At 63.4% G+C, this 56,156-nt stretch carries 57 protein-coding genes (2 of these 57 running past the window's edge); 20 read left to right on the forward strand and 37 right to left on the reverse strand.

All coding sequences use genetic code 11. The features are described from left to right. The 4 genes from lnt to GLS_RS04310 form a co-directional block, all read right to left on the reverse strand. Positions 1–1,397, reverse strand: the 5' portion of a protein-coding gene (gene lnt / locus GLS_RS04295) for an apolipoprotein N-acyltransferase (RefSeq protein ID WP_041111359.1). Its footprint begins 127 nt before the window's first position; the window shows 1,397 of its 1,524 coding nt (coding positions 1–1,397); its start codon is at positions 1,395–1,397; its stop codon lies beyond the left edge, outside the window. A gap of 76 nt (positions 1,398–1,473) precedes the next feature. Further along, positions 1,474–2,304, reverse strand: a complete 831-nt coding sequence (locus GLS_RS04300) for a GNAT family N-acetyltransferase (RefSeq protein WP_011252341.1) — start codon at positions 2,302–2,304, stop codon at positions 1,474–1,476. 122 nt (positions 2,305–2,426) lie between these two features. Beyond that, on the reverse strand, positions 2,427–2,960 hold the full coding sequence (locus GLS_RS04305) for a Fur family transcriptional regulator (protein ID WP_011252342.1): 534 nt from the start codon (positions 2,958–2,960) through the stop codon (positions 2,427–2,429). Positions 2,961–3,064: 104 nt separating this feature from the next. Further along, on the reverse strand, positions 3,065–3,472 hold the full coding sequence (locus tag GLS_RS04310) for a MucR family transcriptional regulator (RefSeq protein ID WP_011252343.1): 408 nt from the start codon (positions 3,470–3,472) through the stop codon (positions 3,065–3,067). An 81-nt stretch (positions 3,473–3,553) separates the two neighbouring features. Between GLS_RS04310 and GLS_RS13090 the strand changes: the two genes are divergently transcribed. Next, positions 3,554–3,802, forward strand: a complete 249-nt coding sequence (locus GLS_RS13090) for a sulfurtransferase TusA family protein (protein WP_080691891.1) — start codon at positions 3,554–3,556, stop codon at positions 3,800–3,802. Here the strand turns inward: GLS_RS13090 and GLS_RS04315 are convergent. From GLS_RS04315 to GLS_RS04340, 6 genes are all read right to left on the reverse strand, one after another. Next, positions 3,789–4,196, reverse strand: a complete 408-nt coding sequence (locus GLS_RS04315; protein ID WP_041111360.1) for a GNAT family N-acetyltransferase — start codon at positions 4,194–4,196, stop codon at positions 3,789–3,791. The two genes, GLS_RS13090 and GLS_RS04315, sit on opposite strands and share 14 nt — an antisense overlap. A gap of 32 nt (positions 4,197–4,228) precedes the next feature. Continuing rightward, the gene (tsaB, locus tag GLS_RS04320) at positions 4,229–4,855 is read right to left on the reverse strand and encodes a tRNA (adenosine(37)-N6)-threonylcarbamoyltransferase complex dimerization subunit type 1 TsaB (protein WP_041111361.1); all 627 of its coding nucleotides are present in this window, start codon (positions 4,853–4,855) and stop codon (positions 4,229–4,231) included. After that, a complete protein-coding gene (locus tag GLS_RS04325; protein ID WP_011252346.1) occupies positions 4,846–5,466 on the reverse strand; it encodes a malonic semialdehyde reductase in 621 nt (206 codons plus the stop codon). Before GLS_RS04325 ends, tsaB begins: the two co-directional genes overlap by 10 nt. Before the next feature lie 3 nt (positions 5,467–5,469). After that, positions 5,470–6,033, reverse strand: coding sequence for a NifU family protein (locus GLS_RS04330; RefSeq protein WP_041112651.1), 564 nt, complete (start codon positions 6,031–6,033; stop codon positions 5,470–5,472). Between the two features lie 116 nt (positions 6,034–6,149). Next, the gene (locus GLS_RS04335; RefSeq protein ID WP_041111362.1) at positions 6,150–7,514 is read right to left on the reverse strand and encodes an ATP-binding protein; all 1,365 of its coding nucleotides are present in this window, start codon (positions 7,512–7,514) and stop codon (positions 6,150–6,152) included. A 20-nt stretch (positions 7,515–7,534) separates the two neighbouring features. Then, entirely contained in the window at positions 7,535–8,302 is a 768-nt protein-coding gene (locus GLS_RS04340; protein ID WP_041111363.1) for a response regulator, read from the reverse strand. A 170-nt stretch (positions 8,303–8,472) separates the two neighbouring features. On the opposite strand from GLS_RS04340, the gene fbaA reads away from it, so the two are divergent. After that, entirely contained in the window at positions 8,473–9,549 is a 1,077-nt protein-coding gene (gene fbaA, locus GLS_RS04345; RefSeq protein ID WP_041111364.1) for a class II fructose-bisphosphate aldolase, read from the forward strand. 49 nt (positions 9,550–9,598) lie between these two features. Here the strand turns inward: fbaA and GLS_RS04350 are convergent, their stop codons facing one another. Further along, positions 9,599–11,176: an efflux transporter outer membrane subunit gene (locus GLS_RS04350; RefSeq protein ID WP_041111365.1), complete on the reverse strand. Its 1,578-nt coding sequence runs from the start codon at positions 11,174–11,176 to the stop codon at positions 9,599–9,601. Between the two features lie 98 nt (positions 11,177–11,274). On the opposite strand from GLS_RS04350, the gene GLS_RS04355 reads away from it, so the two are divergent. After that, entirely contained in the window at positions 11,275–11,952 is a 678-nt protein-coding gene (locus GLS_RS04355; RefSeq protein ID WP_041111366.1) for a TetR/AcrR family transcriptional regulator, read from the forward strand. On the opposite strand, the gene GLS_RS04360 is transcribed toward GLS_RS04355, so the two are convergent. The 4 genes from GLS_RS04360 to GLS_RS04375 all read right to left on the reverse strand — a co-directional run bounded on the left by GLS_RS04360 (position 11,946) and on the right by GLS_RS04375 (position 17,525). Next, positions 11,946–13,523, reverse strand: coding sequence for a DHA2 family efflux MFS transporter permease subunit (locus tag GLS_RS04360; protein WP_041111367.1), 1,578 nt, complete (start codon positions 13,521–13,523; stop codon positions 11,946–11,948). The genes GLS_RS04355 and GLS_RS04360 overlap by 7 nt on opposite strands. Next, positions 13,520–14,626 (reverse strand): HlyD family secretion protein, encoded by a 1,107-nt coding sequence (locus tag GLS_RS04365; RefSeq protein WP_011252354.1) that lies wholly within the window; start codon positions 14,624–14,626, stop codon positions 13,520–13,522. The genes GLS_RS04360 and GLS_RS04365 overlap by 4 nt, the downstream gene beginning before the upstream one ends. 170 nt (positions 14,627–14,796) lie before the next feature. Continuing rightward, positions 14,797–16,296 (reverse strand): UdgX family uracil-DNA binding protein, encoded by a 1,500-nt coding sequence (locus GLS_RS04370; protein ID WP_080691892.1) that lies wholly within the window; start codon positions 16,294–16,296, stop codon positions 14,797–14,799. Then, positions 16,293–17,525, reverse strand: a complete 1,233-nt coding sequence (locus tag GLS_RS04375; protein ID WP_041111368.1) for a putative DNA modification/repair radical SAM protein — start codon at positions 17,523–17,525, stop codon at positions 16,293–16,295. The genes GLS_RS04370 and GLS_RS04375 overlap by 4 nt, the downstream gene beginning before the upstream one ends. A gap of 178 nt (positions 17,526–17,703) precedes the next feature. Here GLS_RS04375 and GLS_RS04380 point away from each other — a divergent pair, with 178 nt between their 5' ends. Both GLS_RS04380 and GLS_RS04385 read left to right on the forward strand, forming a co-directional pair. Then, a complete protein-coding gene (locus GLS_RS04380; protein ID WP_041111369.1) occupies positions 17,704–19,146 on the forward strand; it encodes a flagellin N-terminal helical domain-containing protein in 1,443 nt (480 codons plus the stop codon). 143 nt (positions 19,147–19,289) lie between these two features. Further along, the gene (locus tag GLS_RS04385) at positions 19,290–19,712 is read left to right on the forward strand and encodes a flagellar biosynthesis regulator FlaF (RefSeq protein ID WP_041111370.1); all 423 of its coding nucleotides are present in this window, start codon (positions 19,290–19,292) and stop codon (positions 19,710–19,712) included. Between the two features lie 140 nt (positions 19,713–19,852). On the opposite strand, the gene GLS_RS04390 is transcribed toward GLS_RS04385, so the two are convergent. Genes GLS_RS04390 through folD form a run of 3 tightly spaced genes read right to left on the reverse strand, consistent with a single transcriptional unit; the run spans position 19,853 to position 23,487 of the window. Further along, positions 19,853–21,853 carry a M1 family metallopeptidase gene (locus tag GLS_RS04390; protein ID WP_041111371.1) on the reverse strand — a complete coding sequence of 667 codons (2,001 nt, stop codon included), beginning with the start codon at positions 21,851–21,853 and terminating at the stop codon, positions 19,853–19,855. Between the two features lie 33 nt (positions 21,854–21,886). Then, entirely contained in the window at positions 21,887–22,576 is a 690-nt protein-coding gene (locus tag GLS_RS04395; protein WP_041111372.1) for a methylenetetrahydrofolate reductase, read from the reverse strand. Further along, positions 22,573–23,487, reverse strand: coding sequence for a bifunctional methylenetetrahydrofolate dehydrogenase/methenyltetrahydrofolate cyclohydrolase FolD (gene folD / locus GLS_RS04400; RefSeq protein ID WP_052327462.1), 915 nt, complete (start codon positions 23,485–23,487; stop codon positions 22,573–22,575). The genes GLS_RS04395 and folD overlap by 4 nt, the downstream gene beginning before the upstream one ends. Before the next feature lie 83 nt (positions 23,488–23,570). Here folD and GLS_RS04405 point away from each other — a divergent pair, with 83 nt between their 5' ends. Together GLS_RS04405 and GLS_RS04410 are read left to right on the forward strand one after the other, a co-directional pair. Then, positions 23,571–24,635 carry a threonine aldolase family protein gene (locus GLS_RS04405; protein ID WP_041112654.1) on the forward strand — a complete coding sequence of 355 codons (1,065 nt, stop codon included), beginning with the start codon at positions 23,571–23,573 and terminating at the stop codon, positions 24,633–24,635. Continuing rightward, positions 24,636–25,994 (forward strand): L-serine ammonia-lyase, encoded by a 1,359-nt coding sequence (locus GLS_RS04410; RefSeq protein ID WP_041111373.1) that lies wholly within the window; start codon positions 24,636–24,638, stop codon positions 25,992–25,994. A 6-nt stretch (positions 25,995–26,000) separates the two neighbouring features. Here the strand turns inward: GLS_RS04410 and GLS_RS04415 are convergent, their stop codons facing one another. After that, positions 26,001–27,131, reverse strand: a complete 1,131-nt coding sequence (locus tag GLS_RS04415) for a CDP-glycerol glycerophosphotransferase family protein (protein ID WP_041111374.1) — start codon at positions 27,129–27,131, stop codon at positions 26,001–26,003. A gap of 196 nt (positions 27,132–27,327) precedes the next feature. On the opposite strand from GLS_RS04415, the gene GLS_RS04420 reads away from it, so the two are divergent. Further along, positions 27,328–28,689 (forward strand): lipopolysaccharide biosynthesis protein, encoded by a 1,362-nt coding sequence (locus GLS_RS04420; RefSeq protein WP_226986636.1) that lies wholly within the window; start codon positions 27,328–27,330, stop codon positions 28,687–28,689. A gap of 7 nt (positions 28,690–28,696) precedes the next feature. Here GLS_RS04420 and GLS_RS04425 read toward each other — a convergent pair whose 3' ends face one another. The 3 genes from GLS_RS04425 to GLS_RS04435 form a co-directional block, all read right to left on the reverse strand. Then, positions 28,697–29,065 (reverse strand): superinfection immunity protein, encoded by a 369-nt coding sequence (locus GLS_RS04425; protein WP_041111375.1) that lies wholly within the window; start codon positions 29,063–29,065, stop codon positions 28,697–28,699. 89 nt (positions 29,066–29,154) lie between these two features. Further along, on the reverse strand, positions 29,155–30,714 hold the full coding sequence (locus GLS_RS04430) for a Do family serine endopeptidase (RefSeq protein WP_041111376.1): 1,560 nt from the start codon (positions 30,712–30,714) through the stop codon (positions 29,155–29,157). 118 nt (positions 30,715–30,832) lie between these two features. Then, a complete protein-coding gene (locus GLS_RS04435; RefSeq protein WP_041111377.1) occupies positions 30,833–31,339 on the reverse strand; it encodes a nucleoside deaminase in 507 nt (168 codons plus the stop codon). 6 nt (positions 31,340–31,345) lie between these two features. Here GLS_RS04435 and GLS_RS04440 point away from each other — a divergent pair, with 6 nt between their 5' ends. The 5 genes from GLS_RS04440 (at position 31,346) to GLS_RS04460 (ending at position 37,098) form a co-directional block, all read left to right on the forward strand. Further along, a complete protein-coding gene (locus tag GLS_RS04440; protein WP_041111378.1) occupies positions 31,346–32,080 on the forward strand; it encodes a gamma-glutamyl-gamma-aminobutyrate hydrolase family protein in 735 nt (244 codons plus the stop codon). Continuing rightward, positions 32,077–32,871 (forward strand): pseudouridine synthase, encoded by a 795-nt coding sequence (locus tag GLS_RS04445; RefSeq protein WP_011252371.1) that lies wholly within the window; start codon positions 32,077–32,079, stop codon positions 32,869–32,871. Before GLS_RS04440 ends, GLS_RS04445 begins: the two co-directional genes overlap by 4 nt. Positions 32,872–32,874: 3 nt before the next feature. Continuing rightward, positions 32,875–33,474 (forward strand): 16S rRNA (guanine(966)-N(2))-methyltransferase RsmD, encoded by a 600-nt coding sequence (rsmD, locus tag GLS_RS04450; RefSeq protein ID WP_041111379.1) that lies wholly within the window; start codon positions 32,875–32,877, stop codon positions 33,472–33,474. A 119-nt stretch (positions 33,475–33,593) separates the two neighbouring features. Continuing rightward, a complete protein-coding gene (locus GLS_RS04455) occupies positions 33,594–36,311 on the forward strand; it encodes a DNA translocase FtsK (RefSeq protein WP_080691991.1) in 2,718 nt (905 codons plus the stop codon). Next, complete coding sequence (locus GLS_RS04460; RefSeq protein WP_041111380.1) at positions 36,301–37,098, forward strand: RluA family pseudouridine synthase; 798 nt, start codon at positions 36,301–36,303, stop codon at positions 37,096–37,098. The genes GLS_RS04455 and GLS_RS04460 overlap by 11 nt, the downstream gene beginning before the upstream one ends. Here the strand turns inward: GLS_RS04460 and GLS_RS04465 are convergent. The 12 genes from GLS_RS04465 to GLS_RS04520 all read right to left on the reverse strand — a co-directional run bounded on the left by GLS_RS04465 (position 37,089) and on the right by GLS_RS04520 (position 46,656). After that, entirely contained in the window at positions 37,089–37,826 is a 738-nt protein-coding gene (locus GLS_RS04465; RefSeq protein ID WP_041111381.1) for a DUF4097 family beta strand repeat-containing protein, read from the reverse strand. The two genes, GLS_RS04460 and GLS_RS04465, sit on opposite strands and share 10 nt — an antisense overlap. A gap of 20 nt (positions 37,827–37,846) precedes the next feature. Beyond that, the gene (locus GLS_RS04470) at positions 37,847–38,272 is read right to left on the reverse strand and encodes a hypothetical protein (RefSeq protein ID WP_041111382.1); all 426 of its coding nucleotides are present in this window, start codon (positions 38,270–38,272) and stop codon (positions 37,847–37,849) included. Positions 38,273–38,413: 141 nt separating this feature from the next. Further along, positions 38,414–38,836 carry a hypothetical protein gene (locus tag GLS_RS04475; RefSeq protein ID WP_041111383.1) on the reverse strand — a complete coding sequence of 141 codons (423 nt, stop codon included), beginning with the start codon at positions 38,834–38,836 and terminating at the stop codon, positions 38,414–38,416. Between the two features lie 87 nt (positions 38,837–38,923). Next, on the reverse strand, positions 38,924–40,351 hold the full coding sequence (locus GLS_RS04480; protein WP_052327463.1) for a sugar porter family MFS transporter: 1,428 nt from the start codon (positions 40,349–40,351) through the stop codon (positions 38,924–38,926). Between the two features lie 87 nt (positions 40,352–40,438). After that, positions 40,439–41,458, reverse strand: a complete 1,020-nt coding sequence (locus tag GLS_RS04485; protein ID WP_011252379.1) for an asparaginase — start codon at positions 41,456–41,458, stop codon at positions 40,439–40,441. 34 nt (positions 41,459–41,492) lie between these two features. Next, complete coding sequence (locus GLS_RS04490) at positions 41,493–41,945, reverse strand: hypothetical protein (protein ID WP_041111385.1); 453 nt, start codon at positions 41,943–41,945, stop codon at positions 41,493–41,495. 6 nt (positions 41,946–41,951) lie between these two features. Continuing rightward, complete coding sequence (locus tag GLS_RS04495; RefSeq protein WP_041111386.1) at positions 41,952–42,506, reverse strand: Fur family transcriptional regulator; 555 nt, start codon at positions 42,504–42,506, stop codon at positions 41,952–41,954. Between the two features lie 58 nt (positions 42,507–42,564). Beyond that, entirely contained in the window at positions 42,565–44,436 is a 1,872-nt protein-coding gene (gene ptsP, locus GLS_RS04500; RefSeq protein ID WP_041112658.1) for a phosphoenolpyruvate--protein phosphotransferase, read from the reverse strand. After that, positions 44,429–44,728 carry an HPr family phosphocarrier protein gene (locus tag GLS_RS04505; protein ID WP_011252383.1) on the reverse strand — a complete coding sequence of 100 codons (300 nt, stop codon included), beginning with the start codon at positions 44,726–44,728 and terminating at the stop codon, positions 44,429–44,431. Before GLS_RS04505 ends, ptsP begins: the two co-directional genes overlap by 8 nt. Positions 44,729–44,742: 14 nt before the next feature. Further along, positions 44,743–45,183, reverse strand: a complete 441-nt coding sequence (locus GLS_RS04510; protein WP_024716673.1) for a PTS sugar transporter subunit IIA — start codon at positions 45,181–45,183, stop codon at positions 44,743–44,745. Continuing rightward, entirely contained in the window at positions 45,180–46,145 is a 966-nt protein-coding gene (gene rapZ / locus GLS_RS04515) for an RNase adapter RapZ (protein ID WP_041111387.1), read from the reverse strand. Before rapZ ends, GLS_RS04510 begins: the two co-directional genes overlap by 4 nt. A 49-nt stretch (positions 46,146–46,194) precedes the next feature. Beyond that, a complete protein-coding gene (locus tag GLS_RS04520; RefSeq protein WP_024716674.1) occupies positions 46,195–46,656 on the reverse strand; it encodes an HPr kinase/phosphorylase in 462 nt (153 codons plus the stop codon). Positions 46,657–46,725: 69 nt separating this feature from the next. On the opposite strand from GLS_RS04520, the gene GLS_RS04525 reads away from it, so the two are divergent. Beyond that, the gene (locus tag GLS_RS04525; protein ID WP_226986637.1) at positions 46,726–47,097 is read left to right on the forward strand and encodes an endoribonuclease L-PSP; all 372 of its coding nucleotides are present in this window, start codon (positions 46,726–46,728) and stop codon (positions 47,095–47,097) included. 169 nt (positions 47,098–47,266) lie between these two features. After that, positions 47,267–47,659 carry a UrcA family protein gene (locus GLS_RS04530; RefSeq protein ID WP_148295890.1) on the forward strand — a complete coding sequence of 131 codons (393 nt, stop codon included), beginning with the start codon at positions 47,267–47,269 and terminating at the stop codon, positions 47,657–47,659. A gap of 134 nt (positions 47,660–47,793) precedes the next feature. On the opposite strand, the gene GLS_RS04535 is transcribed toward GLS_RS04530, so the two are convergent. Together GLS_RS04535 and GLS_RS04540 are read right to left on the reverse strand one after the other, a co-directional pair. Next, on the reverse strand, positions 47,794–49,497 hold the full coding sequence (locus GLS_RS04535) for a stimulus-sensing domain-containing protein (RefSeq protein WP_049750767.1): 1,704 nt from the start codon (positions 49,495–49,497) through the stop codon (positions 47,794–47,796). Positions 49,498–49,638: 141 nt separating this feature from the next. After that, on the reverse strand, positions 49,639–50,409 hold the full coding sequence (locus GLS_RS04540) for a response regulator transcription factor (protein WP_011252389.1): 771 nt from the start codon (positions 50,407–50,409) through the stop codon (positions 49,639–49,641). A gap of 162 nt (positions 50,410–50,571) precedes the next feature. Between GLS_RS04540 and GLS_RS04545 the strand changes: the two genes are divergently transcribed. From GLS_RS04545 to infC, 5 genes are all read left to right on the forward strand, one after another. Further along, positions 50,572–51,237 carry a nucleotide exchange factor GrpE gene (locus tag GLS_RS04545; protein ID WP_193363847.1) on the forward strand — a complete coding sequence of 222 codons (666 nt, stop codon included), beginning with the start codon at positions 50,572–50,574 and terminating at the stop codon, positions 51,235–51,237. A gap of 114 nt (positions 51,238–51,351) precedes the next feature. Continuing rightward, positions 51,352–52,272, forward strand: coding sequence for a glycosyltransferase family 9 protein (locus GLS_RS04550; protein WP_041111391.1), 921 nt, complete (start codon positions 51,352–51,354; stop codon positions 52,270–52,272). Further along, the gene (locus tag GLS_RS04555; RefSeq protein WP_041111392.1) at positions 52,269–53,324 is read left to right on the forward strand and encodes a glycosyltransferase family 2 protein; all 1,056 of its coding nucleotides are present in this window, start codon (positions 52,269–52,271) and stop codon (positions 53,322–53,324) included. The genes GLS_RS04550 and GLS_RS04555 overlap by 4 nt, the downstream gene beginning before the upstream one ends. 113 nt (positions 53,325–53,437) lie before the next feature. After that, complete coding sequence (gene thrS / locus GLS_RS04560) at positions 53,438–55,375, forward strand: threonine--tRNA ligase (RefSeq protein ID WP_041111393.1); 1,938 nt, start codon at positions 53,438–53,440, stop codon at positions 55,373–55,375. A gap of 153 nt (positions 55,376–55,528) precedes the next feature. Beyond that, positions 55,529–56,050 (forward strand): translation initiation factor IF-3, encoded by a 522-nt coding sequence (gene infC / locus GLS_RS04565; protein WP_011252394.1) that lies wholly within the window; start codon positions 55,529–55,531, stop codon positions 56,048–56,050. 75 nt (positions 56,051–56,125) lie between these two features. On the opposite strand, the gene GLS_RS04570 is transcribed toward infC, so the two are convergent. Then, positions 56,126–56,156, reverse strand: the 3' portion of a protein-coding gene (locus GLS_RS04570; RefSeq protein ID WP_052327464.1) for a tetratricopeptide repeat protein. The gene runs 1,484 nt beyond the window's last position; 31 of the gene's 1,515 nt are visible here — the last part of the coding sequence; the start codon falls outside the window, past its right edge; the stop codon is at positions 56,126–56,128.

Here is a 56,156-nt window from a genome sequence, read left to right on the forward strand (position 1 = left end):
GGGAGCGGTGACGGGATGTCACTGACCAGCACGTCGGCCCGGCCCCAGCCCAGACGGGCGGTTTCATGTCCGGTCGCGTCATAGATGGCGGAAATGCCGGTATTGTTGGCGAAAACGACCGGAAGCCCCTCTTCCACGGCCCGCATCCGTCCGGTCGCGAGATGCTGGCGGGGGCCGGCACTGTTGCCGTACCAGGCGTCATTCGAGATCGTGACGAGCCAGTCCGGGCGGTCATTGCGGGCGGTGACGGAGCCGGAGAAAATGATCTCGTAGCAGACCATCGGCCCCACGCGTCCCATACCCGGCAGGTCCCATGTCTTCAGGCCCGGCCCCGGTGTCAAGACGCCCGGCAGGACGTTGAAGGGCAGGATCCAGGGCTGGTATTCGCCGAACGGGACGAGGCGGCTCTTGTCGTAGATCGCCGCAATGCTGCCATCGGGGGCGACGGCGATCAGGCTGTTGAACCAGTCCTTGCCGGATTCACGGTCCGACCCGACGAGTGCCGGAGCACCGTCGGCAGCGCGGGCGATCATCTGCCGGGCCAGTGTGTCCTCGTCCAGCAGGCCGGGGAAGCCGGATTCCGGCCAGATCACCACGGGCGGACGACCACCCTCCGCGAAGGCCTTCTGCGCCCCCTGTGCAGTCAGACTCAGATAGCGGCGGAAATTGCCAACGGCGTCCGCATGGCTGATGACTTCGGCTTCGGGCACGTTGCCCTGCACCAGAACGGCGCGGGGATTGGTGATGTTCAGCGGCGTGGCGGATGACAGGCGCCAGGTTCCGGCGGCGATCCACAGCACGGATACGGCCAGCACCGCCACAGCCGCGCGTCTGCCGCGGAACAGGGCGAGAGAACCGAGCACCAGCGCGAGCGACAGGCCATCCACGCCCAGCACCGAAGCCGGCTGGATCATGACGTCTCCGGCGAAACCCGGGAGCTCCAGGTCACTTCCCAGCGGGTTCCACGGAAAGCCCGAGAACATGAAGACGCGGCCCATATCCATGACGGTCCAGCTTCCCGCGAACATCAGCACACGCCGCCAGCCGGGACGCACCACGCGGCACAGGATCGCCGGGACGCAGATGAAAGGCGCGATCAGCAGCGCCACGCCGGGGGACGCGAAGGGGACGACCCACCAGAATTCATGGACGCGGGTCAGGATGGCGTTGGTCAGCCAGTACAGTCCGACCGTGTGAAAGCCCATGCCGAACAGAAAGCCGCACCAGGCCGCCTGTTTCCAGGACCGCGCGTCTTCGGACACGCGATAGAGGATCATTAGCCCCACCGGCAGCAGGAACAGGGCGTGCACCGGCGGCAGGGACAGGGCTGCCAGCGCACCCGCGAGCAGCATCAGTCCGGCCAGGCGCCAGCCACGGACAGGGAGCGTCGAAATCATGAAGGAACCGTCCGGCTGACGAAAAGGCTGAAACAGGAAACAGCCGGACCTCGAAGATCCGGCTGTGAAAAAACTGTCAGTCGAGAGCGTCGCGCAGGCGACGTTCGTAATGGCGGTAATACTTGTCCGCCAGAAGTTCGCTCTTCACCAGAACAGCGACATCCGTGGTGTTGAACTGCTCATCCACAACTGCACCATCGCCAACATAGCCACCCAGTCGCAGATAGCCCTTGATCAGCGGGGGCAGCTTGTTGAGGCAGGCGCGGTAATCCAGCACATGCGGGTCGGTCCGCTGCATTTCCACATAGCGGTCCGGAAGCGCGCGGATGCGCAGGGCCGGCGGGGCCAGGTGGTTGTGATGCATGTAGGTGAGCTGGTCGGCCAGGGCGTCCGGGTTCGTGCCGGGAAGGCTGCCGCAACCGAACAGCACGTCGATCCGGTGCAGGAAGATGTAGGACGCAATACCGCGCCACAGGAGCTGCATCGCGGAGCGGCCGCGATATTCCTTCGCCACGCAGGACCGCCCGACTTCAAGCAGGCGACCGGGGAATTCCGTCAAGGTCGAGATGTCGTATTCGGAGGACGTGTAGAAACGCCCGACCTTCTCGGCGGCATCAGAGCGCAGCAGACGGTAGGTGCCGACGACGCCGGCCGCGCCGGGGCCTTTGGCGTGATCGATAACCAGAAGGTGATCGGCGGCTTCGTCGAATTCGTCCACGTCACGCTTGGTGCGGAAGGCACGTTCGTCGGGGCGGGCACCGAGTTCTTCGAAGAAAACACGATAACGCAGGGCCTGTGCGGCGTCGCGTTCCTCGGCCGTCTCAGCGATGCGCACACCCAACGTGCCGCCCCGCAGTTCCTGAAAGCCGCCTTCGCGGTTCAGGGAAAGCGTGGAGAGCGTTTCCATCTGGCGCAGCGTTTCTTCGCTGCTGGCCAGCGTATGGGCTGCCGGAGCTGATGCCGGGGCCGAGACTGAAGCGACGTTTGCGTCATCCGGAACGGAAAGAGGTGTGCCAGCCGGTTTGGTGGTCATGATCCGCTCTTGTTCCTGTTTTCTGAAGGAGATTTTTTCCTGTCATCGGGTTCGGCGCGGCGGCCGAACAGTTCGATCCGATGCGAGACAAGATCAAATCCCAGACGCTGGGCAAGCTGGGCCAGAAGACGGACCGGCTCCTCGTCCTCGAACTCGATGACGCGGCCACTGTCCACATCGATCAGATGATAGTGATTGCCGCTGTCACTGGCTTCGTAACGGGCACGACCGCCGCCGAAATCCCGGCGTTCGAGGATGCCTTTTTCTTCCAGCAGGCGGACCGTGCGGTAGACCGTTGCGACGGAAATGCGGCTGTCGATCTCGGACGCGCGGCGATACAGCTCCTCGACGTCCGGGTGATCGTCAGCCACGGACAGGACATGGGCGATCACCCGTCTCTGCCCGGTCATCTTCAGGCCGCTTTCCACACACAGGCGGGCAATGTGCGAATCATCCGGCACAGGGGAAGACGGGGCCTTCCGATTCCCTGGGCTGGCGCGTCTCTCGGCGATTTTCGTATCTGCGACCATATCTGCGGCCTAGCCGAAAAACAGGCGTCTTGTCCACTTCGTGGAGCCTGTCAGGCTTTTCCTGCCGCCGGGATGAAGAAACCGGCGGCAGGAAAAAGGGGCTCTCAGTCTTCGCGACGACGGCCGAGGCCGATCTTGCGGGCCAGGGACGAGCGGTGGTTCGCGTAGTTCGGCGCAACCATCGGGTATTCCGGCGGCAGGCCCCAGCGCTCGCGGTATTCCTGCGGCGTCATGTTGTAGGCAGTCTTGAGGTGACGGCGCAGCAGCTTCAGCTTCTTACCGTCTTCCAGGCAGATGATGTAGTCCGGGAAAACCGACTTGCGCGGCGAAACGGCCGGCACCGGCTTTTCAACAGGAGCCTCTTCCGGAACGTTCACCGTTGCAAGAGAGTCATGGACGGACCGGATCAGGGCCGGAAGAGCGTCAGCCGGAATATCGTTGTTCGATACATAGGCCGTAACGATCTGCGCGGTCAGCTGATGCAGTTCGGGAGCATTTGTCTCTTGCGACATTGTAGTTAAGTCCTTCATCCTTGAGCGAGTGAGCATGTAGCAGTCATAAATTGCTCGGTTCAAGCATAAAAAGAAAGAAACATGTGCGTGACAGAAAATGAAACATTTTTCATAGATATAACTGAAAAAAAATGCCCCATGACCACAGTATATGTCCGGGCAAAACTCGACGCCATGACTTCCGGACAGAGACTTGAGGTCCGGCTTCGCGGAACAGAGACACGGAAGAATGTTGGCGCGTCCGTAAAGGCACTCGGTCACGCAATTCTGGCGGATTCACCTGTTACTGACAGCCCGGATCTTTACTGCCTGACCGTTAAACATCGCTAGAAACAAGCACCAGGGCATCGCTTCCGTCCCTGTAATAACCGCGACGGAGCCCCGCTTTTACAAAACCGCACTTCTCATACAGCGCAGCGGCCCGATTGTTACAGACTGCTACTTCCAGAAATACTTTCCCTTTGCCCAGAACGTTCTGCACCAGAGCCTGGCCAATGCCGCGGCGCCGGAAATCCGGGTGTACGGCCAGAGTCAGGATTTCTGTCTCGTCCAGAATGGTCCGCGCAAGAATAAAGCCGACGGGGACAGTGTCGATCACGGCAAGCGTCGCTTCCGTCCCCGGACCTGAAAGCAGGGTGGCAAATGAAGTTGCGTCCCAGACTTCTCCGCCGCGAAACGTGACTTCATGCAGCGCGGCAAGAAGCGGCGCACATTCGATCCCCATGACCCTTAACTGGAAATCCTTTTCAGGACTGTTCACAGTGGCGCAGGCCTCAGACCGGCGGCGGGGGGCTTGGCTTCAGGGGGGTCGACATAGAGCGGCATCAGTGGACCGGGCGTAACGCCCTGCGCAGCCTGCACGATACCCAGCGCATAAGGCGCCTCACAGGGAAGCACCGGACAGGGCCAGTCGGTCTTTTCAGAAACGGCGTCACCCGTCACGCAGGCCCAGCCCGTGGGATCGAGATCGGTAGTCTGGCTGGCTGTGACAGGACCCTGTGGCGGGTCCACGAAGACGCGGCCGCGACGGGCGATGCTGACACAGACGGCGTCCGGACGGGCGAGTGTGGCGCGGATGGCCGCACCGAGCGTGACGCCGATCGTGGGGCAGTTCCAGCCTGCCGCCAGCCCTGCCGCCAGTGACAGGGACGAGCGCAGGCCGGTGAACGATCCCGGACCGATGACGGCGACGACGCGGTCAGGGGACGTAGTCCAGTTGTTCTGCGTCAGGAGTTCGCGGATGGCGGGGGCGAAATGTTCGGAAGCGCCGCGACCGGCCATCAGTTTTTCCGCGACGACATGCCCGTCCTCGACGAGTGCCACCAGACTGGTCAGGCCGGTTCCGGCCCCTGCCCCGTTGAAAACGACTGTCCTTACAGACACAGACAGGCTTCTCCGAAGTCCAGGCGGGGCGCGCGGGGCTCGGCGTGATCGGGAGCGGGCTCGTTTTCCGCCGGGTAACCGAGACCCACGAGGAAGTTCACGCGCCAGCCGGTCGCGTTCAGCAGCGTGTCCTCGACCATGAAGCTGTCGAAACCGGACATCGGCATGGCGGACAGGCCGAGCATCCGGGCGGCCATGATGAGATAGGCGCCTTCCAGCGTGCCGTTGCGGAACGCTGTCTCATCGGACAGACCCACATCGGCCGCGAACCAGTCGCGGAGACCTTCCTGCGGGTTCAGGCGGGGAAGCGCCTCGAAAAACAGCGGATCATGACAGACGACGGCCAGAACCGGAGCCGCCATGGCGCGGGCCACGTTTCCCGGTGACAGGGCGGGGCGGATGCGCTCGCGAGCGTCCTGTGTCGTGAGGAAGACGAAGCGGCCCGGTGAGCAGTTGCCGGAAGTCGGCCCCAGCTTCACCAGATCATACAGACGGCGCAGGACATCCTCCCCGACCGGGCGCGGCGAGAAGCTGCGCGGGGTCCGGGCCTGCGTGAACAGGGCTTCTGCGCCCGGAACCGGGGCGCAATCAGGATATGTCTGGCCGTCCATGGTTCAGTCCTCGACCTGTTCGACCGAGACGACTTCGGGAACATAGTGCCGCAGCATGTTCTCGACGCCGTGCTTCAGGGTCGCGCGGGAGGACGGGCAGCCGGAGCAGGCGCCCTGCATGGCCAGATAGACAACGCCGTCCTTGTAGCCGCGGAAGGCGATGTCGCCGCCGTCACCGGCGACGGCCGGACGCACGCGGGTGTCGAGCAGGTCCTGGATGCGGCTGACGACTTCGGCGTCTTCGGGGGAGACGTCATGTTCCGGAGCGGCCTGCGTGCCGGACAGGACCGGGCGGCCGCTTTCGAAGAAGGTCGTGATCGTGCCCAGGACGACGGGCTTGAGGTCGCCCCAGCTGATGTCGTCGGACTTGGTGACGGAGACGAAATCGCCGCCGAGGAAGACGCGACGCACGTTCGGCTGGTCGAACAGGGCGCTTGCCAGTTCGGAGCGTCCGGCGGCGACATCCGCATCGCCGAAATCGACGGGACGGGCATCGCCGGTCACGCTGCGGCCGGGCAGGAATTTCAGGGTGGCGGGGTTGGGAGTGTCTTCGGTCTCGATGAACATCGTGGTCATGTCCTTGCGTTCCAGTCGCCCTGACATGTGCCACTTCTCCCCAAGGTGCAAGTGTCGGGACTGCATTGGTCCGACTTCCCGTGTTTTTAACGGCAGGGCGGATGTTTTCAGACCTGCTCGCCCTGTCCCTCGGTTTTCCTTGCCGGAGAAGGGAGTCCCCGGGGCAGGATGATGGTCGCGCGCAGGCCGCCATAGCCTTTCGAAGCATCTCCACGCCCCAGAACCAGAGAGCCGCCCTCGCGCGCGATTTCACGCTGGACGATCGCAAGCCCAAGCCCGATTCCCCCCGTGGCCCGCGAGCGCGAGCCTTCCAGACGATAGAACGGGGTCAGCACACGCTGGTACTCGCTCTCGGGAATGCCGGGACCACTGTCGCTGATGGCGATTTCCAGCGCGCCGTCCTCGCGGGTGCGGAGGGTAGCGAGGACATTGCCGCCATAATTGATGGCGTTTTCGATCAGGTTCGACAGCACGCGTTTCATGGCGAGCGGACGGACATGAACCAGCGCGCGGTCCGGCCCTTCGTAACGGGCCTCGTGCCCGCGATCGACATGGTCGTCCACGAGGGTTTCGAGCGTGGCCACGATATTGATGGTGCGGGGCACTTCCGGATCATCCGCGCCGGCGAGATAGGCGAGGATGCCGTTCACCATGGCTTCCATCTCGTCCAGATCGGCCTCGATGGCGGCCTGTGCTTCTCCGTCATTGAGAAAACCGCAGCGCAGGCGCAGACGGGTCAGAGGCGTGCGCAGATCATGCGACACCGCTGCCAGAGCCTGCGTCCGGTCGTTGATAAGGCTCTGGATGCGGTCCTGCATGGCGTTGATGGCATGGGCCAGCCCGCGCACTTCGGGCGGCCCGCGTTCGGCCAGCGGCACCCATTTCTCGCTGGAGCCGATGCGATCCGCAACCGAGACCAGCGCACGGAGCGGCATGCTGAGGCCACGGATCAGCATGGCCGCCGCAATGGCCACCGCGCCAGCCGCAATGGCGGCCGAAGCCAGACCACGCGTGACGCGGTGATGACCCAGCATGCCGGGCACGCGGAAATGGATGTAGCTTCCATCCGGCAGGCGTTGGGAGCCCAGAACATCCGCGCTTCCCGGCCCAAGCGTGTACAGGTCCAGATGGGCCTGTTCGAGAATGGGATCGTCCGCGGTCAGACGCCTGACGAGCTGCGTGAGTGCGACCGGATGGTGTCCTGGCAGCGCAGGCGTGATCGAGGCAGGCTGCCACGCCACGCTGAGTTCGCTGCCCGAGAGCATGACGGCCAGAAAGGATCTCTGGCTGACGGGCGCTGCGGCGAGAACGCGCAGATCCGTACTCAGCGCCTCGCCCAGCTGGGCGATGCGCACGTCATCGACGATGTAGGTCTCTGCCTGACCGTAGAAAATGGCGTTCGTGAGGAACACCAGTGTCACTGCGACGGTCAGGACAACGCAGACGCGCCCGACCAGCCCCAGCGGCCACAGCAGAATGCGATTCTGGATGTTCAGACCCGTTCAACCTCGGCCACGAAGATGTAGCCCAGACCGCGCACCGTGCGGATCAGCTGATCGGCGTCAGAGCCCAGTTTGCGGCGCAGACGGCTGACGAGCACGTCGATGCTGCGGTCCGACACGTCGCCCAGACGGGTCCGCGACAGTTCCAAAAGCCGGTCACGGGCGATGACCCGCTGCGGATTGTCCAGAAAGCTCGTCAGCAGATCGTGTTCCGCGCCGGAAATATCGACGGTGGCCCCGGACGGGTCCGTCAGTTCGCGGCGACGCAGATCCAGCGTCCAGCCCGCGAAACGCAGCGTCTCGCGACGCACGCGCTCCTGCGGGGCGCCGGTGGCGATGCCGCGGCGCAGCACTGCACGCACGCGCGCCAGAAGTTCGCGCTGGCCGAAGGGCTTGGGGACATAGTCGTCCGCGCCCGATTCGAGACCGTTCACGCGGTCGCGTTCCTCGCCACGGGCCGAGACCATGATGATCGGCACCTGAGCCGGCGGGGTTTCGTTCTCATGCGTGGCACCCTGCCCGCTGCGCAGTGCGCGGCACAGTTCGATGCCGCTTTTGCCGGGCAGCATGATGTCCATGATGATGAGATCGACGGGAGCCACTTCAAGCGCAGCCCACATCTCGTCCCCGCAGGCAACGCCACGGGCACGGAAACCGCCGCCCTGAAGGGCACGGAGAATGAGGGTCCGCATGCCCGCGTCATCTTCGACGACGAGGATACGGGCGGGAAGATCGGGGTCAGAAAGATTTGGCACCATGTCTTTTCCATAGTCTCCACAGGGTTGGCATCACAAGCAACAAATCCTGACAACAACTGTTCCCGATACTTTAGCGCTCATGACGAAAAGAGATTAGCATCGTACAGTACAACGCATCACGGCCATGCCCGTTCTGCTGGCCCGTTTCATGCGTTCAGTCGGAGTCGCCCATGTCACGAGTTTCTCCCGGCGTCGTCAGTGGCGCCAGTTATACGGCCCTGATCAAGGCCTGCCACGAAGGGGGCTATGCCCTTCCCGCCATCAATGTCGTCGGCACCGACAGCGTCAACGCGGTTCTGGAAGCGGCTGCCCGCAACGGATCGGACGTTATCATCCAGGTTTCCAACGGTGGCGCGCGGTTTTATGCGGGCGAAGGCCTGCCGGATGCCCATCGGGCCCGTGTGCTGGGCGCGGCGTCCATGGCGCGTCATGTCCATCTTCTGGCGAAGGAATACGGCATCGCCGTCATTCTCCACACCGATCACGCCGACCGCAAGCTGATCCCGTGGCTCAATGACCTCATCACGATGAGCGAGGACGAGTTCAAGGCGACCGGCAAGCCGCTGTTCACATCCCACATGCTCGACCTTTCCACGGAACCGCTGGAAGAAAATCTTGCGACCTCGGCTTCCATGCTGAAGCGTCTCGCGCCGCTGGGCATGGGGCTGGAAATCGAACTGGGCGTGACGGGCGGCGAGGAAGATGGCATCGGCCATGACCTCGAAGAGGGTGCGGATAACGCGCATCTCTACACGCAGCCCGAGGATGTGCTGAAGGCCTGGGAGCTGCTCTCCCCGATCGGGACGGTGTCGATCGCTGCATCTTTCGGCAATGTTCATGGTGTCTACAAGCCGGGCAATGTGCAGCTTCGTCCCGAAATCCTGAAGAACTCGCAGGATGCCGTTCAGAAAGCCACGCAGAGCGGTCCCAAGCCGCTGCCGCTGGTCTTCCATGGCGGCTCAGGGTCCACGATCGCGGAAATCGACGCGGCCGTGTCCTATGGCGTGTTCAAGATGAACCTCGACACCGACATCCAGTTCGCCTTCGCCCATGGCGTGGGCAGCTATGTTCTGGAACATCCGGTGGCCTTCCAGCACCAGATCGAACCCGGCACCGACAAGCCGATGAAGTCGCTCTACGATCCGCGCAAATGGCTGCGCGTGGGCGAGAAGTCCATTGTCGAGCGGCTGGATGAAGCCTTCGAGATCCTGGGCTCCAAGGGCCGGTCCGTCGCCCGCAAATCCTGACGGGACCGGCGTTCAGGAGGCTCCGGCCTCCTGAACGGGCTTTCGGATTTCAGGGGCCGGGCGTGGCAGAAGCGAGCTGCGCCTTGGCCACATCGCGGCTGTCGGGAAGCGCGTCTTCCCAGCCGCCGCCGAGCGCGTTGTAAAGACGTGTCAGGTTCGTCGCCAGCGTGGCATCGCTGTTGGCGAGGTCAAGCTGGGCGGACTGGAGCTGCGCCTGTGCGTTCAGGACGTTCAGGTAGTTCGTCAGGCCGCTGCGATACTGGCTCTGCGCCAGCATGAGCGCCTTGCTGTTGTCGTTGACGGCGTTCTGCAGGCCCTGACGGTGAAGCTGCTCGTCGCGATAGGCGATCAGGGCGTTGTCCACGTCATGCCAGGCCTTGATAACCGTCTGCTGATAGGAAATCGCCGCGGCCTTCTGGGCGTATTTCTTCAGCTCAAGCTGGCCGTACAGACGACCGCCCTGGAAGATCGGCAGGGAGATGGACGGGCCCACGTTCCAGGCGCGTGCGTTCCAGAAGCCCAGATCGCGGAAGGACAGGGTCTGGAAGCCGAAATCGGCGTTGATCGTGACCTTCGGATAGAAATCCGCCGTGGCTTCGCCCACTTCGGCAACCGCACCGCGCAGACGGGCTTCGGCCTCGCGGATATCCGGGCGGCGATGGGCCAGTTCGGACGGAATACCCACAGGCACGATCGGCGGGACGACCGGCACGCCGGCGTTCTTTTCCAGCTCGGCATTCAGGCTTTCCGGCGGCGCACCGAGAAGCAGGGCCAGCGCGTTTTCTTCCTGCGCCACAGCCTGTTCGAGCTGCGCTTCCTGACCCTGCGTGTCATGCAGGCGGGCCTGTGCGGAATCCACGTCCAGCTCCGTCACCAGGCCGCCGCGATAGCGATCCTGGGCGATGGTGGCGATCTGGGTCAGGACCTTGATGTTGTCGCGCAGGATCTTCAGGCGCTGCTGGTCGCCGCGCAGGCTCATATAGCCATGTGCCATATCGGCCTGCTGGGCGATGAGGACGGAGCGACGCTCCTCATCCGTGGCCTGAAGGTCGGCCTTGGCGGCATCGTACTGATGCGCCACGCGGCCCCACAGGTCGATCTCGTAGGTCGCGTCGATCGCGCTGCGCCACTGGTTCAGCAGCGGGATGTTGGCGCCACCGGCGGCATCCTGAAGCATCGGGCCAACGGTGCTGCCGATCGAGCCGCCCTCGGATTTCGCAATGCCGCCCGCGACATGGCCGATGATTTCCTGCAGCTGCTTGGTGCTGTACTGGCTGCGCTGGTACGAACCCGTGGCGCTCAGGGCCGGGAAGCGTTCGGCGCCCGCCATGATGAGCTGTGCGCGGCTCTGCGCCAGATTGGCGGTCGCGAGGCGGAAGGAAAGGTTCTGGTTGACCAGACGGTCTTCCAGCGAGGTCAGTTCCGGATCATGGAAGATCTGCCACCAGTGACTGTCGGCCTTCATCTCGCTGACGATGCTGTTGGGCGCGCCGGCCGTATGATCCGCGTAATGTGCCGGCGACCAGGGCTTGGGCGCGTGGTATTCAGGCCCCACCATGAGGCAGCCGGACAGGGTGAACAGGGCGCAGCCGCAAAGCAGCGCGCGGGAAGTAAAGGCTGCGCTCACAAAGAAACTCCTGAGGCGGAAATGATCTTGCGGTGACCGACCGGTTCGGTCAGCATGTCAGGAACTCGACCTGACGGACAGAAGGATCTCTCGCTCACATGACGGGCATCATGGACGACGGCAGCGCGGGCACTTCCGCCGGAGCCGACGAGGCCGGCAGCGCCGATCCTGCAGGGTGCGCCAAGCGCGAACAGATCCTGAAAGGTGCCGGAACGGTCTTTCTGGCGAATGGATACGAAGGGGCGTCCATGTCCCGCATCGCGCAGATGGCGGGTGTGTCCAAGGGGACGCTGTACAACCATTTCGATGGCAAGGCGTCCCTGTTCTCCGCGTTCTTCGAGGAGCAGGCCCGCTGCCGTCTTGCGCCCATCGTGGCCCTGTCGCGCAGTGACGGACAGTCCGTCCGTCTCACGCTGGTCCGGTTCGCGGACATGACGATCCATCTGCTCATCTCGCCGATGGCTCTGGGCCTGTATCGCATCATCATCGGCGAGGTCGAGAAGTTCCCCAACCTGGCCGATACGTTCTGGCGCTACGGCTTCGACCGGACGCTGGGCAATCTGACGGAATTCCTGACGCGAAGCGTGGCCCGCGGAGAGCTGGACATCGCTGATCCCGCCCTGTCGGCCGAGCAGTTCCTGCTCATGTGCCAGACCCGCATCGTCCAGCGCCGCCGTTTCCGGCTGCCGGTCGATGACAGCGATGCCGCGATTGCGGAGCTTGCCGGCTTCATCGCCGACAGCTTCCTGAAAATCTACGAACCGCGCCATCAGTGACCGCCACCGGAGGCCTGGGCCTCCTTCTTGCCGTTAGGTGACAGCAGGAAGCACAGCGGCACCACGAACAGCGCGATCACGCCGATCCAGTCGAACACCTCGTTATAGGCCAGCATGGCGACCTGCGACGTGAAGTCCCGGAAGAGCTGGTAGATGGCGAAACTGTGCGCCTGCGCCGGAGCCATGCCGTGCGCCTGCGCGGCCTGCTGGACGGTGGCGATATAGCTGTTGAACTCCGGGTTCGCCGGGGTCATGTGGTCCGTCACATAGGTCTGATGCCGCTGCCGGGTTTCGATGATGGCAGCCGTGGCGAGCGAAATCGCCAGTGATCCGACATAGTTCCGGGCCATCGAGAACAGGGCCGACGCATCGGAGTTCAGTTCACGCGGCAGGGTCGAATAGGCGATTGTCGAGATCGGCACGAACAGGAAGGCCAGCGAGGCCGTCTGGCTGATGCGGTAGAACATCAGGTGCCTGAAATCCGTCCCGGCATAGAGGTTCGAGGCCTGGAACATGGCCATGCCCATCGCGAAGAACCCGAAGGCGATGATGTAGCGCATCTGGATGAACTTCATCAGACGCCCCACGATCGGAATCAGGCAGATCACCGCCACGCCGCCGGGGGCGAGCAGCAGGCCGGAATTCGTCGCGGTGTAGCCGAGCACCTGCTGGGCGAACTGCGGAACGATGATGGCCGAAGCGTACAGCGTGGCGCCGACCATCGAGATCAGCAGCATGCCGGTCGCGAAGTTACGGTCCTTGAGAACCGACAGGCGGACCAGCGGGTTCTTCGCGTAGCACAGCCAGAGGATCGCACCGATGACGCCGATGGCGCCCAGGATGCCCATGGTGACGATGAAGGGCGAGCCGAACCAGTCGTCATCCTCGCCGCGGTCACACATGACTTCGAGGCAGCCGAGACCCAGCGTGATCAGGCTGATGCCGACCACGTCCACCTTCTCGCGCTTCTTGCGCTCCCAGGGCGGATCCTCGACGAAGGCCGTCACGGCCATGACCGTGATGATGCCGAAAGGCACGTTGACGAAGAAGATCCAGCGCCAGGAGAAATTGTCCGTCAGGTAGCCGCCCAGCATCGGACCGAGAACCGGGCCGACGATGGTGGCGATGGCGGTCAGGCCGAACGCCGCGCCGCGCTTTTCGGGCGGGAACGTGTCGAGAATGATGGACTGCTGGCTCGGTTGCAGGCCGCCTCCGAAGAAGCCCTGCATGAGCCGGAACACCACGAGCATGGGCAGCGACGTCGCCAGTCCGCACAGGAAGGACGAGACAGTGAACATCGTGATGCAGATGAGGAAATAGCGTTTGCGGCCGAACAGCCGCGACAGCCAGCCCGAAATCGTCAGAACGATTCCGTTCGCCACCAGATAGGACGTGAGCGCCCAGGTGGCGTCATCATACGAACTGCCGAGCGATCCCGCGATATGCGGCAGCGCCACGTTGACGATGGTGGTGTCCAGCACCTCCATGAAAGCCGCCAGCGTGACCGTGACAGCCACAAGCCACGGATTGTGACTGGGTTTCCAGTCCTGATGCCCGGCAGTATCGCTCATTTCACATAGACCGTCGGTACGACAGACAGACCAAGGGCCAGCGGGATGTTCGGATCAAGACCGCTGTCCAGCACGATCTTCACCGGGATACGCTGCACCGTCTTCACGAAGTTGCCGGTCGCATTCTCCGGCGGGAAGGCGCTGAAGGATTCACCCGAGCCGAGCTGGATGGAGTCCACGTGGCCGTGCAGTTCGAGCTGCGGATAGGCATCCACCTCGATGTCCACCTTCTGGCCTGGACGCATGTGGGTGAGCTGCGTTTCCTTGTAGTTCGCCACGACCCAGACTTCCGGCTCGACGATGGAGAACATCTGCTGGCCGGTCTGCACGAAGTTGCCGCGCTCGACGTTACGCTGGGAAATCCAGCCGTCATGCGGGGCACGGACTTCCGTCCATTCCAGGTTCAGACGGGCCTGCACCAGATCCGCATTGGCCGCGGCCAGGGCAGCCTGTTCCTGCGAAACGCGGGCATCGGCATTGGCCACGTTTTCCTTGACCGGCTCGGCCTGCGTCAGCTGACCCTGGGCTTGAAGGACGCGGGCTTTCGCCTGATCCAGCGCGGCGCGGGCATAGTCGATGTCCTGCTGCGAGGTGGCGGCGCGGGCCACCGAACGCTGGCGGCGGTAATCGGCTTCCGCCTTGACGAGCTGCGCCTGCGCGGCGGCAAGATTACCCTGCGCGGTGACGAGCTGTCCCGGGAAGTTCTTGTGCGCCACGGCCAGCATGAGCTGGTAGGCGTCGATATTGGCCTTCGCCTGCGAGACGGCGGCTTCGGCCTTGTTCAGGGAGGCTGCATAGTCGCGGCTGTCGATCCGCACGAGCAGGTCACCCGCATGGACGAACTGGTTGTCGTTCACCAGAAGCTGCGTGACGTAACCGTTGACGTGGGGCGCAATGGCGATCTTGCGACCGGCCGTGTAGGCGTCATCCGTCTCGATATTGTTGCGGGTCAGGAAAAGATAGGCCCCGATACCCACGAGCACCACAATCACCAGCAGGATCAGCGCGACACGGACAAGGGGATGGCGCTTTTTCTGCGGCTTTCCGTTCTTGTCGGATGTCGTGTCACCCTGCGCGTGATCGGCCTGATCGCCTTGCGCCATAATGTTTGTCTCGCTTTGAAAACAGGTCTGTCAGATCATGACCGGATGTGCTGTGCGGGGCCTGGAAACCCTCTACTGACCGATCGGTTCGGTCATCCATGACATATCGTCTCACGGGCTTCAAGCTGGAAAAAACTGATCCGTTTCCATTCTCCGAGACGTGCCGTCCCTTACGACCCCGATTGATCCGGAAAGTCCCTCAGACGGGCGAGCCCCTCGACGAAGCGCTGCCGCTCGCTCTCACCCTGCACGCCCTCCCCCAGCCGCAGCAGCCAGGACGGATGGGCAAGTGCCAGACGCCGGACAGCATTTTCGCCACGCCCCACCGTCCATGACGTTCCACGCACATCCGACATCGCCATGCCCGGCCCGTCCAGCGCCCGGAGTGCCGTGGCCCCCAGCGAAACAATGAGTTTCGGACGGATCAGCGCGATTTCCTGCTCCAGCCAAGGGCGGCAGGCCGCCACATGCCCTGCATCCGGGTTCTGATGGATGCGCCGGCGGCCCTGAAGACGGAAGCGGAAATGCTTGACGGCGTTCGTCAGATACAGCGCGCTGCGATCAACCCCTGCCTCTCCGAGTGCCGCGTGCAGAAGCTGTCCTGCCGGGCCGACGAAGGGACGCCCTGCCAGGTCTTCCTGATCGCCCGGCTGCTCTCCGACGACCATGATGCGCGCGTCTGCCGGCCCCTCTCCCACAACCGCCTGTGTCGCCGAGCAGTGCAGCGGACAGGCCGTGCAGGTCCGGACCTGCACGGCCAGATCCTCAAGATTTTCTGCCACATCCGGCATCGGTTCGGCCGGAAGCTGCTCACGGGCCCGCAGGCGCTCATGAAAGGCCGGGGCGGGCTGGAGTTCCTGTTCCGCCATCGTCCGCACGCGCGCCTCGGCTCCGGCGACGAGCTGCGGGATCAGGCGGGTTTCCGGCAGGTTCTTCCAGTAACGGCCGGGCATTTCGCGACGCATGGCCTTCGTGCGGACACGGGCCGGATTGAAGGTCGAGGCATAGTAGGTGTCCCACAGTTCCCCGAAACCGTCGTCCAGTTCCGGCTGCTCGCAGGGTTCCGGACTGCACACCAGCTCTTTTCCGTCCCAGCGGATCGATCCGCGCGGGGTGAGGATCATCCAGTCCATGTCCGTGAAGCGCTTCGAGAAGAATGGGGCGATACGTTCGAGAATATGATGCTGCGGCTCGAACCAGGCGAGGAACCGCCGCCTCTCGCCCTGCCCCTCGCCCTGTTGGACCGGTTCTTCCCGGAAGCGGAGGAAAGACGCCATCTTGTGGCAGTCCTCCCGGTTCTGCCGCACCATGATCCGCGCCCTGGCGATGTCGGCATCCGTCACCACTTCCAGCAGATGCGGATTGCCCTGCACCCGCCAGGCGATCCGGTAGGCCAGCGCGAACCGACCGGGATCGGAATGGCACAGAAGATCCCGCAGCAGCGCGATACAGGACGCCCGCAAGGTCACGGCTTTCACGACAGGCAGGGCCGTCAGCGCTTCCAGCCCGTCGCCATCATCGGTGATCTGGCCGAAAAGATCCCTCTCGCCACCCCGGATGCGCCAGTCGAGGGCTTCGGGCGGGACCGCGCGCTGCAAGGCCGCCCGTGCCATCTCACGCCAGGGTTCAAACGCGGCACTGTCCTCAAGCGTCAGGACATAACGCGTCACAGAAGGCTCATCTGCTGCGGCGCGGGGCTGAACAGGCTGCGCAGATCCTGCCGGTCGGTCAGGCGCGCGGGACTCCAGCCCGGCGTCTGCACGAACGGGCGCACCTTGCGGATGGACACGTTCAGCCGCGCCAGATCCTCCAGCCGCACCGCCTGATGCCGCCGTGCCTTGAGAATGGCCGCCACCGCCTTGACCCCCAACCCCGGCACCCGCAGCAGCATTTCCTTCGACGCCCGGTTCAGATCGACCGGAAACAGTGCCCGGTTGTCCAGCGCCCAGGCCAGCTTGGGGTCCAGCTCCAGATCGAGCATCCCGTCCGCACGACCGGCCGTCAGCTCCCCGAATGCAAATCCATAGAACCGGAACAGCCAGTCCGCCTGATAGAGCCGGTGTTCCCGCTGAAGCGGCGGGCTTTTCGCTGGCAACAAAGCAGAAGCGTCGGGAATGGGACTGAAAGCCGAATAATAGACCCGCCGCAGCCCGTAGGAGCCGTAAAGATTGGCGCTGCTGGCGAGAATATCCTGATCGGACGCCGCATCCGCCCCCACGATCATCTGGGTGCTCTGCCCCCCCGGCGAGAAGCGCTCCGCCCGGCGGCCGGTATGGCTGCGTTCTTTGCCTGCATCGATCTTCAGGCGCATTTCACCCATGGCCTGCCGGATACCGCCCGCCTTTTTCTGCGGTGCGTACTGCTCCAGACCGGCGACGGTCGGCATTTCCACATTGATCGACAGTCGGTCCGCATAACGCCCCGCCTCTTCCAGCAGGCGCAGCGAGGCATCGGGGATGGTCTTGAGATGGATATAGCCCCGGAACCCATGCTTCAGCCGCAGATCCCGTGCCACCTGCACGAGCTGTTCCATCGTGTGATCGGACGAGCGGATGATGCCCGAGGACAGGAACAGCCCTTCGATGCAGTTGCGCCGGTAGAACTCCAGCGTGAGCCACACGACCTCCTCCGGCGTGAAGCGGGCGCGCTCCACATTCGAGGACGAGCGGTTGATGCAGTAGGCGCAGTCATAGACGCAGAAATTGGTCAGCAGGATCTTGAGCAGCGACACGCAGCGCCCGTCTGGCGTGAACGCGTGGCAGATGCCGTTTCCCGTCGTGGACCCCAATCCGCCGCTTTTGGCCGAGTCCCTGCGCCCCGATCCGCTCGACGCGCAGGACGCATCGTATTTCGCCGCATCGGACAGAATCGCCAGGCGCTGGGAGAGGGATTTCTTCATTGCGTGTTCTTATTTCGTTCCAGAGTACGAAGCGCAATAAAAATCGTGAATTTAACCAGTTGTTTCCCAGTTTTCCGTTATTTCCGGAGGGCTTTTTTTAACGGTGCGGATTCAGCTTCCGTTAACCACTCCCCCCTATCCTGACTCCGCAAACCTGCACCGACGGAGAACAGATTCAATGTCATTGTCAATCAATACAAACACTGCGGCAATGGCCGCACTCCAGAGCCTCAACCAGACGACGGCTGACCTGACCAAGACCGAAAACGCGGTCTCCACGGGCAAGTCGGTCAACACGGCGTCCGACAACCCGGCGCTGTATTCCATTGCCCAGAACATGACCGCCCAGCTCTCGACCCTGTCCGGCGTCTCCACGGGCCTTCAGTTCTCCGCTCAGGTGCTGAACACGGCGACGACGGGTCTGTCGAGCATCTCGGCTTCCCTGCAGTCCCTGGCGACCACGATCGGCACGAACACCACGGGCGTCGACAACTCGACCCTGAACACCGCCATCACGCAGACCCTGGCTGCCATCGACTCCGCTGCCACGGGCTCCAAGTTCGAAGGCGTGAACCTGCTGTCCGGCCAGACGGGCAACGGCACGACCTACACGACCCTGTCCACCGCCATGGACTCCCAGGGCACGATGTTCACGCAGAACGGCTTCAACGTGACGTCCGCCGGTCTTGGCCTGTCCAACCTGAGCATGGACACGAAGGGCATGCAGGTTGCGCTCGGCACGACCACGCTGACCGATGCCGACAAGCTGACGTTCAGCAACACGACGGCTGCCGGCACGGGTACGGCCAGCGCCACGAACCCTGCCGTAACCTATGAGTTCGATGTCGACAGCGCTGGCACACAGACATCGGCCCTGGCGGCCCTGAACACCGCCTCCGGCGAAAGTTTCACGCTGAACTCGGATGGCACCCTGAAGGACGGTACAGCCGGAAACGTCACCTCCCAGACCACCGCTTCGGACGGCTCCATTACCTATAACCTTTCGAGCGGCAAGAGCGTCGTCCAGTCGAAGGACGGCAACGGCAACACTGTCTACACCGTCAACAAGGCATTCGACGCCAATGGAAACGTCACGTCGAAAGCCGTGATCTCCAATGTAAACACCGCTGCGGCAACAGGTCTGGACGATAGCACAACGGGAACATCCGCATCCCAGAAAATGGTCAAACAGGTCGACCTGCTGTCTGATGCCATGGAGTATCAGGGCTTCGGCGTTTCCCGTGACTCCAGCAACAACCTGACGGTCGCAGGCAACTCCATCGACACGTCTACTGCCTCCCTGGCAGCAACCGGCGTTGGCACCGGCACGGCCGTCACCGGCGCAGCCGTCGTCAGTGCCGTCGTTCAGGCTGCGATCTCCAGCGTGACGCGTACGGCTTCCGCAATCGGTTATTCCACCTCGACGATCTCCAACCTCCAGACCACGACGTCCAGCCTGTCCGACGCCCTGACGACGGGTGTTGGCGCCCTGACGGACGCCGATCTGGCCGCAGAGAGCGCCAAGCTGACCTCGCTTCAGACGAAGCAGCAGCTGGCCGTTCAGTCGCTGTCGATTGCGAACTCGCAGTCTTCCACCCTGCTCAGCCTCTTCCGCGGCTGATCAGGTTTCTGAAGGGTGCCGGTTTATCCGGCGCCCTTCAGGCCCAGACCTTCCCCTGCCCATAAGCAGGACTGCTTCAGAAGCCTGCTGCTTCATCCCGCAGCGGCTTTTGAAACAGTCTTTCCCGAAAGGAGTTTGCCTTCGTGACTTACGCATCCTCACAGTATCAGAAACAGTCCGGAAGCTACCTTTCTTCCCGGGAAGTCGAAGTCATGGCGTTCCGGCACGTCAATGCGCTGCTGACGCAGGCTTCCGATCACGAGGCAAAGGTTGCCGCTCTGGCGGCCAATCTGAAGCTCTGGAGCCTGCTGTCCCTGAGCGTCGAGCGGGTCGACTGCCCTCTGCCGCCTGTTCTGCGCGACGATCTGATCAAGGTCGGATCCTGGGCAATGCGTTATTCCAATTCCGCCTTCAACGCGCCGAAGGATCTGCAGCCGCTCATCGACATCAACAACGACATGATCGAAGGCCTGGCCGCAGCACCGGCGCCTCAGACCGTGGCACCCGCCATGGCCGGTGCCTATTCCACGGCCCCCACGAGATCCTCGCTGGAACTCGTTGGCTGAAATCCGGCAGGACTGTCTGGTCCTGCCATTTTCGGTTCTGATATGCTGTTTCAGGGCGCCGGCTCAGCCAGGCGCCCTTTTTCGTGCCCTGTTCGCGACAGGAGTGCGAGGCATTTTATGCCCCGCACTTTTCCGTAACCTCAGGGAGTGACGGCAATCCGGTTATCCGAACGGTCGATATCCGGGATGACGTGATCGGGGTCCAACGTGATGGCCTTGAGCCCGTCATGCACCGGAAGCGAGACAACGATGTCGCTGCCCTGACGCCAGGCTTCTGTCGGAATGCGGATTTCCTCGGATTTGCCATCCGCATACTCCGCCCGCAGCAGAACGGGAAGCGGAAGCGCACCGTAATTGCGGACCTGCACGGTCGCAGGCTTTCCGGCATCGTGATGGATATCGCCCAGCGCATAGTCGGGAGCGGCATTGGTGAAGTACCAGCCACGCCAGAACCAGCCCAGATCCTCACCGGCTTCGCTGCTCATCAGGCGGAAGAAGTCCGACGGGGACGGATGCTTGAATGACCATTCGGAAATATAGCGCCGGAAAGCCGCGTCGAACCGGACCGGGCCGAAGATCTGTTCACGCAACAGCTTCAAGCCATAGGCGCCTTTGAAATAGGTCACGCTGTGGCGGTATTTTTCGGACACGCTGTCTGCGGCCGTCATGAGCACGGGGGCATCCGGATCGGTCAGAACCGGGACAATGTCCTGCGCGGGGTTGCCGGTCTTGGGCGCGAATTCGGAATCACGCTTGGGGGCAAACTCGCCATTGTTGAAATGGTCGGACGCATAGACGTCGATGAACGTGTTGAAGCCTTCGTCCATGAAGGCGTTGCGACGCTCATCCGTGCCAACGATCATCGGGAACCAGCCATGGCCCAGTTCATGCGTCGTAATCCAGAACAGCTCCGGATCACGGTCGCTCATGCCGTCAAAAACAATGCCTGGATATTCCATGCCCGCGCCATGACCGCCCAGATTGACGGCGTTCGGCCAGGGATATTCGAACCACTGCGACGAGAAATACTCGATGGCGTGTTTGACGTAATCCGTTGAACGGTCCCAGCCATGCGGCCCGATCCCTTCACGCGGATAAACCGACATCGCAAGCCGGGGCACGGGATGATAGTTCGCCCAGGGCACGATCGGCGGCAGGTTGATCCGCGCGGCATCCCAGACGAACGCCGGGGAGGCCGCGAATGCCACGTCGCGCGTGTTGCGCATGGCGTAATGCCAGGTGACTTCGCCGCTCTGCTTCAGATGGCTTTTGGGGTCGGTAATATCATCGAGCGTACGGATCATGACACGCGCATCGCTCTGCGCGGCCTGTGCCAGACGGTTGCGCTCGACGGGGGTCAGGACCTGTTCGGGATTGAGCAGCGCACCGGAGCCCACAAGCGTGTAGTTCCACGGCACGGTGACGCTGTAATCGAAGCTGCCATATTCGAGGAAGAACTCCTGCCCCAGATAGGGCAGCGTGTTCCAGCCGCGGCGGTCATCATAAACGCTCAGGCGCGGATACCACTGCGCGACTTCATAGATATCGCCTTCGCGTGTCGGCGTAACAGCCGTGCGGCCACCCCACGGACCGGGCAATGTGTAGTGCCAGTCGATCTTCACGAAGGCCACGCCATGCGGGTCGATCGTACGGGGAAGCGTGAGCTGCATCCGGGTGTCGGAAATCAGGGGCGTGACGTCCACTTCGCGGCCGCCCTGCACGACCGAGACATGCTCGATCACCATGCCGTCGGTGTGGTTGCCGGCCAGATTGTGACTGGTGGCGACTGCACCGATCGCAGAGCGGGTATCGGCGCGGTAGATGTTCTGGTCGAGCTGGAGCCACAGAACGTCCAGCGCCTCGGGGCTGTTGTTGCTATAGGTCACGGTTTCGGAGCCGTGCAGGACATGGGCCTGTGTGTCGATCCGCGAATGGATGACGTAGTCCGTGCGGTTCTGCCAGTACTGCGGCCCCGGAAGACCCGACCCCGAACGATAGGCGTTCGGAGCATCGGGGAGGGTCAGGGGGGCGAAGACGGCTGCCGGATCGGCGAGGGTCTTCGCGGTAACGGTCTCGGGCAGCAGGGCAGCGGGAACGAGCACGCCTCCCAGCAGAGGAAGCAGAAAAAGGCGCACAGACATCCGGGGCGGACCCTCCGTTTCGGTGGTTCGATGTTACCCCGTTATAATATCGTCAAGCGCTCCCAGATAGGATGCCAGGTCAACTTTCAGGGGCATCAGATAGGCATTGTCGTTTTTCTCGCGAATGATGGTCAGCATCCGGCGCGCAAAAACGATATTGCCCTCCAGCGTTCCATCGTAGTCACGCGGGAAGACCACATGGTTAACGCGCTCCCAGTAACGGCGGGATTTATCGCCCAGAACGGGGGAAATGCCCCAGAACACCGTGTCGTCCCGCAGCCAGTCCATGCAGTATTCGAGCATCGGAATATCGAACAGCGGCTGCGTGAAGAACCCGCAGGCCCCGGCGTCGCGCTTGCGGGCGATGTCCTCGAGTTCCTGATACGGGGCGCGGCGATAGGGGTCGAATACCGCATAGACCTTCCAATCGCTTCCGGCCGGCGGAGGATCGCCAGCGACGACGAGGATGGAGGTCAGTTCCGGACGGTCCGCGCCCGGCAGCGGTGCGCCCGGCGCGATATCGACGGCGCGGATATGCGGGATGACCTCGAACGGCGCCTGCTTGGTGACCAGCGAAGCGGCGTCGTAGCTGCGCAGATCAAAACGCATCAGATCCGGAACGTTCAGCGTGCGGACCTGCGGCAGAACGTCGCGGACGGTCTGCACATCCGTCAGCAGGGCCTCGGGGGAGCGCGGAACCAGTTCGACTGAAACGCGGGTCATGAAGACGCGTCCGCGACGGCCTGCGTTGCACGGGCGGCCTGAAGCGTGTTGTGCAGCAGGCAGGCGATCGTCATCGGACCCACACCGCCCGGAACCGGCGTGATGTGACCAGCGATCGGGAACGCCTCATCGAACGCCACGTCGCCGACCAGACGGGTCTTGCCGTTTTCGGCCGGGACCCGGGTGATGCCGACATCGATTACGGTCGCGCCCGGCTTGATCCAGTCGCCGCGGACCAGACCGCTCTTGCCCGTCGCCACGACCAGGATGTCCGCTTCCCGGGCAAGTTCCTTCGTGTTGCGCGTATGAATATGCGCGACCGTGACCGTGCAGTTCTCCTTGAGCAGAAGCTGTGCCATCGGCTTGCCCACAAGGTTGGACGCGCCGATCACCACAGCGTGCATGCCGGTCATATCCTTGTGCACGGACTGGAGCAGCATCAGGCAGCCCAGCGGCGTGCAGGGCACGATCCCGTCGATCCCGAGCGACAGGCGTCCGGCATTGACTTCGCCCAGACCGTCCACGTCCTTGTGCGGGGCAATGGCATTCGTCACCGCGACCGGGTCGATCTGGGCGGGGAGCGGAAGCTGCACCAGAATGCCGTGGATTTTCGGGTTGGCGTTGAGCTGGGCGATCAGGTCCAGCAACTCATCCTGCGACGTGCTTTGCGGGAGCATGTGCATGAAGGAGCGCATGCCCACACGATGGGTCTGGATCGCCTTGTTCTTCACATAGACTTCAGAGGCCGGGTCATTGCCCACCAGAACGACGGCAAGGCCCGGAATGGTATTGCCCTGCTCGACGAACTTTGCCACTTCGCGGCCCACCTGATCGGTCAGGGCGCGGGCAATGCCCTTGCCGTCAATGATCTTCGCCGGTTCGGAAGGCTTCTCAGGGGACAACATGCTCATGGGCACTCCGGATGACAACTGGCAGTCATTTCAGTTACGCTGACGAACAGGCCGTGACGGCCGCAGGAACTGAGGATGGTCTCGTGACCGACGAAATACGCAAGAACTTCGCCAGTGACAATGTTTCCCCCGCCTGCCCCGCCGTGATGGAGGCCCTGATGCGCGCCAATGAAGGCAGCGTCGGATCCTATGGCGACGATATCCTCAGCCGATCCCTCAATGCGCGGTTCGGCGAGGTCTTCGAGGCAGAAGTCGCGGTTTTCCCCGTCGTGACGGGGACTGCGGCCAACAGTCTGGCGCTCTCCGCGCTCGTGGCGCCCTATGGCGCGGTGCTGTGCGACCAGAGCGCGCATATCAGCAATGACGAAGGCGGGGCGCCGGAATTCTTCATGCATGGCGCCAAGCTCGTCACTCTGCCTTCCGCCGATGGCCGGATGAGCCCTGACGCCCTGCGGACGGGTCTGCGGGCCAATGCGCAGGGCGGGATTCTCAAGCCCCCCATCCAGGCGCTGTCCCTGACGCAGGCCACCGAATGGGGCACGGTCTATGCCCTGAAAGATCTGGCAGCGCTGTGCGGCATCGCCCATGAGCAGGACCTGCCCGTCCATCTGGATGGCTCGCGGCTGAGCAATGCCATCGCCCATCTGGGCTGCACACCGGCCGAAGCGACATGGAAAGCCGGGGTGGATGTTCTGTCGTTCGGCGGCACGAAATGCGGGGCGCTGGCGGCGGAAGCGGTCGTGTTCTTCGTCAATGAGCGCACGCGCCCGGCGCTGAAGGATTTCGAACGGCGCATCAAGCGCAGCGGGCATCTGTGGTCCAAGGCGCGGTTCCTGAGCGCGCAGCTTCTGGCCCTGCTGGAAGACGGGCTGTGGCTGAAGAACAGCGCGCATGCCAATGCCATGGCGCAGCGGATCGTCGAGGGTCTGCGCCGTCATGCCGGAGCGCAGCTTCCGTTCGAGACGCAGGGCAACGAGGTCTTCGTCATCCTGCCGGACCTTCTCGTCAAAGACCTGGAAGCCGCGGGCTACGCCTTCTATCGCTGGCCGACGCCCGAGGGTGTGTCGGGCACGCTCATCCGTCTTGTGCCGAGCTTTTACACCCGGGAGCAGGACGTTAACGCACTGCTTGCAGAGATTGCCGCCTGAATGATCAGCCTGTTCGACCTGTTCAAGATCGGTATCGGTCCGTCTTCTTCGCACACTGTCGGCCCCATGCGCGCGGCCGCACGTTTCGCGGACACCCTGCCCCATGCGGCGGATGTGTCGCGTCTGCGCGTCACGCTTTACGGCTCGCTAGCCTGGACGGCGCGGGGACATGCGACGGACCGGGCCGTCATTCTCGGGCTGGCAGGAGAAAAACCCGACACGATGGACCCGATGCTGGCGGACAGCATCGTGACCTCCGTGAACCAGACGCATCTGATCCCGTTCAGGGGGCATCCCACCCCGTTCGATCCGGAAACAGACATCGTCCTCGATACGAAGACCATCCCGCCGGTTCATCCCAACACGCTCCAGTTCGAGGCATTCGATGCCGAAGACCGTCTGCTGGCCTGCGCGCGGTTCTGTTCGGTGGGGGGCGGGTTCATCGTCCCCGAACAGGCGACCGAAACCGCGACCTATGCCCAGCCCGACATACCGTATGACTTCACCAGCGGCGCGGAACTCCTGACCCGCACGCAGGAAACGGGGCTCGATATCGCGGGTGTGGTTCTGGCCAATGAGAGCGTGCTACGGCCGCGCGCCGAGGTCGAGGCGTATCTGGACCGGATCGTCTGCGTGATGATGGACTGCGTGGACGCCGGGCTGCACCGTTCCGGCACGCTGCCGGGGCGGCTGAACGTGCGCCGGCGGGCTGCTGCGCTGTACGAACGGCTTCAGGAACAGAGCCGCAGCAACCAGCCCACCGCGCACGGGATCATGGACTGGATCAGCCTGTTCGCCATCGCCGTGAATGAAGAAAACGCTGCTGGCGGGCGCGTCGTTACGGCACCGACCAACGGTGCTGCGGGCGTGATCCCGGCCGTGCTGCGCTATTACCGCGAGTTCTGCCCCGAATATTCGCTCGACGGGCAGCGCCGGTTCCTGCTGACAGCCGCAGCCATTGGCGGGCTGTTCAAGCTGAATGCGTCGATTTCAGGCGCGGAAGTTGGCTGTCAGGGTGAAGTCGGCGTTGCATCTTCAATGGCCGCTGCCGGACTTGCTGCGGCTTTGGGTGCCACGCCGCTTCAGGTGGAAAACGCGGCCGAGATCGGGATGGAGCACCATCTGGGCATGACCTGCGACCCAGTGGCGGGGCTGGTGCAGATTCCGTGCATTGAGCGCAATGCCTTCGGCGCGATCAAGGCCGTCAACGCGGCATCCCTCGCCATGCACGGGGATGGCGCGCATCACGTCTCGCTCGATCAGGTCATTCGCACGATGGCCGAGACGGGCCGCGATATGAACCACCGCTACAAGGAAACGTCCCTCGGCGGTCTGGCGGTCAATTTCCCCGAATGCTGAGGGCGCTCAGGCTGCGATCATGAACTGCGCGATGGCATCGGCCGCACGCTGGGACGCCCCCAGAAGCGGCTCGCCAAAGGTTTCACGAAACAGCTTTTCCTGCGCCGGGCGATAGAACGAATGACGCTCCTGTGCGCGGGCGATGGCCGGCATGAGATCGTCGAGATCCTCCACCACGTCCCCGAGCGTCCAGTGCAGGAAATACGGATCATCCCGCCAGGGCAGTTTGCGCGGGTTCAGAAAGACGCAGGGACGCGGGATGCCCAGAAACTCGTACACCTGGCTGCTGACATCGCCGATATAGAGCGCGGCCTGGGACGTGTAGGTCATGTCCAGCATGGCGGACGACCCCGTATCGACCATCACTTCCGGACTACGCTGGCGTTTGAGTTGACGCTCGCGGATGCCGAAGCCTCTATGAAAGGTCTTGATATGGGGGGCAACGACGAGATTGTAATCGCTCTGGCCATGCTCGCTCTGGGCCTTGAAGCCCCGGATCAGCGGTATCATCCAGCCTGAAGCGGATGTCAGTTTGCGCTGGTAGTGCGGATTGTACAGCGCGAACGGCCGTCCATTGGCGAACGAGATCGTCTTTTCCCGCTGCACCGCCTCGAACACGTCGAATTTCGGATAACCGACAACCCGCGTGGTCTCCGGACGCAGCAGGCCCTTGTCCTGAAAGTAGCTCTCCACTTTCGGACCGGGCACGAGCGTCAGATCGAACTCGCGCACCAGATGCTCGTCATTGACGTAGCGGTCCCCGGCGCCATGCATGAGCAGGATGAGCTTCGGACCGGCAAGCCCCATCTCCTTCAGGACACCGCCGGTGTATTCGGTGGCCACTACCGCATCATACTGGTTCAGCTCGGCAATGTTCTCGCGCAGCACCACGAGGCGCTCCTGATCGAGCCGTCTTGCGCGCTTCAGTAGGCGGGCCTTGAGGGATTTGGGAAAAGCCTTCAGCGGCAGGGCTGGTACGTCCAGCGCCTGGCGGATGCGGGAGAGATGCTCCACCGTTTCCGGAAAGCTGTAATACTCCACCACGTCATGCCCCGGAATTGCAGCAAGGGCGCTGGCGACCGAGGCCGTGTGGTAGCACTGATATGGTTCAGCGATGTAGATGAAGGCGATTTTCATGACTGATGAGATGCGTCCTGCCTGAAAAAACAGGCTGAAACCTGCATTTTTTCGTGGTGTGGCCTTCAGGAGAAAACGGATCGCTGCCAGATCCCGTGTGCAGGAACCCTGGCAACGAGATGTGTAATAATTTCTTCATAATCCCTGACCGCCCTCTGTCAAGAAACATCCGCCTCCTGCGACATTCCCCTTCGGCATGGCCACGCAGCATGGACAGTTTCGGGGCTTTGTGGTCAGTAAGGCCCGCATGTCCGGCGAGCGCTCCGTTTTCAGATCCATTTTCCGAAACGTCAGTGTGCTCACCCTCGGCCGCATCGCCAATGCGCTGTGCAGCTTCATCTATATCGCCCTGGCTGTCCGGGCGCTGGGACTGTCCGATTTCGGGCTGCTGATCCTGATCCATTCGCTGGCCTCGACCAGTTCGGTCCTGTCGCGGATGCAGTCCTGGCAGACGCTGATCCGTTTCGGCAGCGAGAGCTTCGGCAATGGCGATACGGACCTTCTGCACCGGGTGATCCATTTCTGCATCCGCCTCGACACGATTTCGGCGGCCTGCGCCATCGTATTCGGTCTGGTGGGCGTACAGATCTACGGGCACACCGCGCACTGGTCCGCGCATGTGCGGTTTCTGGCCGACCTGTACATGTTCGTCAGCCCGCTGATGTATTCCGGATGGGCAAACGGCATCCTCAGAATGGCGGGGAAATTCCATCTCGTCCCGATCATCGACAGCTGTGCGGCCCTTGCGAAGACGTTCGGCGTCCTGCTGGGCTATGTGCTGCACCTCAAGCTCGGATATTTCCTGTTCATCTGGGCGATGACGATCGTCATCGATTACGGCTTCTACATCCATTACGCGCTGGATATCCTGCACCGGAAATTCCAGTTCCGGTATTTCCGGGCCTTCCGGCACTGGCGCTGGCAGCTTCCGGGCATGTGGCAGTTCACGCGCGCCGCCAGCGTCAACCAGACGCTGGGCAACATCTCGGGCCATGTGGCGACGCTGCTGGTCGGTAACGGGCTGGGACCGGCCGAGGCCGCCGTCTTCCGCGTCTGCCGCCAGATCGCCGACGGGATTGTCACACCCGCGCAGCTTATCTCGCCCGTGCTCTATCCCGAGCTGGTCCGGATGCGGGACCGGCAGGACTGGCGTGGGCTCAAGCGCGTGACGTGGAAGATGTTCGGCGTTCTGAGCGGGCTTTCAGTCGCGCTTCTGCTGCTCTCGGCGTTCTTTGGCTCGACGATTTTCCGCTTCCTGCTGCATGTCCATGTGCATCACACGTCGCTTTATATTTCCATCATGCTGCTGGCGGCAGTGTTCAGTCTGCTGGTCATTCCGCTGGAACCGCTGCTGATCGTGGTTGGGCATGTGAAGTTCCTCATGACCAACCGCACGGCCATCATGGCGGTCTATTTCCCCGCGCTTTACGTCCTGACCCGGCATTTCGGGCTGGCGGGCGCCTGTCTGTCGACGGCGGCATGTAATGCAACGATCCTGCTCTCACAGATGCTGGGCGTGTGGTTCTTCTATGACCGGATTGGCAAAGCGGAGCGCTAAGCCCGGATCAGTGCAGGAGACGTGTTGCGTGAGAAGAGTGATGGAACACGAGATATCCCGTCGCTGCGGCTTCTATGAAAACAAGCTCCAGAACGAGCAGGACCTTTTTGCGGGTTGAAAGCGCCCTGAAGCGGGTCTTGATTTTCGCATCATCTCCGGTCGCGGCCCATGCAATCGCACCGAGCCAGCCGGCGACCGTCCAGCCCACAGTCAGATTGATCACGAAAGCTTCGCGCCAGCGGACCTTCCGGATGCAGAGCGCCACCACTGTCGGCAGAAAAATCAATGTCAGCATCACGGTCGTACCGACCACAACACCGACGACCGTAGCCAGATCCATTGCGTGACATCCCATTCCATCCGGAACGATGAACATATTCCGGATTCGATATGGAATACAGGCATGAAAAAAGGCGGGAAGATCTGACCCTTCCCGCCCTTCAGGCCGCTGCCCGGACGCCTGACTTACTGGCCGTCGTCGGTGCTGTCGTCGTCTGAACCGTTCGGGGAGACAGCGACGAAGAGCTGCTGTCCGTCACGCAGGATCCGCAGGAGCGGCGGCTGCTTGCGGCCCAGCGCCTCGTGCACCTGCGCGACCACGGCCTTGGGCGACGGCGTGACGTGGTTGCCGACCGCCACGATAATGTCGCCCGGACGAATGCCGGACTGATCGGCCGGGGAACCCTGCACGACATCAGCCACAACCGCGCCCTGCACGCTGTCATCAAGACCCAGTTCCTGACGGGCCCGCGGTGTCAGCGATGCCAGGGACACACCCAGCTTGCCTGCACCGGACTGTGCGCTGTCGGTTGCATCGCCCGAGGAATGATCCTGGGCGGACAAGTTACCGACCGTGAAGTTCACCGTCATCGGCTTGCTGTCACGCAGCAGTCCGAGCGTCGCGGGCGTGCCCGGCGCGATGGAGACGACCTTCACTGCCAGATCGTGCCCGTTCTTGATCGGCTTGCCGTTCAGCGTGGTGACGACGTCGCCGCTCTTGATGCCGGCCTTCTCGGCCGGGCTGCCCTTGGAGACGGAAGCCACCAGCGTGCCACGCGGCGGAGCACCGGGTTCCGGGGACTGGAGGTTCAGGGCCTGCGCCATGGTCGGCGAGATGTCCTGCCCCTCGATGCCCAGATAGCCGCGCGTGACATGGCCGGTCTTTTCAAGCTGGCTCACGACGGATTTCACGGTGTCGGACGGGATGGCAAAACCAATACCGATCGAGCCACCACCATTGGGCGAGATGATCATGGAGTTGATGCCCACGACCTTGCCGTCCTGCGTGAACAGAGGGCCACCCGAGTTGCCGTGATTGATCGGCGCATCGACCTGGATGAAGTCGTTATAGGCGCCAGAATGCAGGTCACGACCCAGAGCCGAGACGATACCCGCCGTCACCGTGCCGCCCAGACCGTAAGGATTACCCACGGCGATGACCCACTCACCCGGCTGGACCTCATCGGAATCGCCCAGTTCGATGAACGGGAGCTTGCCGGTCGGCTTGACGCGTAGCAGGGCAACGTCCGTCTTCGGGTCGCGACCGATGATCTTGGCTGGCAGCGTCGTGCCGTCATCGAGCGTGACCGTCACCTTGGTCGCGCCGTTCACAACGTGGTTGTTGGTCACGACATAGCCGTCAGACGAGATGATGAACCCCGAGCCGCGGGCCTCGACCGTGCGGTTGGGCTGCTGCTGCGGCATCATCTGGAACGGAAAGGGGAACGGGAACGGCATGCCGCCGCCCTGCCCGCCGCCACCGCCCGGGCCGTTTTCCTCTTCATCGGCCACATCCGCCTTGATGTGAGACGTGATGGACACGACGGCCGGCTTCACCTGTTTGACGAGATTGACGAAATTGGGAAGCGTCTGAACGCCCGTCTGCGGCTTGATGGCTCCGCTGGCGGCTGTCGTGGCACCGGCCTGGGGGGCGGCCGAAGGCGTGTCCGCGAAAGCGAACGGCGCCGAAACCAGCATGGTGGTGGCAGCAAGGGCGGAGAGGGACGCGCGAAAACGTGAGGTCATGTCAATCCCGACTGGTTACGAAAACATCATGGCTATAGCGTTGAACTATGGACCCCGTTCCCGTTCCGCAAGCTGACCGGCGTGTGAAACATCCGTAAGTTCATGACGGACTATGAATTCAGCCCTCTGAAACACGGGTTCCAGCTGGAATACGCAGCCTGCGGAAAAACGCTTTCAGCATCTCCGACGCCTCGCGCTCGCACACGCCACCGATCACTTCGGGACGGTGCAGGCAGGACGGACGCTCGAAAATGCGCGGCCCATGCTCCACGCCGCCGCCCTTGGGATCATAGGCCCCGAACACGACCCGCCCGATCCGGAAATGCACGATCGCAGCCGCACACATCGGACAGGGCTCCAGCGTCACGACCAGTGTGCAGTCCGTCAGACGCGGGCTTTTCAGCCGCGTGGCAGCCTCACGCATGGCCAGAAGCTCGGCATGGGCGGAGGCATCATGCGCGCCTTCCACATGATTACGCGCAACGGCCAGAACATTCCCGTCGGGGCCAAGCACGACCGCGCCCACCGGTACTTCTCCGCACGACGCCGCCTCGCGCGCGGCCTGCAACGCGATCTGCATGGCCGGGCCGATATCCGTCTGAATCCTTGTCTCACCCTGAATCATGATGCGATGATGCGGCGCATGACCCTTCCCCGTCCATCCCCTTCACATCGTGCCCCGCTGATCGGCCTGACGCTGGATCATGAACCCGGTGGCGTGGGGCAGTTTTCGCGCTATCCGTTCCATGCGCTGCGGGAAAATTACCTGACGGCCGTGAGCGATGCGGGCGGGATGCCGGTCTGTCTGGGCTATGACTGCGATGCCGAAGCCCTGATGGCGCGGCTGGACGGGCTGATCGTCACGGGTGGGGCGTTCGACGTCGATCCGGCGCTGTATGGTGAACCGTCACACCCGATGACCAGCCCACGCCCGACCCGGACAGCCGCCGAACTGGCCCTGCTCCGGGCGGCGCTGGTGCAGGGCAAGCCGGTTCTGGGCATCTGCGGCGGGATGCAGCTTCTGGCCGTGGAAGCTGGTGGCACGCTGATCCAGCATCTGCCGGAAGAGTTGCAACACGAACAACCCAACCCGCGCCACGAACCCGGCCATGACGTCGAGATCGTTCCCCGCACGAAACTTGCGCAGATCGTGGGAACGGACCGCATGGCGGTGAACTCCTCGCATCATCAGGCCGTGCGCGACCCCGGAGCGGCCAGAATCTGCGCCCGCGCGCCGGATGGAACGATCGAGGCCATCGAGCTTGAAGGCCCCGGTTTTGCCATCGGCGTACAGTGGCACCCTGAATTCTCCCTCGACCCCGGCGACCGTCGCCTGTATGCGGCGCTTGTGGAGACTGCACGATGACCGACGACAACACCGAAAACACCGCCCCCGACATGGAAACCTCCGGCCCGAAAGGCGAGCGCATCGCCAAGGCGCTGGCCCGCGCCGGCGTGGCCAGCCGCCGCGATATCGAACGCATGATCGAGGACGGCCGCATCAAGCTGGGCGGACAGATCGTCACGCATCCGGCGACGTTCGTGCAGCCGGGCGACATCGTGCTGGTGGACGGCAAGCCTGTGGACTCCCCCGAGCGCACGCGCCTGTGGCGGTATCACAAGCCCGACGGCCTGATGACGACGCACAAGGACCCGCAGGGCCGCCAGACCGTGTTCGACACGCTGCCCGAGGGCATGCCGCGCGTCATCAGCGTCGGGCGTCTGGACATCAATTCCGAAGGCCTGCTGCTGCTGACCAATGACGGTGAGCTGGCCCGCCGCCTTGAGCTTCCGGGCAATTCCTGGGTCCGCCGTTACCGCGTGCGCGTCTTTGGCGTTGTGGACGAGAAGCGTCTGGCCTCGCTGATCGATGGATTTGAGTACGAAGGCGTGCGCTATGGGTCCATCGAAGCCGCGCTGGACTCCACGAAGGGCGACAATTCCTGGCTGACGGTCAGCCTGCGCGAAGGCAAGAACCGCGAGATCCGGCGCGTCATGGAAGGCCTGAACCTGCATGTCAGCCGCCTGATCCGCCTGTCCTATGGCCCGTTCCAGCTTGGCTCACTCAAGGCGCGCGAGCTTGAGGAAGTGCCGGGCAAGACACTGCGCGAACAGGTGCCGGATCTTCCCGCGCCGAAGCGTCACCGGACGCGCTGATCCATGCGGATTGTTGGAGGAGACAACAAGGGCCGCGCCCTGACCGCGCCGTCCGGAACCAGCACGCGCCCCACATCGGACCGCACGCGACAGGCGATTTTCGACATGCTCGCCCATGCGCCCTGGTACGGGCAGGACGAGCTGGAACAGGCCCTTGTGCTGGACTGCTACGCCGGAACGGGCGCGCTGGGGCTTGAGGCCCTGTCTCGCGGGGCACAGAAGGCCGCGTTCATCGAACGCGACAGGAACGCGCTTTCGGCCCTGCGCGCCAATCTGGACATCTGCAAGGCCCGTGACCGCTCCCGTGTCCTGAGTTGCAGTGTCACACATCCGCCCAAGGCCACGGAGCCTTACACGCTGGTTTTTCTGGACCCGCCCTATGGCAAGGGGCTCGTCGAGTCGGGGCTGCGGGCGCTAGCGCGGACCGGCTGGCTGGCGGAAGGTGCGCTGGTCGTGGCCGAGACGGGGGCCACGGAAGAATTCACGCCCATCGTGCCACCTTCCGAACACTTTATGCCCACATTGACGCCAGAAATCCTCTGCGAGCGTCGTTTCGGCGCCGCGAAGGTGACGATCTGGAGGCATTCCTCCACTTTTCCTTAATTTTCCCTCTGTATTCAGTACCCTGTCGGCTATAGTTCAGAGTGAATTTTACAAGCCGCTAATCCAGAAAACCGACGGGGTGACGAGACTTGGCCGCGTTCAGCCGATCGACCAGTACAGTGCGCAACATCGTCCGCGACGCGCATGACCGGCACATGACACCAAAACTGCGCAGTGCCCTGCGCGCACGCTGCATGGAGCTGCTCGGGCTTGTCCTGCTGATCTTCGCCGTGGCGGTCGGGATCGCCCTGTGGAGCTTCAATCCGCACGATCCGTCCTTCAACACCTCGACCGGAACGCAGCCGACGAACCTGCTGGGCCGCACGGGCGCGACCATTTCGGACGGGCTGATCCAGTGGCTCGGGTTAGGCAGCGGCATGCCGATCGTCATCCTGCTGGCCTGGGCCTGGCGCATGGTCCGCCATCACGGCATGAGCCTGCCGATCCTGCGGATCGTGGCCGCCCTCGCCCTCCTCCCCGCCAGCGCCACCTTCATCGGCACGCTCCAGCTTCTCATTCCCGGACTTGAAGTCGCCTGGCCGACCGCCAGCGGTCTGGGCGGGGAAATGGGCGTGTCCTGCGCCCATCGCCTTCTGGACGCGGCCCATGCGGAAGCCGGTGCCGCCGGAAACGCGATTGCCGTCATTCTGGTCCTGCTGCTAATGGGGCTTCTGCTCCCGCTCGCCATGGGTCTTGAGGCCCGCGAATGGCGCGCGCTGGGCCAGACGCTCATGCTTCTGGGCCGCCAGCCGTTCTCGCTCGCAAAACGCATGAACGGTCCGCAGACAACCGATCGCCCGGCTCCGGACCCGCGGATGTATGAATTCCAGCCGAGCCCCGCCGGTGGCGCTCCGGCTGCGGATGCGGCCCCCCTGTCCTTCCTGCGCCGCAGCTTCGGCAAAAGCGATCCGCGCTCGCGTCCCGCGCCCTTCGTGCCGCAGAATACCGGCTGGATGCAGCCGCCGATGGAAACGCAGGACGATCCCTACAGCCAGCCCGCCGCGGAAACGCGCGCGATCAGCCAGACGGAAGCCGCGGCCGCCCGCGCACGCCAGACCGCCGCCCCCGAAGAAGAGGACGTCCCGTCCAACCCCTATGCCGAGCGTCTGGCCCAGATCGCCCGCCAGCGCGACACGCCGCTGCCGCCCGTACGACGCCAGATCGACGACGAAATGGACGAGGACCTGCCGCAGAGCAGCATCGATACGCCACCCGAACCCGAGCCGCAGAAGCGCGGCCTGTTCGGAATGCGCCGTCCCGAACGTCCGCCCGAGCCTGTACCCGCGCGCCCTGTTGCGCCGCGCAATGCCGTAACGACCGGCTGGGAACTGCCTTCCCTGTCCCTGCTGAACCCGCCGCCGCCGCACGCCGTGACCGGGCCGTCTCAGGAAACGTTGCAGTCCAATGCGCGTCTGCTGGAAAGCGTTCTGGCCGATTATGGCGTGCAGGGCACGATCGGCGATATCCATGCCGGTCCGGTCGTCACGCTGTACGAACTGGAGCCCGCACCAGGCATCCGCTCGTCCCGCGTGATCGGGCTGGCCGACGACGTGGCGCGGTCCCTCTCGGTTCTGAGTGTGCGTATCGCGACCGTGCCGGGGCGCAACGTGATCGGCATCGAGGTCCCGAACGCCAAGCGCGAGACGGTCTATTTCTCCGAACTGCTCCGCACGCCGGAATGGCTGAATGGCACCGGACGTCTGCAGATCGCGCTCGGCAAGGATATTGCCGGTGTGCCGGTCTATACGGACCTGGCCAAAATGCCGCATCTGCTCGTCGCGGGTACAACGGGTTCGGGTAAGTCGGTCGGCGTGAACGCCATGATCCTGTCGCTGCTCTACCGACTCAGTCCGGAAGAGTGCCGCCTGATCATGATCGATCCCAAGATCCTCGAACTCTCGATCTATGATGGCATCCCGCATCTCCTCACGCCGGTCGTGACCGAGCCTGCCAAGGCCGTCAGCGCGCTGAAATGGACCGTGCAGGAAATGGACCGCCGCTATCGCCTGATGGCGCAGCTTCAGGTCCGTAACATCAACGGCTACAACGAGCGCGTGAACCAGCTTCGCGCGACGGGCGAGATGGTCACCAAGCGGGTGCAGACCGGTTTCGATCCCGAGACGGGCCGCCCGGTGTTCGACGAACAGCAGGTCGCGACGGAAAACCTGCCCTATATCGTCGTCGTCATCGACGAAATGGCCGATCTGATGATGGTCGCGGGCAAGGAAATCGAGACGGCGGTGCAGCGTCTGGCCCAGAAGGCCCGTGCGGCCGGCATTCACGTCATCATGGCGACGCAGCGGCCTTCCGTTGACGTCATCACCGGCACGATTAAAGCCAACTTCCCGACCCGTATTTCCTTCCAGGTCATCAGCAAGTTCGACAGCCGCACCATCCTTCAGGAACAGGGCGCAGAACAGCTTCTGGGTCAGGGTGACATGCTGTTCATGCAGGGCGGCGGACGCATTACGCGTGTCCACGGCCCGTTCGTGGCCGACGATGAAGTCGAGGCCGTGGTAGCCGATCTGCGCTCCAAGGGCGATCCGATCTATAACGACGACGTGGTCTCCGGTCAGGATGATGACAGCGCAGGCGGCCTGACAGCAGGGTCCGGCTCGGGCGGTGACGGGGAAGGCAGCCTCTTCGATCAGGCGGTGGACGTCGTCATGCGCGAAGGCCGGGCCTCCACCAGCTTCATCCAGCGCCATCTCTCCATTGGCTATAACCGCGCGGCCAAGCTGATCGACCAGATGGAAAAGGAAGGCATCATCGGCGCTGCCAACCATGTGGGCAAACGCGAGATCCTGATCCGCCGCAAGGAAGAGCATGAAGACTGACCGGAAAGACCGGATCCGGCGCGCAAAAGCCGCGCGCAACGCACACAAACCACGGCGCCTGCCCCAACAGGCCGCCTCCCCTGCCCCGGAAGGGCCGCGCACCCCATTCCACCCCGGCATGGACATTCCCATCCTGCTGGAAACCCCCCGCTTTCTGATTCTGGACAAACCGGCCGGTCTGGCCGTTCATCCCGGCCCCTCCACGCAGGATTCCGTTGAGACACGGCTGCTCCCGCATCCGCGCGGGGGACCGTGGCTGGCGCATCGGCTGGACGCGGACACGTCCGGCTGTCTGCTGATTGCACGGCGCAAGACGGCGCTGCTCGAGGCGCAGAAGGCGTTTCAGGAGCGGCAGGTCCGCAAGCTGTACTGGGCTATCGTGGTGGGCGATCTTCCGCAGGATAGCGGCGAGATCGACGCGCCGCTTCTGCGTCAGTCTGACGCCTCGGGCTGGCGGATGGTCGTTGATGCGAAGGGCGACGAAGCCCGCACGCGCTGGCGGGTTCTGGGGCGTGGCAAGGGTCTGTGCTGGGTGGAACTGGAACTGCTCACCGGGCGGACGCATCAGGCGCGCATCCATTGCGCGGAACTGGGCACGCCGATCCTTGGCGATCCGGTTTATGGAGCGCCTGCTCCGGACGGCTCAGCCCTGCCGGGGCTGCATCTTCTGGCCCGTAGTCTGGAACTGAGCCTGCCATCGGACACGCTCAGCGCGCAGGCCCCGCCGCCAGAGTTCATGGCGGCGGGGCTGCGGGCGATGGGCTTTGAAAGCGATGCTCAGTCCTGAACGAGCTTCAGGGACCCGGCCACGCTGCGGACGATGATGTGATCGCGGCCATCGCCGACCTTGCCAGTGGCCGTAATCGTCCGGACCTCTTCCGAATTTCCGGAGTCTTTCTCCCAGTTCCCCATCTGCACCGTAAGACCGAGGGACTGCTGGAGAGGGAGCGCCGTCTCTGAACGGCGCTGTTTCAGGCGGATGTCGAATGTTCCGCCAAAGCCATGCGGCAGATGAATCGTCATATCGCCGCTGATCGTGCCGATATCGATCGTGCGCATCTGGGACGTAGCATCAAGCATCAGGGTCATATCCCCGCTGATACTGCGGATCATGATATCCCGGCCGGCGTGATCGAGAGTGCTCTCGCCACTCATGGTGCGGATGGAGACGGCGCCGTCCGCGTGATCCAGCGTGACGTTTCCACTCGCGCTGCGGACCTCGACGGCTCCGGCGGCGTGCTCCACATCCAGCGTACCGCTGACCGTATGGACATCGAGCGGGCCGTGGGACTGCGTGACATGGATGTCACCGCTGACGGTCCGGACGGACAGGGGGCCGTCCGATGTCCCGACGGTGACATCTCCGCTGACGGTGGAAAACTTTCCGCCTTCGGGCAGGGTGGACTGGGAAATATCATCCGAAATGGAGGACTGGCTCAGCGGCGCGGCACAGACCGGAAAGGCCAGTGCGGTCCCGAGGGCGAGGACGGGAAGAGAGAGCGTGAAACGGGTCATGGGATGGGATCTTTCCGGCTTCAGAACTGTGCGGAGGCAACGGGGCGATTGAGCAGCGCGGCATGAACGCCGCGCGCGATCGCCCAGGCCGTAAGGATTCCCCAGGCGAGCGTCAGCCCCCATGGCACCACCATGAACACCAGTCCGAGGCCGCCCGTGATGGCGCCCAGACCCGCGACCATGAGATGGATCATCCCGATGACCGTCAGGGCCAGAACGCCGTACCAGAACATCCGGATCTGCCAGTCCAGCTGCGCGCGCTTCAGACCCGTCGCGGAGCGGCGCCCTGAATGCGCGATCATCACCCCGATCAGGGCGGTCACGCCCGTGAAAAAACCGGCGATGTACAGGGCATAAACCAGCAGGACCAGATCGCGCCCGGTTTCGGCGTCGTCTCCGCGGCCGTAGCGGTTTGCGGGTTCATACGGGGCGTAGGATGCGTACATGAGGGAAAGCTCCTCTGAGAAAAACTCGACAGCAACCTTGATGCATGAACCGTGCCAGAACCGGATTTACCGGTGTTCTGGCAAGAGCGGCCAGTCTGAAAGCCGGAAAACTGGCGAATTACGCCAGTTCGACGGCGAAACCTACTCGGCCAGGGCGCGGAAGCGTTCCGGCAGCGGGCCACGTCCGGCCAGAAAGCCCCGCAGCCCCACAATGAGCGCGACCAGCAGGACGATATTCCAGACCACGAAAATGCCGATCGGCAGCAGGAAGAGAAGCTGACCGGGACCTGAACTTCCCGGCGGTTCCGTCATGAAGCACGCCAGAAACAGGGCGGCCGAACCGATGATGAATGCCACATCGTACCAGAACAGGCGCACCAGCCAGTTCAGATGCGCCCGCTCCATGCCCACGCTCGATCCGCGCAGGATATAGGCAAGGATCACACCCGCCAGAAGACTGATCCCCGTAAAGAAGCGGGCGATATAAAGCGCATAGACAAGCAGGACGCCGCCCTTGCTCACATTGCGGTCGAAGTCACGGGAAGATGGGGAAAATTCGCTCAAGCGCGTTTCCTTGATGAAGGTTTAAATGAAAACGCCCGGCCAAAGGGGCCGGGCGCATGGTCACTCGATGGTGATGCCCGGAAAACTCTAGCGGCCCAGTTTGCGGAGTTTCACACCCTGCATGAGCCGTTTTTCGATGACTGCGAGAGACATGCCCCGCGTCTCGGGGACGAAGAGGATCGTCAGCAGCAGGAACAGCGCGTTCAGCCCGGCGAAGAGCCAGAACGTGCCCGCCGTTCCCAGCGTCTGCATGAGCGTCAGGAAGCTGACACCCACCAGAAGATTGGTCATCCAGTTGGTGAAGGTCGAAATGGCAATCCCGAAATCGCGTCCGGCCAGCGGCTGGATTTCGGAACACAGGACCCATGTCAGCGGACCCGCCGACATGGCGAAACCGGCGCAGAAGATCATCAGCAGGAAGACGGCCGCGATCTGCGAGGACTGCGTGCTCATGCCGGTCTGGAGCAGCATGGCCAGAACGCCCATGCCGAGCGCCATGACCGTAAAGCCCGCATAGAGGATCGGCTTGCGGCCCCAGCGATCGACCAGGCCCAGCGCCACGAAGGTCGCGAGCATGTTCACCAGACCGATGATCGCCGTGCACCACATCTGCGACTGTGCATCGAAATGCGCGGCTGCGAGGATGTTGGGTGCATAATACATGACGATGTTGATGCCCGCGAGCTGCTGCATCATCTGCAACATCACACCCAGCGCTACGGAACGACGGAAATTGGAGTTGCTCAGGAAGAGTTTGAAGCCTTCCTGTTTCGTCTCCAGCTGCTCACGGATGGCGCGGATTTCCTTGGCGGCTTCCAGCGGATCATCCCGCAGGTCCAGCAGGATCTGCTTGGCTTCTTTCTGCCGCCCCTGCGCCATCAGCCAGCGCGGGCTGTAGGGCAGGAACAGGACGCCGATCAGGAACAGCACGGCCGGGATACCGGCGACGCCGAACATCCAGCGCCAGTTGCCGCTATAGGAGAAATACGTGTCGGACAGGAACGCGATGAAGATACCGACCGTCACCATGAGCTGATAGGTCGAGACCATCGCCCCGCGCGCATCTTCGCTGGCGATTTCGGACAGGTAGAGCGGCGCCGTAAACGCGGAAATACCGACCGCAATCCCCATGACCACCCGGAAGGAAATCATGGAGGCGACCGACCAGCTCATCGCACAGCCGATCGTGCCAATCACGAAAATCGCACCGCCCACGATCAGGGAATGCTTGCGGCCAAGCGCCTTGGACATCCAGCCCGCACTCAGCGCACCCGCCGCCGCACCCGCCATCATGGAACTGACGACCCATTCCAGCGCGACGGTGGACGCGTGATATTCCTTGCCGAAAAGATCCAGCGCGCCCGCGACGACCCCAATATCAAGTCCGGACATGAGGCCCGCCAGCGCCGCGATCACGCCGATGGCGATGATCTTGAAGCGTGTTGCATCGAAAATGGATGTGCTGCTGTCATCCTGCGGCAAGAGGGTCTCTGTCGTTCCGACCTGATCATTCATCTGGTAGCGCGTTCCTTTCACTCAGTCATAAAGTGACACCCCCCTGTTGCCGGGATGTCATATCCGTAATCTGTAACACAAAACCGTTTACAGCGGCAGGGCACTGCGGATTTCGCCGACCGTGAAGCCGTTCCAGTTCCGCAGCGTCTGAACGGATGTCGTGTCCAGAATGTCGCGGTCTGCTACGTCCGCACACAGGGTTTCCCCGCCGAAGCGACGCAGCAGGGCGGACATTGCGACCTCTGCGGCACGGTTGGCGCCGTCATCGGTCTTGATCGCCAGACCGAGGCCCAGCTCCGGCAGGGAGGCGATCATCACGCCTTCCGCGCCCATCTTCACGAAAGCCCTTGTGCCGAAGCGATCCATGATCTTCGTGTCGTAGCGTCCCGTCCCGGCCACCATGAACGGATTGGCCGCCACGGCCTCACGAAGTCGTGTAGCCGCACGGAAACGCCCTTCAGACAGTCCGGTTCCCGCGCCAAATCTTGCGAAACCTTTCGCCAGCGCTTTCAGCGGAACGGCATAGGTCGGCATGGAGCAGCCGTCCATGCCACGATTGCTGTCGTCATGCGGCGTATCCATCATTGCGGCGAGCACATCCGTCACGCGACGCTGGATCTCGTGGGACGGATCGATATAGCCGGTCGGATCGACACCCTGATCGCAGGACAGGCACACCATGCCCGCATGTTTGCCGGAGCAGTTATTGTGCAGCGGGCAGGCGTTCTGATGCGCGGCGGCCAGAGCGCGGCCCGCAGGTTCATAGGTCGGCCAGTGCGTTCCGCATTCCAGGGACCCGACATCCCGCCCCACGGAAGCCAGCATCGTGGCAGCCATTTCGGCATGGGCCTTTTCGCCGCCATGCGAGGCGCAGGCCAGAGCCAGCGCATCATTGCTCAGGCCCAGACGATCGGCCGCGCCACTTTCCACCAGTTCGATGGCCAGCAGGGATTTGACGGTCGAGCGCGGGAAGACAGCGGCATCCACGTCACCGCAGGACCACACCACGCCACCATCGGCATCCACGACGACGGCCCGGCCCAGATGGTGGGATTCCACACGTCCACCGCGCGTGACCTCGGCCAGAAGGCCCGACTGTGCTGCCATAATGAATTCCTCTCCCTGCCTCTCATGGTGTCTGTCATGACGTTTGTGGTCCGAGCACATAGCACGGACGGCCGTCCTGGCGATCCTCCGTCAGCCAGGGCTGGATCAGGCGGCGACGCACCCGCACCACCCCCATCTCGCCTGCGGCAGAAACATCCGCGAGGTCTTCCGCCAGATTGACGGCCGTGCGGAACATGAGGCCGTCCGTCAGCGGCAGGCCATCCCGCACGAAGCTCCGGGCGGTTCCGGCATCCGTCAGGTGATACACGAACGCCTCTCCCGCAGGGGGACGGAAACCGGCGGGGTCGAGAAAAGAGGCCTCAATATCCGCAGCGGCCAGATGCGTGAGCGGTGGGCTCCAGTCCAGAAGGTCCGGCTGCTCCGTCACAGGCGCGGGAACGCGGAGGGACGCACTGGAAGACCGGGGGCGGCGAGACTTCGGCAGCTTTTCAAACAGGGACGCCGGGGGCGGGGAACGGCGGCCCATGATGTCTCAGCCCGCTGCGGTTTTGGGACACCGCACCGGTGTAACGCCGGCTTTCTGGCAGGCCGCGCACAGGCCCTCGATTTCAACGGTGGCGGCTTCGGCACGGAATCCCATGCTTTGCGCCGCGCGGGTCAGGACCGGCGCAATGGCGTCCTGTTCCAGTTCCCAGGCCCGGTCACAGCCGCGGCAGATCAGGAACTGCGCGCGGTGCATCCCGCCTTCGTCATGGTGATTGCAGCCATGTGGACATTCCACAGCGTGCGAACAGCCGACAAAGGCGCTCAGCCGCTCCAGACGGTGGATCAGGCTGTTCTCCAGCAGGAACTCCAGCGCGCGGTAAACCGTGGGCGGCGCGGCTTTCGGATGGGCGGGGCGCAGCCTGGCCAGAAGGTCATAGGCGCCGGAGGGCTTTTCGCTCGACAGGATCAGACCCAGCACGAGACGGCGGGTTTCCGTCAGGCGTTGTCCGTTGCGCTGGCACCATTCGGCCGTGCGGTCGAGGCGTTCCGTGACCTCGGGCGAAAAGATGAGCGTGTCAGCGATGGCAGAAGAATCCGGCATGAGGGTCAATATGGCATTCCCGTCACGCTTTGCCGAGAGACCCCGCCACAAACAGCTCTCAGGTCGCGAACTGCCGCACCAGATCGCGGATCACGACCGGGTCGGTTTCCAGCATGACCTGCCGGCGCAGCTGGTCGCAGTCTTCGAGCGTGAGGGTGCGGATCAGGCGTTTCACGCGCGGCAGGGAGGCGGAATTCATGGAAAAGGAGCGCAGACCCAGGCCGATCAGCAGCGCCACCACCCGGGGATCGGACGCCATCTCGCCACAGACCGAGATCGGACGACGCGCCCGCAGCGCCGAATCCGCAGCCGCCTCAATCAGCCTCAGCACACCGGGATGGAGCGGGCTGTAGCGGTCCGCCACCATGGAATCCGCACGGTCCACGGCAAGCGTGTACATCGTCAGGTCATTGGTGCCGAGCGCCATGAAATCGGCGTGTCGGGCCAGCGTGTCCACCGTGAGGGCCGCGGCCGGAGTCTCGACCATGATCCCCAGCGGGGGCAACGGATCGGGGAGCGTATGTCCCTTGCGCTTGAGGCGGCGCACCACGCGGTCGTAAATCTCGCGGGCGTCCACGATTTCGTCCGACGACGTGACCATCGGCAGCAGGATCCGCACCCGGCCGGGGGGCACGCCCTCGGCAGGCTCGGCGGCCCGCAGAATAGCCGCGAACTGCGTTTCCAGCACCTCCGGCACACGGAGCAGAAGCCGCACACCCCGCAGACCCAGCGCGGGATTGTCGCCATCCGCAACCTGCTCCGCCAGACCCAGCCGTCGCATGCAGGCCCGGCCCTTCTCGCCGCCCCAGTCCAGCACGCGGATCGTCACGGGACGCCCGTCCATGGCCTGGACGATGGCGCGATAGGCCTCGGTCTGGCCGTCTTCGTCCGGCAGGTCCTCGCGTTCGCCGAACAGGAATTCGCTGCGCAGCAGGCCGATGCCCTTGGCGCCATTGCGCATCAGCATCGGCAGTTCCGCCGGAAGCTCCAGATTGGCGGAAAGCTCGATGTCCTCGCCACTCTGAAGCTGGGCAGGCAGGCGCTTGAGACGCCCGAAAGCCCGCTTTTCCTTGACTTCACGCTGTGCGGATTCCGCCGCCAGACGCAGTTCGGTCTCGTTGGGGGAAAGCGTGACGGTGCCGAGATGCCCGTCCACGACCACCATCTCGCCTTCCTGCACCTGCGCCATGAGGTTCGGCACGGCGAGGATGGCGGGAATGTCGAGTGCGCGCAGCAGGATGGCCGTGTGATCGGCCCCACCACCGCCCTGCGTCACCACGGCCGCAATCCGGGCCGGATCGATCATGGCGACATCGGCCGGACGGAGCTGCTCGGCCACCAGAACGGAGCCAGGCGGCAGGCTGGAAAACGCGCGATAGGAAATGCCGGTCAGGTTCCGCACAAGGCGGCGGCCGATTTCCTCGAACTCACCCGCCAGACGCAGATTGGCATCGGCTTCCTGCGTGTTGTTCTCGCGCGCCACGGCCTCGGCCATGCGCGAGACCTGCAACGCCAGTTCCCGCGTGACTTCCGAGACGGCGGCCTCGGCGCACAGTCCCTCATCGGCGATACGGCTGCGAACCTGACGTAGCAGCCGCGACGGGCCGAGCATCCGCTCATAGACCATCAGCAGGGAGGCAATTTCCTCGCGGCCCTCTTCCGGCAGCCCGACCAGCCGGTCCCGCATCTTTTCGATCTGGTGAAGTGCGCGGGCGATCGCCTCGTCCAACCGGACGCCCTCGGCTTCCGGCCCGATGGCGCTGTAGCGCTCGGTAATGTCGGGAAGGGGAAGTTCCTCGACACGCCCGGCAGGGCCAAGCCCCATACCCGGCGTGATGGCCTTGCCCTGAAGGAAAACGCCGGAACGCGGGCTGCGGCGGGAGGAGCGGGCGGAACGGCTGCGGGTCGGTCGCCCTGAGGCTTCAGTCACGCTCACCAAACCCGTCCGCGATCAGGGCTGCCAGTGCATCGAGCGCTTCGGCGGCCTGCGGGCCGTGGGCACGCAGCGTGACGTCCTGCCCTTCTCCCGCGCCCAGCATCATCAGCCCCATGATCGACAGGGCGGAGACGACATTGGTGCCATGGGCGATCGTGGTCTCGGCGTCAAAACGCTCGGCTGTGGTGACGATCTTGGCGGCGGGACGGGCATGAAGGCCCAGATGATTGACGATGGTGACGGTGCGGGGGGCAACTGTACCAGGAGAAAGGGTCGTGTCGCTCATTCAGTGAACTCAATTCAATGAACCGGCAGCGTACAGGCACGCGGCCCGCCATGGAGACAGGGGTCGGGAAGCTGTGACGCCACGGCGATATACTTCCGCCCGGCCATTGTGGCCTTTTCCACGCAGCCTGCAAGGTCCAGATCCCGCCGCGTTTTTGCCAGCTTGACCAGCATGGGCACATTCACGCCCGACACGACCTCGACATGCCCCGGCTCCCGCAGCGAGAGCGCCAGATTGGACGGCGAGCTGCCGAAAATATCCGTCAGCAGAAGCACTCCGTCCCCGGTATCGAGGCGCTGGAGCAGACGTTCGGCCGCCGGGCGGAGCATGGCGGGATCGTCATCATCCGCCACGCCCACCACGCCGACCTGCGTCTGGGGTCCCACGACATGCACCAGCGTTTCCAGCAGGACATCCCCAAGACGCCCATGCGTTACCAGCATCAGTCCGATCATACCGTTGTGTCCTGTGAGGGATCCTGGGGTGGAACGGCCCAGCGCCAGGACGCCAGACCCTTGCGGGCGAGTTCACGGTGCAGGACCATCATCGGTCCGACCGGTACGGTTTTCGGGAGAATACGGGCCAGTTCTTCAACGATCGTCACCGAGCGGTGGCGGCCGCCACTGCACCCGATGGCAATGGTCGCGTATTTCTTGCCCTCCGCGACGAAGCGGGGAAGCACAAGCTCCAGAAGGCTCTGGATATGGCCGAAAAATGCGGGATAGGCCGGGTCCGACTTCACATACTGCACTACCGCCTCGTCCAGCCCGGTCATGGGCTGGAGGGCGGGATCATAATGGGGATTGCGCAGGAAGCGTGCATCAAAAACCATGTCCGCCTCGCGGGGCAGACCGGACGGATAGGCAAAGGACATCAGTGCAACCGTCAGCCCTTCCCCGCCCGTGCTGCCAAAGCGCGTCTCGATCAGCTGGCGCAGTTCCGGCGATGGCAGGTCGGAGGTGTCGATGACGAGATCTGCATTGGCCCGCAGCGGGGCCAGAAGGGCGGTTTCCTGTTCGATTCCGGGAAGAATGGTGCCGCTGGTGACCAGTGGATGGCGGCGGCGCGTGGCGGTGAAGCGACGCAGAAGGATTTCGGGTTCGGCAGTGGCGTAAAGGAGCTGGACCGAGCAGTCCGGCAGAAGTCGGAGGCGTTCGAGCTCTTCCAGCACGCGGGAGGCCTCGAACCCGCGACTGCGGACGTCGATCCCGATGGCCAGATTCTGCCCGGCCCGTGAGGCGAGCGCCTGGATCAGGTTCAGGGGTGGGTTGTCCACGACCTCATGACCCAGATCTTCCAGAACCCGCAATATGGATGATTTTCCCGCCCCGGACAGACCCGTCACGATCAGGATCCGGCGGGAACCATGATCATATCCGGATATGGAGCCAGACTCGGGATGGTTCGCCGATGCCATGCGCCACACTCTAGCCGTTTTTCCCTTTGTGCGGAACTATTTCGCACCTTCACGTTTCCGCAACATTTTCGCCTGCTCCGGCGACCCATTCATAGGTGCCGCAGCAGGCCTTCAGGGCCGCCCTGATCCGCGCCACCGTTCCCGGAAAACCGGGCTCCAGACGCAGCATGACCGCTCCCGTCCACGGGTCCCGGCAGGGCTCCGGCAGACGGGGCTGCCCCTCGCCCAGACAGACCCGAAGACGCACCGTCGCGTTTGTGACAAAAGATGTCCTCAGGATTCCAACCCCCCGGACCTCGATCAGCCCCGCAAGGCGCTCAGGGGCAGACGCCACGGCGCCGTCCAGCAGGACCCGGTCATCCGCCACGAGATCGAAACCCGCATCCATCAGCCGCAGGGCCAGCTCGGATTTCCCCGAGCCGGGGGGACCGGAAATCAGCACGCCGTCTCCGTTCCACGCCACGCAGCAGGCATGAACTGAGCCTTCAGGCAGAAATGACAGGACGGACATGATGGATTGCGACCTCCACGGGAGCGGACTAAGACCTTGGGTCGGACAGGGGCATGACGGATCCCTGACATGGAGCAGGACCACGAACCCATGGGCGCATCCTTCCCTCACCAGACCGTCACCGTACATGGAGACGAAGTCACCTGCACCGATTTCAGTGGCTTCGGTCCGGACGGGGACCGTCCCGGCCGGCTGTCGGATGAATGTCAGGCCGCACTTTCCGCCATTTCCGAAGCTCTGGCCGATCATGGCCTGACCCTGGGCCATACCCGGCACGTCGCCGCCATGATTCGCGAAGGCCAGACCTTCGCCCAGTGTCAGGCCGCCCTGAACGAGGCCCTGGCGGCAGCAAAACCCGCGCTGACCCTGCGGATCGTGCAGCGTTTCCCCCTGCCCGAGCAGCGCATCGCCCTCAGCCTGACCGCCACACCGGATAAATAACAGCAAAATACGCCATTTTATGGCGCAACAGACCGTTTTTACGGTTTTAGGGCTTTAGGCAGTTTTTCCGAACGGATTTAAGGCGCAGAAAACAGAAACTGGCACGCTTCCTGCATTGAAGATTTCCAGACGCCACGAGCGTCGGATTCCTCTTCAGGAGCTTCATGCCATGATCCGCTTTTCTTCCCTTCTGATCTGCGCCCTGTCTGCCAGCGTCATCCTGCCGCTTCAGGCCGCTCGGGCTATCCCGACATCCGCTGAGACCACTCCGGCCAGCACCACGCCCGCCAGCACGGGCAGGGTCAGCATGACAGTTGATCTGTCCTCGCTGGATCTCACGTCCCGGAAGGGCTGGGAAACGGCGACGCAGCAGGTCACCCAAGCCTCCCATGCCGTCTGCCACCAGCTTCAGGAAGAGGACTGGCTGCTCGCAACCGACGTGACCGACTGCGAACAGGATGCCCTCTCCGATGCCCGGACCAGTCTGTATGACCTGCGCGACCAACAGCGGGCCAGCCGCAGGAACGGACATGTCTTCCTCGCCCTGTCCGCCAGGAAGTAACGGTCATGGCCCGACATCTCCTCCCGCTGCTGGTCCTGGCTCTGCCTTTTGCGGCGACTCTCGTGCCGGGCGTGATCGACGGACTGTCCGCAGGACCGGCCATCACCGTTCAGGCCTCGGCCGGACTGCCAGCCTCAGGGCGCGCGGGGCAGCCGCACCACGAAGCAGGCGCCGCGGATCGCACCGGACGCATCCATCCGGTTCTCGGCGAACAGACTGCCGCGCAGGGCGTGAATGATCTGCCGACTGATCGCGAGGCCGAGTCCGGAATGCTGGCCGAAGTTTTCGGTCTGGGGCCGCTCTGAATAGAAACGGTCGAAAATGCTGTCGAGCTTTCCGGGCGGAATGCCAGGGCCCTGATCGGTGATGGTGATTTCAACCACGCTACCGGTCCCGGGCCCTTCCCCGGCAATGTCGCGCGCGCTGGCATGCAGGGCGATGATGCCCTTTGGCGGCGAGAACGACACCGCGTTGCCGATCAGATTGCGCAGGACCTGCACCAGACGGTCCTCCACGGCCAGCGCCTTCAGCGGCGGGTCCTGATCGCGGACATCAAGCCGGAGCACGGGATCGTTTTCCCGGCGCGTCGTCTGATGCATTTCCGCCAGAATGGACAGAAGGGCCACGACCGAAACGGGTTCGGGGCGCACGCGGGACAATTCCGCGTCGATGCGGCTGGCATCAGAAATATCCGTGATCAGCCGGTCCAGCCGTTTGACGTCGCTGTTGATGATGCCGAGCAGTCTCTCGCGCCGTTCGGCGATCTGGATGCGCGGCAGGGTCTCGATCGCTGAACGGATGGAAGAGAGCGGATTTTTGATTTCGTGGCTGACATCGGCAGCGAAGCGTTCGATGTCGTCCATTCGTGCCCAGAGCGCCAGCGCACTGCCCCGGAGCGAGCGGGCCAGAACGCCGATTTCATCACGCCGCGCCAGAAGCCGCTCGGGCACGAGGTCCTTGCGGCCATCCGTCTCGCGCATGTCGTTGGACGCACGCGCCAGCGTCAGCAGCGGCCGGGCGATCGTGAGCGACAGATACCAGGACAGCAGGACCGTCACGACCAGCGCCGCCAGCACCAGCGACAGGATCGAGGAGCGGACGGCAAACAGCGTGCGGTCCACTTCCGGCGCGTGACGGGTCAGCTGGATTTCGCCAACCGTCACACCATCGCGCACGACAGGCTCCACGACCGTCACGACAAGCTGATGGTCCTTGGTGCGCCGGATGAAGGGCGGCAGTTCCGCCTGGGAGTGGAACGGCTGGGCATCATGCGGGCCGTCCATGGCGGTGTCATTGGTGTCGAGCGTCACTTCCTCGCTGGAGGTCAGCGGCAGGAGCGACAGCAGCCAGTCGTAGAAACTTTCGAGAATATTGTTCCGGGGCGGCTGCCACGATCCTCCATCGACAGGGTCGGGAGCAGCATGATCCTGTTTGCCACGCGAGGCCGTGCGACTGTCCACGACAAGCTTGCCATCCGGATCAAACAACAGGGCATGGGCGTTGGGGCTCGGTTCGGTCAGACGGGCCAACAGGGGGCGGGCCTGCGCGACGTCCAGCTCCAGATTGCCGCCGGGCGCCGGATGACCGGGCGCATGGGCGCTGACCCGGACGGCGGACTGGCCGAGAGCTCCGGCATAGATATGGGCCTGTTCGCGCAGGGCGTTGACGTCGGTTTCCAGCAGGCCGTTCTGGAACTGGTCCAGAAACAGCAGCGTGACGGCCAGAAGCGCAAGCGGCAGGGCATTGAGCAGCAGGATCCGCACCAGAAGCGGCGAAGCCAGACGCCGGCGCGACAGGGAGATCTCCGAGGCCCGGCGGGGGCGCAGACGCCTCAGGATCTTTGCGCCGACACTCCGCAGGGACTCGCCCAGCCCCGCACGGGCCGATTCGGCACGGCGCCGGTCGCGGCCCTGTTCGAGCCGGTCGACGTCGAGCGCGTGACCTGTCGGGAAGGAGGCGGAGTCATCATCCACGCGTGCTTACTCGTCCCGGTAACGGTAGCCGATGCCGTAGAGCGTCTCGATCTGGTTGAACTCATCGTCCACCTGACGGAACTTCTTGCGGACGCGCTTGATATGGCTGTCGATCGTGCGGTCATCGACATAGATGTTGTCGCCATAGGCGGCGTCGATGAGCTGATCGCGGGACTTCACCATGCCCGGACGCAGGGCAAGCGCCTTGACCAGCAGGAATTCCGTGACGGTCAGCGCAATGTCCTGGCCGCCCCACAGGCACTGGTGGCGCGTCTCGTCCAAAGAGAGCTGGCCGCGCACGATGGCGGACCCGACGGCGGCAACACCCGTGGCCTCGGCCCGGCTGGCATCCTGACGGCGCAGCAGGGCGCGAATGCGTTCGATCAGCAGGCGCTGGGAGAACGGCTTGGTGATGTAGTCGTCAGCCCCCAGGCGCAGGCCCATGAGCTGGTCCAGTTCCTCGTCCTTGGACGTCAGGAAAATCACCGGCAGATTCGAGCGCGCGCGCAGGCGCTGGAGCAGTTCCATGCCGTCCATGCGCGGCATCTTCACATCCAGAACCGCGAGGCTGACGGGGCGCGAGGTGATGCCCTGCAGCGCGCTTTCGCCATCGGTATAGGTGTGGACGGTAAATCCTTCGGCTTCGAGCGTCATCTGGACGGAGGCGAGAATGTTCCGGTCATCGTCCACCAGCGCGATGATCGGCGCGGCGGAGGCTCCGGTCGGCGTCTGCGAGGCAGAAGCGGGCGGCGCGTAGGGGGTTCGGGGCGTCTCCATGAGGGGTCCGTCTGCTAAGAACTGTTGCGGCCTTTTACCTATAACCCATGATCCATGATGGCGGAAAATAGGCTTTTCAGTGACATGATGCGTCGCTATGCGACAGCGCAACCCTTGTCTTTGAGACAATCAGCGTTATCTCCTGAAGAAGAACGGGGCCGCATGATGGCCCGTCCCATAGCAGAAGGTCGTGACATGACAGACCACAACGCCTCGCCGGAAACGGCCCACGACGTGCCTGAACAGGGCGTCGAGACCTCCGGCCACGAAACGCCGGGCATGAACGAAACCGGCGGTGAAACGCTGGAAGAGACGACTCCCGAAGCCCGGATCGAGGCTCTTGAAGCACAGGTTGCGGAACTCAAGGACCGCTGGGTCCGTTCCGAAGCCGAAAGCCAGAACATCCGCGCCCGCGCCAAGCGCGACATCGAGGATGCGCGCCAGTACGCCATCCAGAAATTCGCCCGTGACGTGGTCGAGGCTGCCGAGAACCTTCAGCGCGGCCTGGCCTCCCTGCCCGCGAAGACCGAAGGCGAGGACGTCCTCATCACCAAGCTGCGTGAGGGAATCGAAGGCACCGAGCGGTCCTTCATCAACATTCTCGAACGCCACGGCATCACCTGCGAAGACCCGACCGGCAAGCCGTTCGACGCCAACCTGCACCAGGCTATGGCAGAACAGCCGTCCGACCAGCATCCGTCGGGCCATGTCATGCAGTCCTGGACGCCGGCATGGCTGCTCAAGGGCCGTCTGCTGAAGCCGGCCATGGTCGTTGTGGCCAAGGGTGGGGTGCAGGCCGCACCCCAGGGCGTCGACAAGACGGTCTGATCCCTTCTCCCCGAAGCAGAGGGGCGAAGGACCGAAATCCCACGTCCGGGATTTCTTTGCGGAACGGCAACCGTGAATGGTTGGCGTTCCGCAACACCCTGCTAAAGTCGGCTCATGAGTCGCATTCTTGTCATAAAGCTCGGCGCCCTGGGCGATTTCGTTCAGGCATTCGGAGCTTTCGCGTCCATCCGGGCCGCTTTTCCCCACGCCACACTGACCCTCCTAACCACTGCGCCCTTCGTGGATCTGGCCCGTGCTGCGCCGTGGTTCGACGAAATCCTGACGGATGACCGTCCGTCGATGGGCAACCTTCCGGGGCTGTGGCGCCTTTCCAGAAAACTCCGCGGCTACGACCGGGTCTTCGATCTTCAGACCTCGGGGCGTTCGAAAACCTATTTCCGCCTCGCCGGACAACCCGCAAACTGGTCCGGCATTTCCGACGGGTGCTGCCATCCGCACGGCAATCCGTCGCGCAACGACATGCATACGCTGGCCCGTCTGGACGACCAGCTTCATGACGCCGGCGTCACGCCCCTGCCCCGCAGTGTTCCGCGCTGGCTTCAGGGGCATGGGCCTGACATCGCCGCGCCCTACGCCGTTCTGGTACCGGGTGCGGCGTTCCACCGCCCACAGAAACGCTGGCCTACATCGCGCTTTGCCGAGATCGCCAAGACCCTCGTGGCCAAAGGCATCCGCCCGGTCATTGTGGGAACACAGGCCGAGGCTCCGCTGGCTCAGGACATTCTGCGTCTCTGCCCCACTGCTCTTGATCTGACGGGCCGGACCACGCTGCTGGAACTGGCCGGCGTACTGGACCGGGCGGAGATCGTGATCGGGAACGACACCGGACCGATGCATCTGGCTGCCGCGATGGACACGCCCTGCATCACGCTCTTCGGCCATGACAGCGACCCGCGCCTGACAGCGCCCCTCACCCCCACGTCAGGCCGGACGGATCTGATCGTAGTGCCTGATCTGGCGATGCTGCCCGCTTCCCGGGTCGAGACCTGCATGGAGGCGATGCTCTCCCGATGACCCGGGTCCGCTGCGTTGTGATGCAGAAGAACGAGGCGACGCTGCTGGAGCCCTGGATTCTGTGGCACGCGGCGATCTTCGGTTTTTCAAACCTGACCGTCATCGACAACGGCTCGACCGATCCTGCGGTTCTGGACATCCAGACGCGGTATGAAGGCAAAGGGGTCCGGATCGTCCGGGATCATGCGTCTCCCGGCGATTTCCTACACAAAGGGGACGTCATTGCCGGGATCATCCGGCAGTGGGACGCAGAGAATGCCTGCGATTTTGCCGTACCACTGGATTGCGACGAGTTCCTGACGGTCTTTCTGGACCAGCTTTCGCTTGATCCGGAGGTCATCCGGCGGCAGTTCGATTATCTGGTGCAGGAAAACGCCACGTTCATTACGGACCGGCTTCTGCTGAACGTGCCGGAGGCTCCGGATTACTATCTGCCGCAGATCGTGCGGCGCGGACTGTTCCGGGCGCACACGATCGTCAGTCTGGACCGCGGGTTTCACAACCCGCAGAGCATCTATCCCGAGCGTTACGTCCGCACGCCGTTCGTGCATCTCCATCTGCACAATCGCCCGGACTATGAAGAAATCCGCCGTTTCGCGCGGCAGAAACTGGCTGCTTCGGAAACCGGCGAGACGCTGGAGCACCCTCAGGACGGGACGCATCTTCACTTCTATTTCGAAACCGGCTCCGAAGATTTTGCCGCCGGGTATCGGCCTGTTCCGAACATTTATGCTCCCGTGATCGCACAGCGCCTGCGGGAACTGGGGATTGATCCGGATATCCTGCTTGGAACGGGCGATACCATTCCGCATCCGCCCCTCAACATCCCCTCCGGCTTTGTGGCGCATCGGGCCCGGGAGGACGGGCAGCAGCACGAATATCGGGTGTTCGATCCGGTTTTCTACGCCCGGAACAACCCGGATGTGGCGAGGGATGCCTATTACGGAATCTGGCCGCTCATCCATTATCTCACCTGCGGATGGGATGAAGGCCGGCAGTCCGATCCCCGCAATGTCCCGCCGCTTGTGCTTCAGATGGACAAAGCGACCTGAAAACGGACTGTCTGTCCGTCTGGGGGTTGCAGCGCGGCGGGGATTAAGGCCATTTACCGGTTCGTTTTTCGGCAGAGCGATCTGCCGTCCCCACTCGCACAGGAGCGATCTCCATGCCCGCCATCACACTCCCCGACGGAAGCGTCCGCACATTCGACGGGACGGTGACGGGCACGACGATCGCCGCTTCCATCGGGCCGGGCCTCGCCAAGGCCGCCATGGCGATGGAAGTGGACGGCAAGCCCGTCGATATCGGCACCGAAATCAGCAGCGATGCGTCCGTAAAGTTCATCACCCGCAAGGATGAGGACGCGCTGGAAATGATCCGCCATGACGCGGCGCATGTTCTGGCCGAGGCCGTGCAGTCCCTGTGGCCTGAAACGCAGGTCACGATCGGGCCGAGCATCAAGGACGGCTTCTATTACGATTTCTCCCGTGAGAAGCCGTTCACCCCGGAAGATTTTCCGGCCATTGAAGCCAAGATGCGCGAGATCGTAGCGGCCAATACGCCGTTCGTCCGCGAGGTCTGGGACCGTGACGACGCCATCCGTTTCTTTGAAGAAAAGGGCGAGGACTTCAAGGCGCAGCTGATCCAGGACCTGCCCGAAGACGAGCAGATCTCGATCTACCGTCAGGGCGAGTGGCTCGATCTGTGCCGTGGCCCGCATCTGCGCACCACGGGCGATGTCGGCACGGCATTCAAGCTGATGCGCGTGGCCGGGGCCTACTGGCGCGGCGACCACCGCAACCCCATGCTGACCCGCATCTACGGCACCGCCTGGCGCGACAAGAAGGAGCTGGATGCCCATCTCCTGCGCCTTGAGGAAGCCGAGAAGCGCGACCATCGCCGCATCGGCCGCGAGATGGACCTCTTCCACATCCAGGAAGAAGCCGTCGGCCAGATCTTCTGGCACCGCAAGGGCTGGCGCCTGTACACGGTCCTGCAGGACTACATGCGCCGTGCGCAGGAGCGGAACGGCTACGAGGAAGTGCGCACTCCGCAGCTCGTGGACCGTGCGCTCTGGGAAGCATCGGGCCACTGGGACAAGTATCGCGAGAACATGTTCATCGCGACCGTCGAGGACGAGGACAAGACGCTTGCCCTCAAGCCGATGAACTGCCCTTGCCACGTGCAGATCTTCCGCCACGGCCTGCGCTCCTATCGTGAGCTGCCGCTGCGGATGGCGGAATTCGGCGCGTGTCACCGTTACGAGCCGTCGGGCGCGCTGCATGGCATCATGCGCGTGCGTGGCTTCACGCAGGACGATGCCCATATCTTCTGCACGGACGACCAGATTGCGGACGAGACCGCGAAGTTCGTGAAGATGCTGGCGGAAGTCTATTCCGATCTTGGATTCGACAGCTTCCGCGTGAAGTTCTCGGACCGTCCGGAAACGCGTGCGGGTTCGGACGAGGTGTGGGACCGTGCGGAAGGCTCGCTCAAGAAAGCCTGTGAGATCGCGGGCGTCGAGTACGAGTACAATCCGGGCGAAGGGGCCTTCTACGGTCCGAAGCTGGAATTCGTGCTGACCGATGCCATCGGCCGTGACTGGCAGTGCGGCACGCTTCAGGTGGACTATGTCCTGCCGGAGCGTCTGGATGCGTCTTACATCGGCGAGGACAGCAACCGTCATCGTCCGGTCATGCTGCATCGCGCGATTCTCGGCAGTTTCGAGCGCTTCATCGGCATCCTGATCGAGCAGTATGCCGGCAAGTTCCCGCTCTGGCTGGCACCGACGCAGGTTGTCGTGGCATCCATCGTCTCCGACGCCGCCGACTACGCCAACGAAGTCGCGGCAACGCTCAAGGCCGCGGGACTCCAGGTCGAGACCGACACCCGCAGCGACAAGATCAACGCAAAGATCCGCGAACACAGCCTTGCACGCGTTCCGGTCATCCTGGTCGTGGGTCGCCGCGAAGCCGAGGAGCGCAAGGTCGCCATGCGGCGTCTGGGCGGCGCGGCACAGGAGATCCTGTCCCTCGATGACGCCGTTGCAGCGCTGGCGAAAGAGGCTCAGGCCCCCGACATCGCGCGCTTTGCAAAGGATTGAACGTAATCCCCTTGCACCGGGCGTAAGGCAGGACTATGTGCAGAAGGAACGGGATCGGAAATGGCCGTATCCCGCCTTTCTTCGTGAAGGCGGATGCTGCTGACCGGACCCGAGAGAAACTGATGACAGGAGCTGACCATAGCTAGACCGCCGATGCAGGCCGCGCCCACCCGTGAAGGACCGCGCGTCAACGAGGAAATCCGTGTTCCGCAGGTTCGTCTGATTGACGAAGAAGGCGAAATGCAGGGCGTTATGACGACCCGGGATGCCCTGATGCGCGCTTTTTCGGTGGGTCTCGACCTTCTGGAAATCAGCCCGACCGCTGTTCCTCCTGTCGTGAAGATTCTCGACTACGGCAAGTTCAAGTATGAGCAGCAGAAGAAGAAGAACGAAGCCCGCAAGAAGCAGAAGGTCATTGAGATCAAAGAAGTGAAGGTTCGTCCCGGTACGGGCGAGCATGACTTCCAGACGAAGCTCAAGGCCATTCACAGCTTTCTTGACGAGGGCGACAAGGTCAAGATTTCCCTGCGCTTCAAGGGCCGTGAAATGGCCCATCAGGAGCTCGGCATCAAGATGCTTGAGCGTATCCGCCAGGAAGTCGAGGAAAAGGCGAAGGTGGAGCAGATGCCCCGTCTTGAAAACCGCCAGATGCTGATGGTGATCGCACCCCGCTAAGGGGCGCTTTCAGCCCGCACATAAAAAAAACCGGCCGCCCTTTCGGGATCGGCCGGTTTTTTTATGGCCTGTCAGTCAGGCGGCCTCGGCTTCGAGATTCGTCCGA

The sequence above is a fragment of the Gluconobacter oxydans DSM 3504 genome (assembly GCF_000583855.1).
GTDB classification, from domain to species: Bacteria; Pseudomonadota; Alphaproteobacteria; order Acetobacterales; family Acetobacteraceae; genus Gluconobacter; species Gluconobacter oxydans.

Excerpts from the sequence above, each read along its gene's own strand:
- rsmD (WP_041111379.1), top strand. The coding sequence starts at position 32,875 with ATGCGGATTGTTGGAGGAGACAACAAGGGCCGCGCCCTGACCGCGCCG.
- GLS_RS04325 (WP_011252346.1), bottom strand. The coding sequence starts at position 5,466 with ATGGACGGCCAGACATATCCTGATTGCGCCCCGGTTCCGGGCGCAGAA.
- GLS_RS04505 (WP_011252383.1), bottom strand. The coding sequence starts at position 44,728 with ATGAGCGACACGACCCTTTCTCCTGGTACAGTTGCCCCCCGCACCGTC.
- thrS (WP_041111393.1), top strand. The coding sequence starts at position 53,438 with ATGCCCGCCATCACACTCCCCGACGGAAGCGTCCGCACATTCGACGGG.
- GLS_RS04410 (WP_041111373.1), top strand. The coding sequence starts at position 24,636 with ATGATCAGCCTGTTCGACCTGTTCAAGATCGGTATCGGTCCGTCTTCT.
- GLS_RS04315 (WP_041111360.1), bottom strand. The coding sequence starts at position 4,196 with ATGGGGATCGAATGTGCGCCGCTTCTTGCCGCGCTGCATGAAGTCACG.
- GLS_RS04425 (WP_041111375.1), bottom strand. The coding sequence starts at position 29,065 with ATGTTCATCGTTCCGGATGGAATGGGATGTCACGCAATGGATCTGGCT.
- GLS_RS04550 (WP_041111391.1), top strand. The coding sequence starts at position 51,352 with ATGAGTCGCATTCTTGTCATAAAGCTCGGCGCCCTGGGCGATTTCGTT.
- GLS_RS04395 (WP_041111372.1), bottom strand. The coding sequence starts at position 22,576 with ATGACCCGCGTTTCAGTCGAACTGGTTCCGCGCTCCCCCGAGGCCCTG.
- GLS_RS04525 (WP_226986637.1), top strand. The coding sequence starts at position 46,726 with ATGGAGCAGGACCACGAACCCATGGGCGCATCCTTCCCTCACCAGACC.
- GLS_RS04440 (WP_041111378.1), top strand. The coding sequence starts at position 31,346 with ATGATGCGGCGCATGACCCTTCCCCGTCCATCCCCTTCACATCGTGCC.
- GLS_RS04470 (WP_041111382.1), bottom strand. The coding sequence starts at position 38,272 with ATGTACGCATCCTACGCCCCGTATGAACCCGCAAACCGCTACGGCCGC.
- GLS_RS04365 (WP_011252354.1), bottom strand. The coding sequence starts at position 14,626 with ATGGCGCAAGGCGATCAGGCCGATCACGCGCAGGGTGACACGACATCC.
- GLS_RS04310 (WP_011252343.1), bottom strand. The coding sequence starts at position 3,472 with ATGTCGCAAGAGACAAATGCTCCCGAACTGCATCAGCTGACCGCGCAG.
- GLS_RS04485 (WP_011252379.1), bottom strand. The coding sequence starts at position 41,458 with ATGGCAGCACAGTCGGGCCTTCTGGCCGAGGTCACGCGCGGTGGACGT.
- GLS_RS04340 (WP_041111363.1), bottom strand. The coding sequence starts at position 8,302 with ATGGTGCCAAATCTTTCTGACCCCGATCTTCCCGCCCGTATCCTCGTC.
- GLS_RS04545 (WP_193363847.1), top strand. The coding sequence starts at position 50,572 with ATGATGGCCCGTCCCATAGCAGAAGGTCGTGACATGACAGACCACAAC.
- GLS_RS04555 (WP_041111392.1), top strand. The coding sequence starts at position 52,269 with ATGACCCGGGTCCGCTGCGTTGTGATGCAGAAGAACGAGGCGACGCTG.
- GLS_RS04390 (WP_041111371.1), bottom strand. The coding sequence starts at position 21,853 with ATGTCTGTGCGCCTTTTTCTGCTTCCTCTGCTGGGAGGCGTGCTCGTT.
- GLS_RS04495 (WP_041111386.1), bottom strand. The coding sequence starts at position 42,506 with ATGCCGGATTCTTCTGCCATCGCTGACACGCTCATCTTTTCGCCCGAG.
- GLS_RS13090 (WP_080691891.1), top strand. The coding sequence starts at position 3,554 with ATGTGCGTGACAGAAAATGAAACATTTTTCATAGATATAACTGAAAAA.
- GLS_RS04380 (WP_041111369.1), top strand. The coding sequence starts at position 17,704 with ATGTCATTGTCAATCAATACAAACACTGCGGCAATGGCCGCACTCCAG.
- GLS_RS04480 (WP_052327463.1), bottom strand. The coding sequence starts at position 40,351 with ATGAATGATCAGGTCGGAACGACAGAGACCCTCTTGCCGCAGGATGAC.
- GLS_RS04375 (WP_041111368.1), bottom strand. The coding sequence starts at position 17,525 with ATGAAGAAATCCCTCTCCCAGCGCCTGGCGATTCTGTCCGATGCGGCG.
- GLS_RS04435 (WP_041111377.1), bottom strand. The coding sequence starts at position 31,339 with ATGATTCAGGGTGAGACAAGGATTCAGACGGATATCGGCCCGGCCATG.
- GLS_RS04445 (WP_011252371.1), top strand. The coding sequence starts at position 32,077 with ATGACCGACGACAACACCGAAAACACCGCCCCCGACATGGAAACCTCC.
- GLS_RS04415 (WP_041111374.1), bottom strand. The coding sequence starts at position 27,131 with ATGAAAATCGCCTTCATCTACATCGCTGAACCATATCAGTGCTACCAC.
- GLS_RS04465 (WP_041111381.1), bottom strand. The coding sequence starts at position 37,826 with ATGACCCGTTTCACGCTCTCTCTTCCCGTCCTCGCCCTCGGGACCGCA.
- fbaA (WP_041111364.1), top strand. The coding sequence starts at position 8,473 with ATGTCACGAGTTTCTCCCGGCGTCGTCAGTGGCGCCAGTTATACGGCC.
- GLS_RS04510 (WP_024716673.1), bottom strand. The coding sequence starts at position 45,183 with ATGATCGGACTGATGCTGGTAACGCATGGGCGTCTTGGGGATGTCCTG.
- GLS_RS04530 (WP_148295890.1), top strand. The coding sequence starts at position 47,267 with ATGATCCGCTTTTCTTCCCTTCTGATCTGCGCCCTGTCTGCCAGCGTC.
- GLS_RS04300 (WP_011252341.1), bottom strand. The coding sequence starts at position 2,304 with ATGGAAACGCTCTCCACGCTTTCCCTGAACCGCGAAGGCGGCTTTCAG.
- GLS_RS04540 (WP_011252389.1), bottom strand. The coding sequence starts at position 50,409 with ATGGAGACGCCCCGAACCCCCTACGCGCCGCCCGCTTCTGCCTCGCAG.
- GLS_RS04490 (WP_041111385.1), bottom strand. The coding sequence starts at position 41,945 with ATGGGCCGCCGTTCCCCGCCCCCGGCGTCCCTGTTTGAAAAGCTGCCG.
- GLS_RS04430 (WP_041111376.1), bottom strand. The coding sequence starts at position 30,714 with ATGACCTCACGTTTTCGCGCGTCCCTCTCCGCCCTTGCTGCCACCACC.
- folD (WP_052327462.1), bottom strand. The coding sequence starts at position 23,487 with ATGAGCATGTTGTCCCCTGAGAAGCCTTCCGAACCGGCGAAGATCATT.
- GLS_RS04355 (WP_041111366.1), top strand. The coding sequence starts at position 11,275 with ATGACGGGCATCATGGACGACGGCAGCGCGGGCACTTCCGCCGGAGCC.
- GLS_RS04520 (WP_024716674.1), bottom strand. The coding sequence starts at position 46,656 with ATGTCCGTCCTGTCATTTCTGCCTGAAGGCTCAGTTCATGCCTGCTGC.
- infC (WP_011252394.1), top strand. The coding sequence starts at position 55,529 with ATGCAGGCCGCGCCCACCCGTGAAGGACCGCGCGTCAACGAGGAAATC.
- rapZ (WP_041111387.1), bottom strand. The coding sequence starts at position 46,145 with ATGGCATCGGCGAACCATCCCGAGTCTGGCTCCATATCCGGATATGAT.
- GLS_RS04330 (WP_041112651.1), bottom strand. The coding sequence starts at position 6,033 with ATGTTCATCGAGACCGAAGACACTCCCAACCCCGCCACCCTGAAATTC.
- GLS_RS04305 (WP_011252342.1), bottom strand. The coding sequence starts at position 2,960 with ATGGTCGCAGATACGAAAATCGCCGAGAGACGCGCCAGCCCAGGGAAT.
- GLS_RS04360 (WP_041111367.1), bottom strand. The coding sequence starts at position 13,523 with ATGAGCGATACTGCCGGGCATCAGGACTGGAAACCCAGTCACAATCCG.
- GLS_RS04420 (WP_226986636.1), top strand. The coding sequence starts at position 27,328 with ATGGCCACGCAGCATGGACAGTTTCGGGGCTTTGTGGTCAGTAAGGCC.
- GLS_RS04460 (WP_041111380.1), top strand. The coding sequence starts at position 36,301 with ATGAAGACTGACCGGAAAGACCGGATCCGGCGCGCAAAAGCCGCGCGC.